51 protein-coding genes and 1 riboswitch (1 of these 52 running past the window's edge) are annotated in these 56,414 nt (G+C 66.4%); of the genes, 16 read left to right on the top strand and 35 right to left on the bottom strand.

Annotated features, from left to right (window positions below):
* The 10 genes from phnD to phnG all read right to left on the bottom strand — a co-directional run.
* The coding region (phnD, locus tag KYG_RS01745; protein ID WP_008903088.1) for a phosphonate ABC transporter substrate-binding protein at positions 1-635 on the bottom strand (635 nt) is incomplete at its 3' end.
* A gap of 39 nt (positions 636-674) precedes the next feature.
* The gene (gene phnC / locus KYG_RS01750; protein ID WP_008903089.1) at positions 675-1,535 is read right to left on the bottom strand and encodes a phosphonate ABC transporter ATP-binding protein; all 861 of its coding nucleotides are present in this window, start codon (positions 1,533-1,535) and stop codon (positions 675-677) included.
* A gap of 186 nt (positions 1,536-1,721) precedes the next feature.
* Complete coding sequence (locus tag KYG_RS01755; RefSeq protein ID WP_008903090.1) at positions 1,722-2,876, bottom strand: alpha-D-ribose 1-methylphosphonate 5-triphosphate diphosphatase; 1,155 nt, start codon at positions 2,874-2,876, stop codon at positions 1,722-1,724.
* Positions 2,873-3,604 carry a phosphonate C-P lyase system protein PhnL gene (gene phnL, locus KYG_RS01760; RefSeq protein WP_008903091.1) on the bottom strand — a complete coding sequence of 244 codons (732 nt, stop codon included), beginning with the start codon at positions 3,602-3,604 and terminating at the stop codon, positions 2,873-2,875. The genes KYG_RS01755 and phnL overlap by 4 nt, the downstream gene beginning before the upstream one ends.
* The gene (gene phnK, locus KYG_RS01765; RefSeq protein WP_008903092.1) at positions 3,601-4,389 is read right to left on the bottom strand and encodes a phosphonate C-P lyase system protein PhnK; all 789 of its coding nucleotides are present in this window, start codon (positions 4,387-4,389) and stop codon (positions 3,601-3,603) included. The genes phnL and phnK overlap by 4 nt, the downstream gene beginning before the upstream one ends.
* The gene (locus KYG_RS01770; RefSeq protein ID WP_008903093.1) at positions 4,386-4,847 is read right to left on the bottom strand and encodes a GNAT family N-acetyltransferase; all 462 of its coding nucleotides are present in this window, start codon (positions 4,845-4,847) and stop codon (positions 4,386-4,388) included. The genes phnK and KYG_RS01770 overlap by 4 nt, the downstream gene beginning before the upstream one ends.
* Positions 4,844-5,773 (bottom strand): alpha-D-ribose 1-methylphosphonate 5-phosphate C-P-lyase PhnJ, encoded by a 930-nt coding sequence (locus KYG_RS01775; protein ID WP_008903094.1) that lies wholly within the window; start codon positions 5,771-5,773, stop codon positions 4,844-4,846. Before KYG_RS01775 ends, KYG_RS01770 begins: the two co-directional genes overlap by 4 nt.
* Entirely contained in the window at positions 5,770-6,882 is a 1,113-nt protein-coding gene (locus tag KYG_RS01780) for a carbon-phosphorus lyase complex subunit PhnI (protein ID WP_008903095.1), read from the bottom strand. The genes KYG_RS01775 and KYG_RS01780 overlap by 4 nt, the downstream gene beginning before the upstream one ends.
* Before the next feature lie 2 nt (positions 6,883-6,884).
* Positions 6,885-7,526, bottom strand: coding sequence for a phosphonate C-P lyase system protein PhnH (phnH, locus tag KYG_RS01785; protein WP_008903096.1), 642 nt, complete (start codon positions 7,524-7,526; stop codon positions 6,885-6,887).
* Positions 7,523-8,035, bottom strand: coding sequence for a phosphonate C-P lyase system protein PhnG (gene phnG, locus KYG_RS01790; protein ID WP_008903097.1), 513 nt, complete (start codon positions 8,033-8,035; stop codon positions 7,523-7,525). The genes phnH and phnG overlap by 4 nt, the downstream gene beginning before the upstream one ends.
* A 75-nt stretch (positions 8,036-8,110) precedes the next feature.
* Here phnG and phnF point away from each other — a divergent pair, with 75 nt between their 5' ends.
* Genes phnF through KYG_RS01815 form a run of 5 tightly spaced genes read left to right on the top strand, consistent with a single transcriptional unit; the run spans position 8,111 to position 11,871 of the window.
* Positions 8,111-8,893 carry a phosphonate metabolism transcriptional regulator PhnF gene (gene phnF / locus KYG_RS01795; protein ID WP_008903098.1) on the top strand — a complete coding sequence of 261 codons (783 nt, stop codon included), beginning with the start codon at positions 8,111-8,113 and terminating at the stop codon, positions 8,891-8,893.
* Complete coding sequence (locus KYG_RS01800) at positions 8,880-9,608, top strand: DUF1045 domain-containing protein (RefSeq protein WP_008903099.1); 729 nt, start codon at positions 8,880-8,882, stop codon at positions 9,606-9,608. Before phnF ends, KYG_RS01800 begins: the two co-directional genes overlap by 14 nt.
* Positions 9,605-10,219 carry a phosphonate metabolism protein/1,5-bisphosphokinase (PRPP-forming) PhnN gene (phnN, locus tag KYG_RS01805; protein WP_008903100.1) on the top strand — a complete coding sequence of 205 codons (615 nt, stop codon included), beginning with the start codon at positions 9,605-9,607 and terminating at the stop codon, positions 10,217-10,219. Before KYG_RS01800 ends, phnN begins: the two co-directional genes overlap by 4 nt.
* Positions 10,216-10,638 (top strand): arsenate reductase (glutaredoxin), encoded by a 423-nt coding sequence (gene arsC, locus KYG_RS01810; protein WP_008903101.1) that lies wholly within the window; start codon positions 10,216-10,218, stop codon positions 10,636-10,638. The genes phnN and arsC overlap by 4 nt, the downstream gene beginning before the upstream one ends.
* 33 nt (positions 10,639-10,671) lie before the next feature.
* Positions 10,672-11,871, top strand: coding sequence for an MFS transporter (locus KYG_RS01815; RefSeq protein WP_008903102.1), 1,200 nt, complete (start codon positions 10,672-10,674; stop codon positions 11,869-11,871).
* A gap of 20 nt (positions 11,872-11,891) precedes the next feature.
* Here KYG_RS01815 and KYG_RS01820 read toward each other — a convergent pair whose 3' ends face one another.
* On the bottom strand, positions 11,892-12,557 hold the full coding sequence (locus KYG_RS01820) for a DNA-3-methyladenine glycosylase I (RefSeq protein ID WP_034692693.1): 666 nt from the start codon (positions 12,555-12,557) through the stop codon (positions 11,892-11,894).
* Between the two features lie 81 nt (positions 12,558-12,638).
* Here KYG_RS01820 and KYG_RS01825 point away from each other — a divergent pair, with 81 nt between their 5' ends.
* The 3 genes from KYG_RS01825 (at position 12,639) to KYG_RS01835 (ending at position 14,928) form a co-directional block, all read left to right on the top strand.
* Positions 12,639-13,811: an aminopeptidase gene (locus KYG_RS01825; RefSeq protein ID WP_008903104.1), complete on the top strand. Its 1,173-nt coding sequence runs from the start codon at positions 12,639-12,641 to the stop codon at positions 13,809-13,811.
* A 92-nt stretch (positions 13,812-13,903) separates the two neighbouring features.
* Positions 13,904-14,212 (top strand): polyhydroxyalkanoic acid system family protein, encoded by a 309-nt coding sequence (locus tag KYG_RS01830; protein ID WP_008903105.1) that lies wholly within the window; start codon positions 13,904-13,906, stop codon positions 14,210-14,212.
* Between the two features lie 8 nt (positions 14,213-14,220).
* Complete coding sequence (locus tag KYG_RS01835) at positions 14,221-14,928, top strand: nitroreductase (RefSeq protein ID WP_008903106.1); 708 nt, start codon at positions 14,221-14,223, stop codon at positions 14,926-14,928.
* A gap of 14 nt (positions 14,929-14,942) precedes the next feature.
* Here KYG_RS01835 and KYG_RS01840 read toward each other — a convergent pair whose 3' ends face one another.
* Positions 14,943-16,007, bottom strand: coding sequence for an ornithine cyclodeaminase (locus KYG_RS01840; protein ID WP_008903107.1), 1,065 nt, complete (start codon positions 16,005-16,007; stop codon positions 14,943-14,945).
* A gap of 247 nt (positions 16,008-16,254) precedes the next feature.
* Complete coding sequence (locus KYG_RS01845; protein WP_008903108.1) at positions 16,255-16,509, bottom strand: acyl-CoA-binding protein; 255 nt, start codon at positions 16,507-16,509, stop codon at positions 16,255-16,257.
* A 148-nt stretch (positions 16,510-16,657) separates the two neighbouring features.
* Between KYG_RS01845 and KYG_RS01850 the strand changes: the two genes are divergently transcribed.
* Positions 16,658-18,292, top strand: a complete 1,635-nt coding sequence (locus KYG_RS01850) for a wax ester/triacylglycerol synthase family O-acyltransferase (protein ID WP_008903109.1) — start codon at positions 16,658-16,660, stop codon at positions 18,290-18,292.
* 7 nt (positions 18,293-18,299) lie between these two features.
* Positions 18,300-18,878: a DUF922 domain-containing Zn-dependent protease gene (locus KYG_RS01855; RefSeq protein ID WP_008903110.1), complete on the top strand. Its 579-nt coding sequence runs from the start codon at positions 18,300-18,302 to the stop codon at positions 18,876-18,878.
* A gap of 103 nt (positions 18,879-18,981) precedes the next feature.
* Here KYG_RS01855 and KYG_RS01860 read toward each other — a convergent pair whose 3' ends face one another.
* Together KYG_RS01860 and KYG_RS01865 are read right to left on the bottom strand one after the other, a co-directional pair.
* Positions 18,982-20,079 carry a M14 family metallopeptidase gene (locus KYG_RS01860; RefSeq protein ID WP_008903111.1) on the bottom strand — a complete coding sequence of 366 codons (1,098 nt, stop codon included), beginning with the start codon at positions 20,077-20,079 and terminating at the stop codon, positions 18,982-18,984.
* Positions 20,080-20,342: 263 nt separating this feature from the next.
* On the bottom strand, positions 20,343-21,548 hold the full coding sequence (locus KYG_RS01865; protein ID WP_008903112.1) for a M20 aminoacylase family protein: 1,206 nt from the start codon (positions 21,546-21,548) through the stop codon (positions 20,343-20,345).
* A gap of 77 nt (positions 21,549-21,625) precedes the next feature.
* Between KYG_RS01865 and argE the strand changes: the two genes are divergently transcribed.
* Positions 21,626-22,798: an acetylornithine deacetylase gene (gene argE / locus KYG_RS01870; protein ID WP_008903113.1), complete on the top strand. Its 1,173-nt coding sequence runs from the start codon at positions 21,626-21,628 to the stop codon at positions 22,796-22,798.
* Between the two features lie 46 nt (positions 22,799-22,844).
* On the opposite strand, the gene KYG_RS01875 is transcribed toward argE, so the two are convergent.
* Positions 22,845-23,993: an ABC transporter substrate-binding protein gene (locus KYG_RS01875; RefSeq protein ID WP_008903114.1), complete on the bottom strand. Its 1,149-nt coding sequence runs from the start codon at positions 23,991-23,993 to the stop codon at positions 22,845-22,847.
* 196 nt (positions 23,994-24,189) lie between these two features.
* Here KYG_RS01875 and KYG_RS01880 point away from each other — a divergent pair, with 196 nt between their 5' ends.
* Positions 24,190-26,292 carry a molybdopterin-dependent oxidoreductase gene (locus KYG_RS01880; protein ID WP_008903115.1) on the top strand — a complete coding sequence of 701 codons (2,103 nt, stop codon included), beginning with the start codon at positions 24,190-24,192 and terminating at the stop codon, positions 26,290-26,292.
* Between the two features lie 251 nt (positions 26,293-26,543).
* On the opposite strand, the gene KYG_RS01885 is transcribed toward KYG_RS01880, so the two are convergent.
* The 3 genes from KYG_RS01885 to KYG_RS01895 all read right to left on the bottom strand — a co-directional run bounded on the left by KYG_RS01885 (position 26,544) and on the right by KYG_RS01895 (position 31,358).
* On the bottom strand, positions 26,544-27,227 hold the full coding sequence (locus KYG_RS01885; RefSeq protein ID WP_008903116.1) for a type 1 glutamine amidotransferase domain-containing protein: 684 nt from the start codon (positions 27,225-27,227) through the stop codon (positions 26,544-26,546).
* A 312-nt stretch (positions 27,228-27,539) separates the two neighbouring features.
* A complete protein-coding gene (locus KYG_RS01890; RefSeq protein WP_008903117.1) occupies positions 27,540-29,879 on the bottom strand; it encodes a penicillin-binding protein 1A in 2,340 nt (779 codons plus the stop codon).
* Between the two features lie 160 nt (positions 29,880-30,039).
* Positions 30,040-30,129: riboswitch (glycine riboswitch) on the bottom strand.
* Between the two features lie 68 nt (positions 30,130-30,197).
* Positions 30,198-31,358, bottom strand: a complete 1,161-nt coding sequence (locus KYG_RS01895) for an iron-containing alcohol dehydrogenase (RefSeq protein WP_008903118.1) — start codon at positions 31,356-31,358, stop codon at positions 30,198-30,200.
* 204 nt (positions 31,359-31,562) lie between these two features.
* On the opposite strand from KYG_RS01895, the gene KYG_RS01900 reads away from it, so the two are divergent.
* A complete protein-coding gene (locus KYG_RS01900) occupies positions 31,563-31,976 on the top strand; it encodes a VOC family protein (RefSeq protein ID WP_008903119.1) in 414 nt (137 codons plus the stop codon).
* 118 nt (positions 31,977-32,094) lie between these two features.
* Here the strand turns inward: KYG_RS01900 and KYG_RS01905 are convergent, their stop codons facing one another.
* Together KYG_RS01905 and KYG_RS01910 are read right to left on the bottom strand one after the other, a co-directional pair.
* Entirely contained in the window at positions 32,095-33,072 is a 978-nt protein-coding gene (locus KYG_RS01905; RefSeq protein WP_008903120.1) for a tripartite tricarboxylate transporter substrate binding protein, read from the bottom strand.
* Positions 33,073-33,238: 166 nt separating this feature from the next.
* Positions 33,239-34,252, bottom strand: a complete 1,014-nt coding sequence (locus KYG_RS01910) for a fumarylacetoacetate hydrolase family protein (protein WP_008903121.1) — start codon at positions 34,250-34,252, stop codon at positions 33,239-33,241.
* Between the two features lie 112 nt (positions 34,253-34,364).
* On the opposite strand from KYG_RS01910, the gene KYG_RS01915 reads away from it, so the two are divergent.
* From KYG_RS01915 to KYG_RS01925, 3 genes are all read left to right on the top strand, one after another.
* The gene (locus tag KYG_RS01915; protein WP_008903122.1) at positions 34,365-35,147 is read left to right on the top strand and encodes an IclR family transcriptional regulator; all 783 of its coding nucleotides are present in this window, start codon (positions 34,365-34,367) and stop codon (positions 35,145-35,147) included.
* A gap of 23 nt (positions 35,148-35,170) precedes the next feature.
* The gene (locus KYG_RS01920) at positions 35,171-36,352 is read left to right on the top strand and encodes a DUF3108 domain-containing protein (RefSeq protein WP_008903123.1); all 1,182 of its coding nucleotides are present in this window, start codon (positions 35,171-35,173) and stop codon (positions 36,350-36,352) included.
* Positions 36,353-36,817: 465 nt separating this feature from the next.
* Positions 36,818-37,117 carry a DUF3567 domain-containing protein gene (locus tag KYG_RS01925; protein ID WP_008903124.1) on the top strand — a complete coding sequence of 100 codons (300 nt, stop codon included), beginning with the start codon at positions 36,818-36,820 and terminating at the stop codon, positions 37,115-37,117.
* Positions 37,118-37,278: 161 nt separating this feature from the next.
* Here KYG_RS01925 and KYG_RS01930 read toward each other — a convergent pair whose 3' ends face one another.
* The 14 genes from KYG_RS01930 to KYG_RS01995 form a co-directional block, all read right to left on the bottom strand.
* Complete coding sequence (locus KYG_RS01930) at positions 37,279-38,364, bottom strand: AbrB family transcriptional regulator (protein ID WP_008903125.1); 1,086 nt, start codon at positions 38,362-38,364, stop codon at positions 37,279-37,281.
* A gap of 186 nt (positions 38,365-38,550) precedes the next feature.
* Positions 38,551-39,042: a hemerythrin domain-containing protein gene (locus KYG_RS01935; RefSeq protein ID WP_237707183.1), complete on the bottom strand. Its 492-nt coding sequence runs from the start codon at positions 39,040-39,042 to the stop codon at positions 38,551-38,553.
* Between the two features lie 122 nt (positions 39,043-39,164).
* Positions 39,165-39,578 (bottom strand): hypothetical protein, encoded by a 414-nt coding sequence (locus KYG_RS01940; RefSeq protein WP_008903127.1) that lies wholly within the window; start codon positions 39,576-39,578, stop codon positions 39,165-39,167.
* Positions 39,579-39,627: 49 nt separating this feature from the next.
* Positions 39,628-40,305: a nitroreductase gene (locus tag KYG_RS01945; RefSeq protein WP_008903128.1), complete on the bottom strand. Its 678-nt coding sequence runs from the start codon at positions 40,303-40,305 to the stop codon at positions 39,628-39,630.
* Between the two features lie 19 nt (positions 40,306-40,324).
* Positions 40,325-41,659: an NnrS family protein gene (locus tag KYG_RS01950; protein WP_008903129.1), complete on the bottom strand. Its 1,335-nt coding sequence runs from the start codon at positions 41,657-41,659 to the stop codon at positions 40,325-40,327.
* Entirely contained in the window at positions 41,656-45,243 is a 3,588-nt protein-coding gene (locus KYG_RS01955) for an LAGLIDADG family homing endonuclease (protein ID WP_008903130.1), read from the bottom strand. The genes KYG_RS01950 and KYG_RS01955 overlap by 4 nt, the downstream gene beginning before the upstream one ends.
* Positions 45,244-45,339: 96 nt before the next feature.
* Complete coding sequence (locus KYG_RS01960; protein WP_008903131.1) at positions 45,340-46,020, bottom strand: carbonic anhydrase; 681 nt, start codon at positions 46,018-46,020, stop codon at positions 45,340-45,342.
* Between the two features lie 23 nt (positions 46,021-46,043).
* A complete protein-coding gene (locus tag KYG_RS01965; RefSeq protein ID WP_008903132.1) occupies positions 46,044-46,868 on the bottom strand; it encodes a peptidylprolyl isomerase in 825 nt (274 codons plus the stop codon).
* A gap of 145 nt (positions 46,869-47,013) precedes the next feature.
* The gene (gene narI, locus KYG_RS01970) at positions 47,014-47,745 is read right to left on the bottom strand and encodes a respiratory nitrate reductase subunit gamma (RefSeq protein WP_008903134.1); all 732 of its coding nucleotides are present in this window, start codon (positions 47,743-47,745) and stop codon (positions 47,014-47,016) included.
* On the bottom strand, positions 47,742-48,443 hold the full coding sequence (narJ, locus tag KYG_RS01975) for a nitrate reductase molybdenum cofactor assembly chaperone (RefSeq protein ID WP_008903135.1): 702 nt from the start codon (positions 48,441-48,443) through the stop codon (positions 47,742-47,744). The genes narI and narJ overlap by 4 nt, the downstream gene beginning before the upstream one ends.
* Before the next feature lie 22 nt (positions 48,444-48,465).
* Positions 48,466-49,989 carry a nitrate reductase subunit beta gene (narH, locus tag KYG_RS01980; protein WP_008903136.1) on the bottom strand — a complete coding sequence of 508 codons (1,524 nt, stop codon included), beginning with the start codon at positions 49,987-49,989 and terminating at the stop codon, positions 48,466-48,468.
* Between the two features lie 20 nt (positions 49,990-50,009).
* Entirely contained in the window at positions 50,010-53,801 is a 3,792-nt protein-coding gene (locus KYG_RS01985) for a nitrate reductase subunit alpha (RefSeq protein WP_008903137.1), read from the bottom strand.
* 34 nt (positions 53,802-53,835) lie between these two features.
* Complete coding sequence (locus KYG_RS01990; protein WP_008903138.1) at positions 53,836-55,245, bottom strand: NarK family nitrate/nitrite MFS transporter; 1,410 nt, start codon at positions 55,243-55,245, stop codon at positions 53,836-53,838.
* A 24-nt stretch (positions 55,246-55,269) separates the two neighbouring features.
* Positions 55,270-56,414, bottom strand: the 3' portion of a protein-coding gene (locus tag KYG_RS01995; protein ID WP_008903139.1) for a nitrate/nitrite transporter. 151 nt of this gene lie beyond the right edge of the window; the window shows 1,145 of its 1,296 coding nt (coding positions 152-1,296); its start codon lies beyond the right edge, outside the window — the gene reads right to left on this strand; it ends in the stop codon at positions 55,270-55,272.

Consider the following 56,414-nt stretch of genomic DNA (forward strand, 5'->3'; position numbering starts at 1 on the left):
CCCTTGATGTCCTTGAACTTCTCGGGTTGGCGCTCCTTGATTTTGTCCAGGTTTTCGCTGTTGTTGGTGGCCACGTCCACCTGCTTGTTGGCCACGGCCAGCGCATTGGTCTCGTGGTTGGCGCTGCGCACGATCTTGAAGTGGGTTTTCACGTCGACCTTGTTTTGCGCAAACGCGTAGTAGCCGGGCACCAGAAAGCCCGAAGTGGAGTTGGGGTCGCCATTGCCAAAGCTGAGCGACTTGCCGTTCTTGAGCACGTCGTCGAGCGTGTTGTGAGGACTGTCCTTGTGCACGATGAGGTGTGAGTAGTAGCCCTGGGTGCCGTCGGCATTGACCATCTGCGCGAAGACTTCGGCGTTGGCGCGGTCCACCGCCTCCATGGCCGATTTGTTGCCCAGCCAGGCCACCTGAACCTTGTTGAAGCGCATGCCTTCAATGATGCCGGCGTAGTCCGGCGCAAAGAAGGCGCGGATCTTGAAGCCCGTCTGCTTGGCCATGTCGTCCAGCAGTGGCTGCCAGTCGGCCTTGAGGTTCTGCGTGGCCTCGGTGGAGATGATGCCGAAGTTGATGTCCTGGGCGTGGGCGCCGGAAAGACCCAAACCCAGAGCGAGCGCGGAAAGCAGTTTTTTGAACATGGGGAAACTCCAGAGGGAAGACAAAGAATCACTGCCCGATCAGGCAGCGCGAACCATGGCAGGTGCCCACTGAGGGGTTGGTGCAGCAACCGGCGCAGCCACCGGATGCAAGGGCATGGCGTCCGCAAGGATTTCGTCGGCGTGCACGCCATACAGGCTTCGCAACAGTGCGGGCGTAAGGGCGGCCGAGGGGCCGTCGTACACCACCTGCCCGTGGTGCAACGCCACCACGCGCGGGCAGTATTTGATGGCCACATCCACCTGGTGCAGCGACACGATGACGGTGCAGCGGTCTTCGCGGTTGATGCGCGCAAGAATGTCCATGACCTTGCGCGAGGACTCGGGGTCCAGCGACGCAATGGGCTCGTCGGCCAGCACCACCTTGGCGCCCTGCACCAGGGTGCGCGCAATCGCGGCGCGCTGCTGCTGCCCGCCCGACAGGGTGGACGCGCGCTGCGCATGGCACTCGGCAATGCCCACGCGGTGAAGGGCCTCCAGCGCCAGGGCGCGCTCCTGCGGCTTGAACATGCGCAGCCAGCCGCGCCACGAGGGCGTGCGGTGCAGCAGGCCCACCAGCACGTTCATCAACACGGGCAGGCGGTCCACCAGGTTGAATTGCTGAAACACAAAGCCCACCTGCGAACGCACCTTGCGGATGTCGCTGTGGATGCGTCCGCCCTGCTGCACGCAGCGGCCATCCACCTCCACCAGCGACTCGCTGTTGCCATCGGCCACCACCAGGCCGGCCACATGGCGCAGCAGCGTGGATTTGCCCGAACCCGAGGCCCCGATCAGTGCCACCATTTCGCCCGACTGCACCGTCAGGTCGATGTCGCGCAGCGCGTGCTTGCCATTGGCAAAGTGCTTGTTCAGGCGCTGGATGCGCAGGGCAGTGGACATGGTGGATCTCCTGAAAAATCTGTCTAGACAACCGCAGTGTGCGGAGCTTGCGTGACAGTGGCTTGACGGTTTCGGGAAGTTTGGGTGTCAGCGCAAGTGAGCGGATGCAGCACCCTGCGCACTACAAACTCAATAGCTAGTAGCGCTTGCTGTGAGAGCGTTGGATGCCAATTTGGCTTATTTTTTCTACAGCACGCGCTGGCCTTCGCGCCATACGCCGCGCACCACGGCCTGGCGGCTGCCATCCGGCAGCTCGGCCATGTGCACCTGCACCAAGTCGGCGCGCAGGCCGGGCGACAGCTCACCGCGATCAGCCATGCCCGCCGCCTTGGCCGGACTGCGGGTGACGGTGGCCACGGCCTGTGGCAGGGGCAGGATGCCCTCCTGCACCAGCCGCATCACCGCGCTGAGCAGGCTGCCGGGCACGTAGTCGGACGAGAGGATGTCCAAGAGCCCGCGGCGCGCCAGATCAGCCGCCGCCACGTTGCCCGAGTGCGAACCGCCGCGCACCACGTTGGGCCCGCCCATCACGGTGAGCAGCCCGCGCTCGTGCGCGGCCTGGGCAGCGGCCAACGTGGTAGGGAACTCCGACATGGCCGCCCCCTCGGCATGGGCCTGCTCCACATGCGCCACAGTGGTGTCGTCGTGGCTGGCCAGCGAGATGCCATGCGTGCGGCAGTAGTCCACAAAGTACGCGCGGTGCGGCTCGGCGTATTGCGCCTGCAGCGTGGCCGCATGCGCCACCTGGCGCTCGAACTTATCGGCGCTCCAGCCCTTCTTGCCGGTGTAGTAGGTGCGCGCCTGCTCGATGTTCTCCCACTGGCGCTGGCCCGGGGTGTGGTCCATCAGCGAGATTAGCGACAGGCGCGGGTGGCCGTGGAAGGGCTCGAACAGGTCTATGGTGTTGGGTGCGGGCAGCTCGCAGCGCACATGCAGGTGATGGTCTGCGCGCAGCAGGTTGCGCTCGGTGCAGGTGTCGATGGTGTCGAGCACGCGGTTCCAGGCGCTGCCACGCAGACTGTCCACATCGGCCTCGCCCACGCCCAGCGCGTCCAGCACCGTCGTGATGCCTGCGGCCGCAATCTCTGCGTCGTGCGCCAGCAGTGCGGGCATCTCGGCCCATTGCACCTTGGGGCGCGGCATGAGGTGGCGCTCAAAATTGTCGGTGTGGATTTCCACCAGGCCCGGCAACAGGTAGTCACCCCCCAGGTCGATGCCTTGCAGGGCCGCGGTGGCCCCGCTGTCCAGCGACGCGATGCGCCCAGCATCCACATGCAGACTGCCCTGCACCACTTCGCCCGGCAGCACCATGCGGGCGTTCTTGAACACAATCCCGGTCATGCCGATGCTCCCCGAAAATCGCCCACGTTCACGCGGCGCGTGGCCACGGCGGCACCCACCTGCGCGTCGTGAAAAATGCCGACCAAGGCCGCCCCGCGCTCCACCGCCTCGCGGATCATCGCAATCACCGTTTCGGTGTTGGCCGCATCGAGCGATGCGGTGGGCTCGTCGAGCAACAACAGCGGCTTGGGCTTGATCATGTTGCGGGCGATGTTGATGCGCTGCTGCTCACCGCCGGAGAAGGTGGCGGGCGGCAGGTGCCACAGCCGCTCGGGAATGCGCAGGCGGGTCAGCCACTGGCGGGCGGCCTCACGCGCTGCCTCGATACCTGCAGGGTCGTCCCCCGCGTCTTCGGCCAGCGGCTCTGCCACCACGTCCAGCGCCGACACGCGCGGGATGACCCGCAGGAACTGGCTGACATAGCCCACGGTGTCGCGCCGCAGCTGCACCAGCGCACGCGGCGTGGCCTGCGTCACATCCACCACGGTGCCATCGGCCGAGCGCACCGTGATGCGGCCCGCATTGGCTCGGTAGTTGGCATAGATCATCTTGAGCAGCGTGCTCTTGCCCATGCCCGAGGGACCGTCAAGGACCACACACTCGCCCGGCTGCACGGCCAGGTCCACCTGGGCGAGCACGGGTAGTTCGATGCCGTTCTGGTGGTGCAGGGTGAAGCGCTTGGCCACCCCTTGCATCTGAAGGATGGGCGCAATGGAAGGCTGGTTCATGGCTGCAGTACCGAAGAAACGAGGAGCTGGGTGTAGGGGTGTTGCGGGTCGTCGAGCACCTGGTCGGTCAGGCCCGCCTCCACCACGCGGCCGCGCTGCATGACCACCATGCGGTGCGCCAGCAGGCGCGCCACGGCCAGGTCGTGCGTGACCACAATGGCGGCCAGTTGCATCTGCCGCGTGAGCTGGCGCAGCAGGTCCAGCAGGCGCGCCTGCACCGACACATCAAGGCCCGAGGTGGGTTCGTCCATGAACACCAGACGTGGCTGCGTGACCAGGTTGCGCGCAATCTGCAGGCGCTGGCGCATGCCGCCTGAAAACGTGCGCGGTGCATCGTCGATGCGCGCGGCATCGATCTCCACGCGCTGCAGCCATTCCGTGGCCGTGGCGCGCAGGCGGCCGTAGTGGCGCTCGCCCAGGCCCATCAGGCGCTCGCCCACGTTGGCACCGGCGGACACATCCATGCGCAGGCCGTCCGCCGCGTTCTGGTGCACAAAGCCCCAGTCGGTGCGCGCCAGCAAGCGTTGCTGGGCTTCGGACATGGCATAGATGTCCTGCAGCTCGCCGCTGCGCTGGCGGAACTGCACCGTGCCTTCGTCCGGGGCGCTGCGCGCCGCAATGGCGTTGAGCAGCGTGGACTTGCCGGAGCCCGACTCGCCCACCACGGCCAGCACCTCGCCCGGCCACAGATCAAAGGACGCGCCTTGCAGCGCCACGCGGTCGCCATAGCGCTTGCTGACATTGCGCACGCTCAGCAGCGGCGCAGAAGGTTCGGGGTGATTCATGTGAGGGTCTCGACAACAAAGCTCAGGCCATGCTGCGCAAAGCCCAGGGATTCATAGAAGGCATGCGCGCCCTTGCGGCGGGCGTTGGACGAGAGCGCGAGCTTGTAGCAGCCCGCGTCGCGCGCCTGCTGCATGGCGTGGGCCATCATCTGGCGGCCAATGCCTCGGCCCTGCTGGTCCTGTGCCACTACCACGTCTTCCACGATGGCCGAGGGCGTGCCCCGGTGCGCCAGGTTGTGCATGACGAGCAGCGCATAGGTGCCCACCACGGCGCCGTGCTGCGCGGGGTCGCAGGCCACCCACAGGCGGTAGCTGGGGTAGCGGGCGAACTGGGCCCACACGGCCTGGGCTTCTTCCAGGGTCAGCACGTCGGCCGGGCTGTCTTCAATGGCGGCATACAGCGCCAGCACGCTCTCCAGGTCGGCCTGCCCGGCTTCGCGGATGTGCACAGCGCTCATGCGGCGCCGCCTTCCACCTGCGCAGATTCGGCCTGCTGCACCTGCTGTGCTTGGCGCTCCTGGCAGTAGTCCGAGTCCGAACACACGTGCATGCGCCCGCCCTGATCGTCCGTGATGACCTCGTCCAGAAAACTGTCCGTGGCGCCGCACAGCGCGCAGGCGGCGTCCCAGCGCTGCACCTCGAACGGGTGGTCCTCAAAACCCAGGCTCTCCACCGGTGTGTAGGGCGGCACGGCGTAGATGCGTTTTTCGCGGCCCGCACCAAACAGCTGCAGCGCGGGGTTCATGTGCATCTTGGGGTTGTCGAACTTGGGGATGGGCGACGGCGCCATCACGTACCGGCCATTGACCAGCACGGGGTAGTCGTAGGTGGTAGCGATGTGGCCGTAGCGCGCAATGTCCTCGTAGAGCTTGACATGCATGAGCCCGTACTCGGCCAGGCCGTGCAGGGTGCGCGTTTCGGTCTCGCGCGGCTCCAGGCGTTGCATGGGCTCGGGCACCGGCACCTGGTAGACGATGACCTGGCCCTCGGCCAGCGGTGTCTCGGGGATGCGGTGGCGCGTCTGGATCAGAGTGGCCTCGCGCGTGCGGGTGGTGGTGGCCACGGCGGTGGTGCGCTCGAAGAAGCGGCGGATGTTGACCGCGTTGACCGTGTCGTCCGATCCCTGGTCGATGACCTTGAGGCAGTCCTGCGGGCCGATGATGGACGCGGTGACCTGGATGCCGCCCGTGCCCCAGCCATAGGGCAGCGGCATTTCGCGCGAGCCAAACGGCACCTGGTAGCCGGGGATGGCCACAGCCTTCAGGATGGCGCGGCGGATCATGCGCTTGGTGCGCTCGTCCAGGTAGGCAAAGTTGAAGTGGCCGTCCACCGGCGCTGCGTCGGCGGGCAAGCCCATCACGGCGGGTTCCATGGGGGCGTTCATGCGGCGTCCTCCTCTGCGGGGGTTGTGGGGTGGGCGGCAGCGGCGCGCATCTTGCGCACCAGCTCCAGCTCGGACTGAAAGTCCACGTAGTGCGGCAGCTTCAGGTGCTGCACGAAGCCTGAGGCCTCCAGGCTGTCGCTGTGGCCCAGCACGAACTCCTGCATCTGCGCAGGGGACTCGACGGGCTCACCCAACTCGTCGGCGCGCAGGGCGCGGTCCACCAGACTCATGGCCATCGCCTTGCGCTCGCTGTGGCCAAAGGCCAGGCCGTAGCCGCGTGTGAACTGCGGTGGCTGGCTCTTGCTGCCGGCAAACTGGTTCACCATCTCGCACTCGGTGATCTCGATATCACCAATGTCGATGGCAAAGCCCAGTTCTTCGGGTTCGATCTCCACGGCCACCGTGCCCAGGCGCACCTCGCCTACAAACGGGTGCGAGTGCGAATAGCCACGCTGGGTGGAATACGCCATGGCGAGCAGGAAGCCCTCGTCGCCCCGCGCCAGGTTTTGCAGTCGCGTGGCCCGGCTGGCGGGGAAACGCAGCGGCTCGCGAGTGAGATCGGTGGGCATGGGATCACCCGGCGGCACAGGGCGGGTCTCGATCAGCCCTTCATGGTTGAGCAGGTCCACCACACGCGGTGTGTTGGGAGGCGTGAAGGCCGCCGCACTGCCTTGCGCAGCAGGTGCTGCAACTGCTTCGCCCTGCGCGAGCAAAGTGAAGTCGAGCAGCCGTTGCGTGTAGTCGTAGGTCGGGCCCAGCACCTGTCCGCCGGGCAGGTCCTTGAAGGTGGCAGAGATGCGCCGGTCCAGCGCCATGCGGCTGGTATCGAGCGGGCACGTGGTGCCCAGGCGCGGCAGCGTGGCGCGGTAGGCGCGCAGCAGGAAGATGGCTTCCACCAGATCGCCCGCCGCCTGCTTGATGGCAAGGGCCGCAAGCTCGGGGTCGTACACCGATCCCTCGGTCATGACGCGGTCCACCGCCAGCTTGAGCTGCTGGCGGATCTGCGCCACCGAGAGTTCAGGCTGTGCCGCATCGCCCCGGCGCTGGCGGGCCAGCAACTGGTAGCTGTTGAGAATGGCGGCTTCTCCGCCTTTGACGGCTACGTACATGCTCAGGCCTCCTGAAGGGCAGTGGCACCGCGCGTTGCCCGCGTGGTGCGTGGCAGACCCACGATGTGGTCTGCAGTGGCCAGCAGCAGATCCACACCGCGTGGAAACACCCCATGGTTGGCCGCCCACTGGGCCTCGAAGTCGTCGGGCAAACCATCCACCTGCAAGGCCGCCACCTTCTGGATGCCGGGGCCACGCAAGTGCCACGCATCACTCGCGTCCACCGTGGTGGCGGCGGCACGCGATACATCGACCACGCAAGTCGCTGATTGGTCGGGGTAGATGTCGGTGCCCAGGGCCAGACGGTTCAGGGCAGGCAGCGCATCACCCTGCGCCACCCACACAAAACGAGCCTGCGCAGCGTCGGCCACCACAGTGCAGCCTGTGTGAAAGCGCAGCCAGGCACCGGCATCACGGGCTGCCAGCCTGGGCGAGAGCCACAGCGTGCAGTCGCTGTCGAGTAGCGCCAGCAGCACGGCAGCCGATGCGGCATGCCCCACGGCAGGAGCTTGCGCGTCGTGTTCTACCGCCACCGTGCGGCAGGGGTGCGACAGCGCCTGCAGCACCGCGCGGAACACCGCCTGGCTGCCAAAGGCTTCATTCGAAAATCCGGCACCCAGCGATGCCAAGGGGTTCGTGCTCATTCGGTGTCCTCGTCGTTGTCGGCACCGCTTTCGCGCGCCACGGTAAAGAAGTCCACCTTGGTGCTGGCAGCCCGCGCCTGGCGCTCGGCCTGCGTATTGCGCAGGTGGTTGCGGATGGGTTCGAGCAGTTGTGCGTCCAGCACCTGTTGCTGGGCAGGGTCTTGCAGCAGGGCATCGGCCAAGGCCGCCAGCTGCACCTGACGGTGCGATCGGCCCAGCACGTAGGCCACGCCCACAGTGGCCTCGGCGGCGTCCGATGCGTCGGCCACGCGCAGCGCGCAGCGGGTGACGGTGACCTCGCCGAGGTTGAAGCGCTCGCCCGTGCCACCGGCGCGGCCCTGCACCATCATCAGGCCGGTCTCGGGCGCTCGCAGCCAGCGCGCGGGGCGCGTGGCATGCTCGTGCAACGCAGATTCGAGCAGCCCCAGCGGCGCCCGGGCCAGCAGCGCCATCCACTGCGCGCGGCCCAGGGGGCGGCCCGGCCCCGGGTTGTCAAAGGCTTGAAACATGGAAGTGGTACCCTGAAAGTTGTATAGACAAATTGAACAACTGGCGCCAGCTTAAAGAGCGCGCATGTAGGTTTCATGACAGCCAGCACCACCTCTCTCACGACCCCGCTACAGGTCCCGCAAGCACCACCACTGCGCCCTGCGCGCGACAGCTTCTGGACGCGCATTGCCGCCGAGCTGGCCGAGGCCATCGGCAGCGGCGTTTACCCTCCCGGTCAGCGCCTGCCCTCGGAGCACGCGCTGGCCGAGCAGTTCGGCGTGAACCGCCACACCATCCGCCGCTCGCTCGCCAGCCTGTGCAGCCAGGGGCTGGTGCGCATCACGCAGGGCAGCGGCACCTATGTCGAAGACTTTGCGGTGGACCTGGTGCTGGGCAAGCGCACGCGCCACCAGCAGGGCCTGGCACAGGCGGGGCTGCGCGGCAGCCTTGTGGTGCTGCAGGCGCAGACCACGCGGGCCACGGCTGCCTTGGCCAAGGCGCTGCAGGTACCCGCGCGCAGCCCGCTGCTGGCGCTGCGCGTGCGGGGCGACGCCGAGGGCCAGCCCCTGCACATCAGCGAGCGCTACTTTCCCCTGCCCCGCTTCGAGAACCTGGCGGCCGTGGTGCGCGAGACAGGCTCCATCACCGCCGGCTTCACCGCCCACGGCGTGGCCGACTACACACGCCGCGAAAGCCGCATCACCGCAGAGCTGCCCAGCGCTGAAGTGGCCGCCCAGTTGCGCCAACCCACCTCACGCCCCGTGCTGCAGGTAGAAAGCCTGAACGTGGACCTCGCAGGCACGCCCATCGAATGGGCCCGCGCCTGGTTTGCGGGCGACCGCGTGAAACTGACCATTGACCACGATGAACACGCCTGAGATGCCACCCACCCACCACCGCTATGCGGTCTATTTCGCACCCAACCCGGGCAGCCTGGGCTGGCTGGCTGGCAGCCACTGGCTGGGGCGCTGCGCCGCGCTGCTGCAGCCGCTGCAGCAGCTCGCCATCGACGGCGTGGCGGCGGACGACCTGCACCGCCTAACCGCAGCGCCCCGCCGCTACGGCTGGCACGCCACGCTCAAGGCGCCGTTTGCCCTGGAACCCGGCACCGACTGGATCACGCTGCACCAGGCCGTGCAGTCCGTCGCACGCGGGCTGCAACCCTTTGTGTTGCCGCCGCTGCAGGTGCAACGCATCGACGACTTTCTGGCGCTGGTGCCCCCGGCGTTGCACCCCGCCAATGCGCAGATCCAGGAGACCGCCGCCGCCTGCGTAACCGCGCTGCAGCCCCTGGCCGCCCCTCTTTCTGACGCGGACCTGGAGCGGCGCCGCGCGGCAGGGCTCACCGCCCGGCAGGACGCACTGCTACAGCAATGGGGCTACCCGTTTGTGCTGGACGAGTTCCGCTTTCACATGTCGCTCACCGGCAGTCTGGCGCAGGTGGACCCGCCAACGCAGGCGCTGGTGTTCGAGGCTGCACAGGAATTCTTCTCGGACCTGCCCAACCTCCAATTCAACAGCCTCGCCTTGTTCGCAGAGCCCACGCCCGGTGCAGACTTTGTGCTGCTGGATCACCTGGAGATGGGCGCATGACCACCGGCAGACTGATTTACTGCATGGGCCCCTCGGGCGCGGGCAAGGACAGCCTGCTGGACTGGCTGCGCGCCCACCTGCCCCAGCCCTGCACCGTGCACTGGGCGCAGCGCACCATCAGCCGTGCCGCCACATCCGGCGGCGAAGCGCATGACAGCGTTTCGCCCCAAGCGTTTGCTGCACTATGCAGCGAGCACGCGTTTGCCCTGCACTGGCAGGCCAACGGCCTGGGCTACGGCGTACGGCATGCGCAACTGGCGCCGCTGGCGCAAGGGCACTGGGTGCTGCTCAATGGCTCGCGTGCCTACCTGCCCCAGGCCCTGGCGCGCTTCCCGGACCTCGTAGCGGTGCACATCACCGCCAGCCCGCAGGTGCTGCGCGCACGGCTGCTGTCGCGGGGCCGCGAGACGCGCGAAGAAGTGGAGGCCCGGGTGCAGCGCGCGCTGGCGTACACACCGCCCCCAGGCACTGTCAGCCTGGAAGTGCACAACGACGGCGCGCTGAGCGATGCAGGCCAGCGGCTGCTGAGCGCGTTGGAAAATTTACCGGGCTGGCCCCGGCGCAGTGGCAAACTTTCGCCCGTTGCTCCCTTACTTTCCAGCACGCCATGACCACTATCACGATCTATCACAACCCGAAGTGCGGCACGTCCCGCAACACCCTCGCCATGATCCGCAACAGCGGCGTGGAGCCCGAGGTCATCGAATACCTGAAAACCCCGCCCGACCGCGCCACGCTGGTGGCGCTGATTGCTGCCACGGGCGAGCCAGTGATCAACGCCGTGCGCACCAAGGAGGCGCTCTTCACCGAGCTGCAACTGGACGCACCGGGCGTCACCGATGCGCAGCTCATCGCCGCGATGCTTCAGCACCCCATTCTCATCAACCGCCCCATTGTGGTCACGCCCCTGGGCACGCGGCTGTGCCGCCCGTCCGAGAAGGTGCTGGACATCCTGCCTGCGCCGCAGCGAGGCGCTTTCACCAAAGAAGATGGCGAAGTCGTCATCAACGCGCAGGGCCAGCGTGCCTGAAGCCATAGACCACACCATGGCGCTCGGCACCGCATGAGTGCCGCGTCACAACGCTGGACGGTGGCGCGCTTGGGCACGGCCCAGACGCTGGCCTGGGCTTCGTCCTATTACCTGCCCGCCATGCTGGCCGCGCCCATGGCACGCGACTTGGGCGTGGCCACACCCACGGTGTTCGCAGCGTTTTCGGTGGCGCTCATCGTGTCGGCGCTGCTCGGGCCTTTCGCAGGCCGGGCCATCGACCGCCATGGTGGCCGCCCGGTGCTGGTGGGCACCAACCTGCTGTTTGCCGCCAGCCTGACCGGCATGGCGCTGGCCCAAGGCCCGGTGGGGCTGTTTGCCGCCTGGGTGCTGATGGGCGTGGCCATGGGCTCCGGCCTGTACGAGGCCGCATTTGCCACGCTGGTGCGGCTGTATGGCCAGGGCGCACGCGGCGCCATCACCGGCATCACGTTGATTGCAGGCTTTGCCAGCACCGTGGGCTGGCCGTTGTCGGCCTGGATGGAGGTGCAATGGGGCTGGCGTGGCGCATGTGCCGGCTGGGCGGCATTGCACTTGCTGGTGGGCGTGCCGCTCAACGGCTGGCTGCCACGCGCCGACACTGCAGAAAAGCTCCCCCAACCTTCAGCGGATGCACCTGCGGCGGCCACCACGGAACCGGCGGCATCCGCACCGCCCGCTTCCGCTCACCCGCTGCGCACCACCGTGCTGCTGTCGTTTGTGTTTGCCGTCACCTGGTTCACCAGCACCGCCATGGCGGCCCACCTGCCGCGCCTGCTGCAGGCCAGCGGTACGTCGCTGCAAGCGGCTGTGGCAATGGCCGCGCTGGTGGGCCCCGCGCAGGTGGCGGCGCGCCTGCTGGAGTTTGGCTTGCTGCGCCGCCTGCACCCGCTGCTGTCGGCCCAGCTGGCTGCCGCCGCACACCCCGTGGGCGCGGGCCTGCTGATGGTGCTGGGCGGGCCTGCCGCGGCAGCATTTACCGTGCTACACGGGGCAGGCAACGGGATACTGACCATTGCCAAGGGCACGCTGCCACTGGTGCTGTTTGGGCCAGCAGGCTATGGCGCCCGCCAGGGCCTGATGATGGTGCCCGCCCGCGTGGCACAGGCCTTTGCACCGGTGCTGTTTGGCATGCTGCTGGACAGTGCCGGGGCAGCCGCCCTGTGGCTCACCACACTGCTGGGCCTGGCTGCGCTGGCCGCCCTGTGGCTGCTGCGTCCCGTGGCGCGGGCCTGAACGATCTATCGATCCATCGCTCAGCCGCACGGCACCACAAACGCCCTGCGCGCAGCCAGCGCTGCGGCGCGCGAATGGCAGCCCTCCAGGTGATCGTTGACCAGCCCCATGGCCTGCATGAAGGCGTACACCGTGGTGGGGCCCACAAAGCTCCAGCCACGTTTCTTCAGGTCCTTGGACATGGCAATCGACGCGGGCGACGTGGACAGGGTGCGCGCCACTTCGCGCGTGATGCGCTCGGGCCGGTCGGCGGCAGCGGGTTCATACCGCCACACGTAGTGCGCCAGCGATCCAAACTCGCGCCGGAGCTCCAGCACACGCTGGGCGTTGTTGATGGTGGACGTGATCTTGCCGCGGTGCCGCACGATGGCAGCGTCCTGCACGAGGCGCTCCACGTCATGCGCGTCAAACGCGGCAACCTTTTCAGCATCAAAGTTGGCAAACGCTGCGCGAAAACCCTCTCGCTTGTTCAGGATGGTGAGCCAGCTCAGCCCCGACTGAAAGCCCTCCAGGCAGATCTTTTCAAACAGCCTGCGGTCGTCCGCCACCGGGAATCCCCATTCGCTGTCGTGGTACTGGCGGTAAAACGGCGTGGCCTGGCACCAGGTGCAGCGCGGGCAGCCGGCCTCGTCGGCAAACAGGCCTTCGGGCAAGACCTGCGGTTCTGGGGTGGGTTCAGCAGTCATGCGCTGCATTCTAGAAACCGCCAAGGCCAGGCTGCTGACAACGTGGCAACGTCGCTGTCCATCTGCCCATAAACTGCCTGCATGCGCCAGCCTTTCTCCCGCCTTTGGGCTTTTTCCACCCTCACGATCAGCCTGACCCTGGCGGGCTGTGCCAGCACCACGGGCCCCACCAGCGCGCTGGGTTACTACTGGCAATCGGTGCGCGGCCACCTGCAGCTGATGCACGCGGCCGAGCCCATCGACCGCTGGATCGCCCGCACCGACATCCCACCCGCCCTGCGCGAGCGGCTAAAACTGGCGCAGCGCGCCCGCGCCTTTGCCGTGGCCGAGCTGGGTCTGCCCGACAACGCCAGCTACCGCCGCTATGCGGACCTGAAACGCACCGCAGCCGTCTGGAACGTGGTGGCCGCGCCGCCCTATGCGCTGACGTTGCACACCTGGTGTTTTCCGGTCACGGGCTGCATCGGCTACCGGGGCTACTTCACCGAGTCCGACGCGCAAGCCGAAGCGGCGGAGCTGGCCGCGCAGGGACTGGAGGTGGAGGTGTACGGCGTGCCCGCCTACTCCACGCTGGGTTACATGAACTGGGCGGGTGGCGACCCGCTGCTGTCCACCTTCATCGCCTGGCCCGAGGGCGACTTTGTGCGCCTGCTGTTCCACGAGCTGGCGCACCAGGTGGTGTACGCCAAGAACGACACCCTGTTCAACGAATCGTTTGCCACGGCGGTGGAGCGCATCGGCATTGCGCAGTGGCTGGCCACCGAGTCCACGCCCGAGGCGCGCGCAGCCTTTGCTACCAGCGAGGTGCGACGCAGCGCCTTCCGCGCGCTGACGCGGGCCACACGGGCCCGGCTCGCAGCAATTTATGAACAAAAAGGGGCTCCAGCGCTTGATGGCAAAGCGCTAACAGCTATGAAAAGTGAAGCAATGACCGCCTTTCGCACCGACTACGCCGCCCTGCGTGCGCGCTGGCTGGGCACCCCGGGCGGCCCCGCACCCGTGGCCACCACGGCCCAGGTGGCAGGTTACGACCGCTGGGTGGCCCAGGCCAATAACGCCAGCTTTGCCGCCCAGGCCGCCTACGATGAACTGGTGCCCGCGTTCGAGGCCTTGTTTGAACGCGAGGGCCGCAACTGGCCCCGGTTTTATGATGCCGTACGACAACTGACGCAGCAGCCCCCGCCCGAGCGCCACCAGGCCCTGCGCGCCCTTTTACCTGAACCCCGACACTTCAAGGAGACACCCGGTGCCTGACATCCATATCCACCGCGACCACCACCTGGGCTTCAAGGAAGCCCGCAAAGTGGCTTTCTCCTGGGCCGAAAAAGGCCGAGGAAAAATTCGACATGGAATGCACCTATGAAGAGGGTGAGAAGGAAGACCTGCTCACCTTCACCCGCTCGGGCGTCAAGGGCACGCTGCTGGTGGATGCGCACCAGTTCGAGATGAAGGCGCAGCTCGGTTTTCTGTTCGGTGCGTTCAAGGACCGCATCGAGGCCGAAATTGGCGAGCAGCTCGATGCCTTGCTCAACGCGCCCCACCCCGGTGCCAGGAAGCCCGCTGCCGGCAAGAAGAAACCGGCGGCAGAGGCTGACGCTGCCAAGCCGGCGCCCAAGACCACCGCCAAGCCCGCCGCCAAGGCCCGCAAGGCGTAGCCGCCGGGATGCTCACCATGTCGCCCACGGATACAGCCGCCCACAGCCCGGCCTTTGACACGCTTTCCGGGCTGCTCCACACCCGCTACAGCTGCCGCGCCTTTCTGCCCCAGCCGTTGCCGCGCAGCACCATCGAGTCCATCCTGGCCACTGCACAGCGCACCGCCTCATGGTGCAACGCGCAACCCTGGCAGCTCACCATCGCCAGCGGTGCCACGCTGAAACGCCTGCGCAGCGCACTGCAGTCGCACATGGCCACCGCAGCGCCGGCGCCCGACCTGCCCTGGCCCCGCGAATACCGGGGCGTGTACCAGGAGCGGCGGCGTGAATGTGGCTGGGGCCTGTACGAAGCCCTGGGCATTGCCAAGGGCGACCGCGAGGCCTCAGCGCAGCAGGCCGCGCAGAACTTCACGATGTTTGGCGCGCCGCACGTGGCCATCGTCACCAGCGACGAGGCGCTGGGCGTGTACGGCGCGGTGGACTGCGGCGCCTATGTGAGCAACTTCATGCTGGCCGCGCACAGCCTGGGCGTGGGCTCCATCGCGCAGGCGGCACTGGCGTCGTACCCCGGGGTGTTGCGCGAAGTGCTGGGCATTGGCGACGACCGCACCATCGTCTGCGGCATCTCGTTGGGCATGGCAGACCTGGCACACCCAGCCAACCATTTCCGCACCACCCGCGCAGACCCGGCCAGCAGCGTGGTGTGGCGGGATTGACCCGCCGCGGCCTCTCAGGCCACGGCGCGCAGTGCAGGGCTGCACGAACGCAGCACCGCAAACAGATCCTTGGGGTCTGACAGTTCAGGAATCAGTTCGATCGGCTGGCCCATGCCGAGATCGGTGGCCGCATCGCGCAAGAAGCGCAACGCAGAAAAGTCCTCTAGCGCAAAACCCACAGAGTCGAACACCGTTACCGCCGCATCGCCGGCCCGACCGGTGTGCTGACCTGCCAGCACTTCCCACAGCTCGGTGACGGCAAAGTCGGCGGGCAGCTGCTGGATGTCGCCTTCGATGCGTGTTTGCGGCGCGTATTCGACAAACACCTGGGCCTGGCGCAGCACGTCAGCATGCAGCTCGGTCTTGCCCGGGCAGTCTCCACCCACGGCGTTGACGTGCATGCCGGGCGCCAGCAGGTCGGGGGTGAGGATGGTGGCGTTGGTCTTGTCGGCCGTCACGGTGGTCACGATGTCGGCGCCGCGCACGGCCTCGGCCGTGCTCGCGCAGGCCACGGTGCGCAGGCCCGCAGTGCCTTGCAGGTTGGCCTGCAGCTTGGTGGTGGCGGCCGGGTCGGTGTCAAACAGCCGCAGGGTATCGATGCCCAGCAGGTGGTGAAAGGCCAGCGCCTGGAACTCGCTCTGGGCGCCGTTGCCGATCAGCGCCATGGTACGCGCGCCCGGGCGTGCCAGTGCGCGGGCCGCCACGGCCGACATGGCGGCGGTGCGCAGGGCGGTCGTGAGCGTGAGCTCGCTCACCATCACCGGCGCGCCGGTGGCCACATCGGCCAGCACGCCAAACGCCATCACCGTGGGCAGGCCCCAGCGCGTGTTCCTGGGGTGGCCATTCACGTACTTGAACGCATAGGTCTGCTCGTCGGCAATGGGCATGAGCTCGATCACGCCGTCGCGCGAATGGCTGGCCACGCGGGCGGTCTTGTCGAATGCGCTCCAGCGCAGAAAGTCTGCATGGATGTTGTCGGCGATGCCGCGCAGGCATTGTTCGATGCCCTTGCGTTGCACCAGCGCGATGACATCGGGCGCACTGAGGTAAAGGGTGGAAAAGGGGTGACGGGAAGCCATGGTGTTTGTCTCCGGAAGGGAATGGTTGCGGCGGCCCCAACAGGCTCCTGCCGCTACTCAAACCAGTGTCCGGGAGCGGCAAAACAATGGGAATTGCCCAAACTGCCGCCAAATGCAGCGCCCTTTGCCGCAATGGCAGAGAGAACTGGCACTTTGCTCACCTTCCGGTGGGCCCGCCCTTCGGAGTTGCCCCCGTGCGGGCCAAAAAAAGGCGACCCGATGTCGCCTGTGGGGAGCGCGTGCCGTATCAGCTCAGCGACGCGATCAGGTCCACATACTGCTGCTTGGCCTCGTCGGCGCCGGTGCCCTTGAGCTTTTCCCACGCGTCCCACTTGGCGCGGCCCACCATGTCGGAGAAGCTGGGCTTCTTCTCGCTGTTGTCACCGGCGGTGGCCTGCTTGTACAGCGCGTAGATCTTGAGCAGCGTGGCGTTGTCAGGGCGCTCGCTGAGGTTCTTGGAATTGGCCACGGCGGCTTCGAAAGTGGCGTTGAGGTCGGCCATGTCTGTGTGCTCCTTGGGTTCGTAGGGGAGGGAAAGAACGGTATCGGCAAAGGATTGCTGCGTTGTATCTTACGGGCTGCGCGCCCCGCCAAGTGGCGCCGTGCATAGAGGCAAGCCCCCAAAAACAACCACAACAGGTGTACATCCGATGGTGACCCGCATCCCAGCCCCCAGCGCCACCGCTGCACAGGGGGCCGCCAGCCGCCTGCGCAAGGCGCGTGCCCAGGCCCCCGAAGTGGCGCGCCGCGCCGCCCAGGCCCTGCCCCCGGCCGCCCGCAAGGCGGCCACCGTGGTGCAAAAGAACGTGCGCCGCGCCGCCACCGGCATGCTGGGCCTGTCGGGCGAGCGCATGAGCAAGGTCGATACCGCGTGGTTGCGCATGGATTCGCCCAGCAACCTGATGATGATCAACGGGGTGTGGACCCTGTCACCCGGCATCACCTGGGAGGCCCTGTGCGAACGTGTGCAGCAGCGCCTTTTGCAGTACCCGCGCTTTCACCAGCGGGTGGTGGAAGACGCAGCCGGCGCCACCTGGGTAGAAGACCGCAACTTCGACATCACGGCCCATGTGCTGCGCGAGAAGCTGCCACACCGCAAGGGCGTCAGCATGCAGCGTGCACTGCAGGACCGGGTCGGTGAACTGGCCATGCAGCCCCTGGATACGCGCCGCCCGCTGTGGCAGATGCACCTGATCGAAGACTTTGTGGGCGATGACGGGCAGCCGGGCAGCGCGCTCATTGTGCGCATCCACCACTGCATTGCCGATGGCATTGCGCTGATCTCGGTGACGATGTCCATCGTGGACGGCGGCGCAGAGCCGCCCCGGCGCTCCCGCAGGCAGCGCGAGCAGGCCGCCACGGCCGAGGACTGGATTGCCGATGCGCTCATCAAGCCCTTCACCGGGCTCACCATCAAGGCCCTGGACCTGGCGGGCGATGGCGCCGCCCGGTCGCTCAAGATGCTGGGCGACCCCGAAAAAGCCATGCACCACGGACTGGCAGGCACCATGGACATGGCGCGTGTGGCCTACCAGCTGGCCGCCGATGCAGCCGCCCTGGCGCTGATGCCCGACGATTCGCCCACGCGCCTGAAGGGCCAGCCCGGCAGCGAAAAGCGTGTGGCCTGGTGCCCGCCGATTCCGCTGGAGGAGGTCAAGGCCATTGGCAAGGCGCTCAATTGCTCGGTCAATGACGTGCTGCTGTCGTGCGTGGCGGGCGCCATTGGCGGCTACCTGCGCAGCCAGGGCGACGACCCCTCGGGCCAGGAGATCCGCGCGATGATCCCCGTCAACCTGCGCCCCATGGAAGACGCGTGGAAGCTGGGCAACCGCTTTGGCCTGGTGCCGCTGGTGCTGCCCATCGGCATGGCCAACCCGATCGAGCGGGTGTACGAGGTGCGAAAGCGCATGAACGCACTCAAGGGCAGCACCCAGCCCATCCTGGCGTTTGCCATGCTGGCGGTGGCGGGGCTGATGATCAAGCCCGCGCAGGATGCGCTGCTCAACCTGTTTGGCCGCAAGACCACGGCGGTGATGACCAATGTGCCCGGCCCCAAGGAGCAGCTCACGCTGTGCGGCGCGCGCGTCACGCAGTGCATGTTCTGGGTGCCGCAGTCGGGCGGCATCGGCCTCGGCGTGTCCATCCTGAGCTACGGTGGCGGCGTTCAGTTTGGCGTGATCACCGACACCACGCTGTGCCCCGAGCCACAGCAGATCATCGACGCCTTTGCGCCCGAGTTCGACCAGCTCTCGCTGCTGACGCTGATGCTGCCCTGGGGCGAATGAGCCCGTTATGAGGGCTTCGGGATTCATGGCCGGGCTGCGCTGCGCCCTGGTGGCGCTGGGCTGCATCACGTCTGCCCAGGCAGACGTCACCGAGCAGAACCTGCAGCGCCCCTACACCGTGGATGCCCAGCCCGGCGAGAGCCTGCGCCAGGCCCTGAACCGGGCCACCCCGATTGCCGTGAACGGCCAGCGCTTTCATGGCTACACCCGGTGGAACGTGCGCTGGACCTTTCGCTGGTGGCGCGAGCCCTCGGGGCGCTGCACCATCACGGAGGTCCAGACGCAACTGCGCACCGAGGTGCAGCTGCCGCAGCTGCGCACCGCCACACCCGCGCAGCAGGCCGTGTTTGACCGCTACCTGCCCGCCCTGTCGCGGCACGAACAGGGGCATGTGCAGTTCGGGCGCGATGCGGCGCAGGCCATTGATGAGGGCATTGCCCGGCTGCCCGCTCTCGAAGACTGCGCCACGCTCGAACGCACGGCCAACGCCCTGGGCCACCGGCTGCTTCGGGAGTACACCGACCGGGAAAAAGCGTACGACCAGCGCACAGCCCACGGCGCCACGCAGGGCGCGCGGCTGGAGTGATCAGCCGCACCCGTGCGCTGCGCACCGGGGGCTCATTTGCTACTAAATTTATAGCTATTGGCGCTTATCCATAAAGCGCCAGAGGCCAATTTGATGCATATTTCTAGGCCGTCAACCCATCCACCGCCTGGAACATCGACTGCCGCGCCTGGCTGATGATCTGACCCTTCCACGCGTCGGTGTTGGTGTAGAACGCTGCCAGCATTTGCGCCTTGATCTGCGCGGCCTTGTCAGCGGGCGTTTCGGGGTGCAGGTGGAGCCACTGCTCGGCGCGCACGGCATTCATCACGTCAAGCACCGGCACGGTGCCGTATTCCATCGCGATCCCGGTGGCCTCGGCGTGCGGGCATTCGTCATAGATGGCGCCCCACATCAGCCCGGTAAGAAAGGCGGAGGTGGACGAACCGTCATAGATCGAGGTCACAGGTGTGGCGCCGCCGCCATCCCACCAGGCGCGGGCGCGGGCGACCGACGTGGCGTCGTCCTTGCCGGCATAGATGCGTTCGCCATGGCCACTGGGGCCGAGCCCCGTGTGAAGGTCAATCCACGCAATGCCCTGTGCGCTTGCACCGTGCTGGCGCAGTACGCCGCGCAAGGTGCGGTTGCTCCAGGTGGGCGCGGTGCCGCCAAAGAAGATGCCGTCCGGATACTCGTGCTGGCCCTGCGAGATGGCGGCCTGCCAGGCCGCCTCGCCCTTGGTGGCGATGTACTCCGCCACCGCTGCCTGGTTCTCCGGGCCGGGCGGCCATTGCTCGGGCAGCAGCAGGGGGTGCACCTCTCGGTAGGCCTCGTTCACCGGCAGGGGTTTTGAAAAATCCTGGAAGTTGCGGTTCAGGTCCACGTTCTCGTGCGTGAAACGCCGGATGTGCGAAAAGCCATACGGGTTGAGCGCGTGGATGTACAGCGTGGCAACACCCGCTGCATGCGCCTTGTCGCGCCACTCCTGGTCGTGCAGCGCAAACACCTGCACGCCGCTGCCGCAGTAGCCTTCCACGCCGTGGCAGGCGCTGCTCACGATGAGCAGTTTCTTCGCGTCCAGCGGGCCGTCGCGCACCACGTCCATGGCCAGGTCTTCACCGTCGCGGCCCTTCAGGGGGTGGGCGTGCGATTCGATGGGCAGCCCGGCTGCGGCCGCGGCTTCAAGGAATTTGGTCCGGGCCTGCGCGTAGCTGGGCGAAAAGGCGTCGACGATGCCGATCATGGGCAGTTGCTTTCGTGAACAGGATTGGAAACAAAAAAGAACACCCGGAGCACACAGGGACGCCAGAGCTTTAGGACAAAAACCGCAACGGGTATCAGTTGCCCGTTGCGCTGTGCGCCACCCGCGACGCATGAAACTGGCGCGCTCTAAACCAGCGCCCCCGCGCAAGGGCCGCCCCGCCGCGCTGGGGGCGTCCCCCTCCCGGCTCGCGCAGCGAGGCGAGAGAGGGGGAAGGCGCGAAGCGACTCAGGGGGTGTTTCACTTCAGGCCGCCGGCTGAGCCAGCCACTCTTCGGCCAGCTTGACCCAGTAGGTCGCGCCCAGCGGGATCAGGTCGTCGTTGAAGTCGTAGCTGGGGTTGTGCAGCATGCAGGGGCCGCCGCCGTGGCCCATCTCGCGGTGGGCGCCATCGCCGTTGGCGATGAAGCAGTACGCGCCGGGCTTGGCCTGCAGCATGTACGCAAAGTCTTCGGCGCCCATGGTGGGCTCTTGCGCCACCACGCGCTCTTCGCCCACGATGCCGGCCATCACCTTGCGGGCAAACTCGGCCTCGGCAGGCGAGTTGACGGTGGGCGGGTAGTTGCGCACGAACTCGAACTCGCAGGTGGCATCGTGCGCGGCGCAGTGGTGCTCGGCGATCTGGCGCATGCGCTTTTCGATGAGGTCCGTCACCTCGGTGGTGAAGGTGCGCACCGTGCCCTGCAACTCGACGCTGTCGGGCACCACGTTGGTGGCCTCGCCCGCATGGATCATGGTGACCGAGATCACGCCCGCGTCCACCGGCTTCTTGTTGCGGCTGATGATGGTCTGGAAGGTCTGCACCATGCCGCAGGCGATCGGCACGGGGTCGATGCCGGTGTGCGGCAGTGCCGCATGGCCGCCCTTGCCGCGGATGGTGACCTTGAACTCGCTGGTCGATGCCATCACCGGGCCGGGGCTCACGGCAAAGGTGCCCACCGGCATGCCGGGCCAGTTGTGCATGCCGTACACGGCCTCCATGGGGAACTGCTCGAACAGGCCGTCTTCGATCATCACGCGGGCACCGCCGCCGCCCTCTTCTGCCGGCTGGAAGATCAGGTACACGGTGCCATCAAAGTTGCGGTGCTTGGCAAAGTGCTGCGCTGCGGCCAGCAGCATGGCCACATGGCCGTCGTGGCCGCAGGCGTGCATCTTGCCCTGGTGTTTGCTGGCGTGGGCGAATGTGTTGAACTCCTGCATGGGCAGGGCGTCCATGTCGGCGCGCAGGCCAATGGCCCGGCCACTGGCGCCACCGTCGCGCCCCTTGACGATGCCCACCACGCCGGTCTTGCCCAGGCCCCGGTGGATGGGAATGCCCCACTCGGTAAGCTTTTGCGCCACCACGTCGGCGGTGCGCACCTCTTCAAAGCAGAGTTCGGGGTGGGCGTGAATATCCCGGCGCACCGCTGCAATACTGGCCGCCTGGGTGACGATGGAGTCGATAACGTTCATGATATGTGTCCTTACGATCTCACAGTCTAGCCCGCTGACCACCCCTTGCGCCACCCCGGGTTTATTTGCACTGCAACATGACACTCTCCCCCCACGCCCTCGAACTCGCGCAAACCCTGGTGCGCATGAACACCGTCAGCCATAACTCCAATCTGGAGCTGATCCATTTCATCCGCGACCACCTGGCCAGGCTGGGCGTGAAAAGCCGCCTGACCTTCAACGAGGACAAGACCAAGGCCAACCTGTTCGCCACGCTGGGCGAGGGCAAACCCGCTGGCGTGATCCTCTCGGGCCACACCGACACGGTGCCGTGGGACGGGCAGGACTGGACCATGGACCCGCTGAGTGCGCTGATCAAGGACGGCCCGGAAGGCCCGAGCCTGTACGGGCGCGGCAGTGCCGACATGAAGGCCTTCATCGGCGTGGCCGTGTCGCAGGCCGAGCAGTTCCTGAACAGCGATGCGCCGTTCGCCCTCCACTACGCGTTCAGCTACGAGGAGGAAATTGGCTGCTTTGGCGTGAAGGAACTCATCGCCGACCTGCGCGACGCCAACATCAAGCCCCTGGCCTGCATCGTGGGCGAGCCCACCAGCATGATTCCCGCCATCGCGCACAAAGGCGTGTACCGCTACAAGTGCTGCGTGCGTGGCAAGGAGGCGCATTCGTCCCTCACGCCGCATTCGGTCAACGCCATTGAGATGGCCGCCCGCGTGGTGGGCCGGGTGCGTGACATGGCGGAAGACTTTGAAAAGAACGAGGCCCGCTTCGAGGGCTTTGACGTGCCGTTCTCGACCACCAGCGTGGGCCAGTTCCACGGCGGCATTGCCGACAACGTGGTGCCGCGCGATGCCGAGTTCCGCTACGAATTCCGCGACCTGCCCACGGCCAATGCGGCGCAGATGCAGTCCGAGGTGGTGGCCTACGCCAAGTCGCTGGAGCCTGCGATGAAGAAGGTGGCGCCCGCAGCGGGCTTCGAGTTCGAGACCATCTGCGAGATCCCGAGTTTTCTGGGCAGCAAGGACGACCCGGTGACGCGCCTGGCGCAGGAGCTGAGCGGCGAAAAGCACACCACCCTGGTGGCCTTTGGCACCGAGGCGGGCCTGTTCAAGAACGCAGGCATCTCCACCGTGGTGTGCGGCCCCGGCAGCATCCGGCAGGCCCACCAGCCGGATGAGTATGTGAGCCTGGAGCAACTCGCACGTTGCGAGGCCTTCATGCAAGGCCTGGCGCGCACGCGCACCCTGGGCTGATCACCTGCCGGTGCCGGGGGGCCTCGGCGGGCACCCCGGCGTCCCGTCAGGTCCTCACGCGCCCGTCGCCGGTCAGCATCGACATTTCGACAAATTTGGATGCCGCGTGGCTGGTCGAGCTGAACGTTACCGGAAACCCCGAGATCACCTGGCTGCCCAGCGACTCGATGCCGGTGATGAGGCCTTCGCGCGTGAGCTTGCCGCCGTTTTGCGACTGGCGCAGGCCTTCGGCAAAGATGCGGGCGGCGAGGAAGCCTTCCATGCTGGAGTAATTGGCCTGCACCTTGTCGCCGCCCTTCTTGATGGCCTCCAGAAACTCGCGCGTGATCTGGCGCGAGGGCTGGTAGGGCGAGGGCACCACCTGCGACACCACCACACCCGCACCGTCCTTGCCCAGCTCGTCGGCCAGCGCCTGCGTGCCCACAAACGACACGTTGTAGAACGTACCGCCATACCCCGCCTTGCGCGCGGCACGCACAAACGCAGCCGCAGCGGAATAGGCCGAGATCTGCACCACGGCATCGGGCTTGGCAGCCACCAGCTTTTCCACCGCCATCTTCACGTCGGTTGAATTGCGCTCCACCGTGGCCGTGGCCACCGGCGCGAGCTTGAGTTCCGCCAGCGCGCGGGTCACGCCGTCGAGCCCCGCCTTGCCGTAGGCGTCGTTCTGGTGGAACACCGCGATCTTCTGCAGGCCCAGATTGGTCAGCTGGCGGACGATGAGCGCGGTTTCGTCGTAGTACGAGGCGCGCACATGAAAGATCAGCCGGTTGAACGGCTGGCGCAGCGCCTCGGCACCCGTGAAGGGGCCAAAAAACGGCACCCGCTCCTTGGTGAAGATCGGCAGGGCTGCAAGGCTGGTGGGCGTGCCGATATAGCCAAACAGGGCAAACACATCTTCGGCAATGAGCTTGCGGGTGTTTTCGGCGCAGCGGTCGGGCTCGTAGCCATCGTCCATGGTGCGGATTTCGATCGTGCGCTTGCCCACGCCGCCCTGCGCGTTGAGCTGGTCAAAATGCAGCTTGGCACCCAGGTTGAACTGCACGCCCAGCTGGGCTGCGGGGCCCGTGAAGGCGGCAGACTGGCCGAGCACGATGCGGCCTTCGCTCTGGGCGTGTGCCAGGTGAAAGCCCCCGAGCGCGGCGGCACCCAGGCCAACGGAAAACTGCCTGCGTCCCAAGCCCTTGTGGTTCATGGTGAAATCCTGTCTATCTGAAAGTAAAACGGTTGCCACTGCAAGGCATGGCCCCTTTGGGGGCCGGAACACGGACAGCGCCAGTGCCGACGCCCGCAACCATGATTCCGCCTGCTCACGGCGCTCTGTAACCGCAGCGGTGGTGCGCCTTGGTAATAACCCTAAGTGTACTGACCGTTACCCCACAGCAATAGCCATGCCCATTTCGCCCACCCGCCCATCGGCAGATTCCTCCACCGTACGGGGCGCGTGCCCCCACGACTGCCCGGACACCTGCGCGCTGCTGACCACCGTGGAAAACGGCATCGCCACCCGCGTGCAAGGCAACCCCGCACACCCCCACACCGACGGCGTGCTGTGCGCCAAGGTGAGCAAATACACCGAACGCACCTACCACCCCGAGCGCATCCTCACACCGCTCAAACGCACCGGTGCCAAGGGCAGCGGGAAGTTCACCCCGGTGAGCTGGGACGAGGCCCTGACGGACATCGCACAGCGCCTGAAGGCCATCGCCGCGCGCGCGCCCGAGGCCATCCTGCCCTACAGCTACGCCGGCACCATGGGCATGGTGCAGGGTGAGAGCATGGACCGGCGCTTTTTCCACCAGCTGGGCGCATCGCAGCTCGACCGCACCATCTGCGCGTCGGCCGGGGCCGAGGCGCTCACGCAGACGCTGGGCGGCAAGGTGGGAATGAAGGTGGAGTTTTTCTCCGAATCGCAGCTCATCCTGATCTGGGGCAGCAACTCCATTGGCAGCAACCTGCACTTCTGGCGCTATGCCCAGCAGGCCAAACGCAACGGCGCCAAGCTGGTGTGCATCGACCCGCGCAAGAGCGAGACGGCCGACAAATGCCATGAGCACATCGCCCTGCGCCCGGGCACCGACGCCGCGCTGGCCCTGGCGCTGATGCACGAACTGATCACGCACGACTGGCTGGACCACGACTACATCGCCCGCCATACGCTGGGCTGGGAACCGCTGCGCGACCGCGCCCTGCAATGGCCACCCGAACGCGCGGCGGAGGTCTGTGGCATTCCGGTAGAACAGATTCGTCAGCTGGCCAAGGACTATGGCACCACGAAGCCCGCCGCCATCCGCCTGAACTACGGCATGCAGCGTGTGCGCGGCGGCGGCAATGCCGTGCGCGCCGTCGCCTGCCTGCCCGCGCTCACCGGTGCCTGGCGCCACCGCGCGGGCGGCATGCTGCTGTCGAGCTCCGGTCAGTTCCCCGTGCAGCGCGCGGTGCTGCAGCGGCCCGACCTGATGCCTCAACGGACAACGGGTGGTACGGCCCGCACCCTCAACATGGTCACCATTGGCGACGACCTGCTGCGCGAGGCCGCGCCCGCGTTCGGCCCCAAGGTCGAGGCCGTCGTGGTCTACAACAGCAACCCCGTGGCCGTGGCACCGGACTCGGGCAAGGTGGTGCAGGGCTTTGCGCGCGAAGACCTGTTCACCGTGGTGCTGGAGCACTTCCACACCGACACGGCGGACTACGCCGACTACATCCTGCCCGCCACCACGCAGCTCGAACACTGGGACGTGCACCTCTCCTACGGCCACACCGATGTGGTGCTCAACCGCCCCGCCATCGCGCCGCTGGGCGAAGCCCGCAGCAACGCCCAGATCTTCCGCGACCTGGCCGCGCGCATGGGTTTCACCAACCCCTGCTTTGCCGACAGCGACGAAGCCCTGTGCCGCCAGGCCTTTGGCAATGACGTGGACTACGCGCTGCTCGAATCGCAAGGCTTTGCCACGCTGACACTGCCCGATGCGCCGTTTGCGGACGGCAACTTTCCGTCACCCTCCGGCAAATGCGAGTTCTACAGCGCCCGTCTGGCCGCTCAGGGCCTGGACGGCCTGCCCGACCACCTGCCCAACTACGAGCTGCAGGGCACGGATGCGCGCTACCCGCTGGCCATGATCTCGCCGCCCGCGCGCAACTTCCTGAACTCCACGTTTGTGAACGTGCAGAGCCTGCGCACCATCGAGGGCCGCCCGCTGCTCGAAATCCACCCCGACGACGCCGAAGCCCGGGGCATCGCCAACGACGCCGTGGTGCGCGTGTTCAACGACCGGGGCAGCTACCTGTGCCACGCCGCCGTCTCGCGCCGCGCAAGGCCCGGTGTGGTCAACGGCCTGGGCATCTGGTGGCGCAAGCTGGGGCTGAACGGCACCAACGTGAACGAGGTGACCAGCCAGGCACTGACCGACCTGGGCCGCGCGCCCACGTTCTACGACTGTCTGGTGGAAGTGGAGGCCAGCGCAGTGGATGCACCGGCGCCGGCCTCTGCCTGATAGCAGCTTCACAACGCCGACGGGCGGGTGCGGATTGCCTGGCTGGTTGGATGCGTCGGATTGGCCCCAAACCGTTCGGGCTGAGCCTGTCGAAGCCAGGGCTCTGAGGCAGCAACCAGATACGCAAAATTGATAGCTGCCAGCGCTTGTACATCAAGCGCTACAAGCCAATTTGGCTTGAATTATTCTTCACCGTTGCGGCAGCGCACAGCTCCATGAAAGGGGCCCAAGCCCCTTTTTCTTTGCGTTGGTCACTTGCCCAGTTGGCTGAGCAAAGCCTTTGCGCCCGGCTCCGACGATGCCGGGTTCTGCCCCGTGATCAGCGCACCATCGGTCAGCACATGGGGTGCCCAGTCGGTGCCTTTGGAATAGTGTCCACCGTTGGCCTTGAGCATGTCTTCCACCAGAAACGGCACGATGTGCGTCAGCTGCACGGCCTCTTCTTCGCTGTTGGTGAAGCCGGTCACTTGCTTGCCCTTGACCAGCGGCGACCCGTCGGGCGCCTTGGCGTGGCGCAGCACGCCGGGCGCGTGGCATACCAGCGCCAGCGGCTTGCCGGCCGCAAAGGTCTTTTCAATGAGCGCGATGGACTGCGCGTCTTCCGCCAGGTCCCACAGCGGGCCATGGCCGCCGGGGTAGAACACGGCATCAAAGTCCTCGGCCTTCACGCTGGACAGCGGCACGGTGCTGGCCAGCTGCTTTTGGGCCTCGGCATCGGCCTTGAAGCGGCGCGTTGCGTCGGTCTGGGCGTCTTCGTCGTCGCTCTTGGGGTCCAGCGGAGGCTGGCCGCCGCGGGGCGACGCGAGCGTGATCTGCGCGCCGGCATCCTTGAACACGTAGTACGGTGCGGCAAATTCTTCCAGCCAGAATCCGGTCTTTTTGCCGGTGTCGCCCAGTTGGTCGTGGGACGTCAGAACCATGAGGATGTGTGCCATGGAGGTCGCTTTCGTTAGGGGGTTGATGTGGAAAACCAAACTGGCACCGTACCAGCCACAAGGCCCGTTGTCCCGCAATGCCGGCAGGTTTGCGGCATTGGCTTACAGCATGGCGCTGCCGCGCGTTCCGCACCCATCGCCGTTCAACTCAGGTGCCGCGCCAGAAAGTGCGCCACAGGTCGGGGAAAGCAAGCCTCAGCCGGGTCCCCTGCGACCGCACCTTGAAACCAACGCGGTGCGGCGACGCCGTATCACTTCAATTTTGATAGCTCTCAGCGCTTATCCATCAAGTGCCAGAGGCCATTTTCATCCCTATTTTTCCAGCGCTACGGCCGAATCGCGGCGTCCGTTAGCGCCGCATTCGAACGGGCTTTGCACAAAGGCGGTACGGTCATCCACGCAAGTACCAAACACGTATTCGGGGTACAGGTAGTCGTCGCCAAAACGCATCAGGTCGAGTGGCATGGTGCGCAGCACCGGCTTGCGCCCCTGCACGGCCACGGCCATGTAGTCCGTCCATACCGGCAGCGCCAGCGTGCCGCCGGTGTGCCGGCCCAGGCTGCGCGGCTGGTCGTAGCCCATCCACACGACCGAGGCCACGCCCGACGAGTAGCCTGCAAACCACACGTCGCGCGCGTCGTTGGAGGTGCCGGTCTTGCCCGCCACATCAGGGCGGCCCAGCGCCCTGGCGCGCCTTCCGGTGCCGTGCTCGACCACGTCGCGCAGCATGCTGTCGAGCACGAAGGCGTTGCGCTCGGACACCACGGCGGCGCGGGGCGATGACCCTTGCGCCTCGTACAGCACCTCGCCGCCGCGCTCGCTCACGGTGCGGATCAGCCGGGGCTGCACCAGCGTGCCGCCATTGGCGAACACGGCGTAGGCCTGCGTGAGCTGCAGCGGCGTGACGGCGCCCGCGCCCAGCGCCAGCGGCAGCCGGGCCGGGTTGAGCGCGGGGTCAAAACCAAAGCGGGTGGCGAACTGCTGCACATACTGCGCACCCGCCGCCTCCATCAGATTGACGGCCACCATGTTCTTGGAACGCACCAGGCCGCGCCGCGCGGAAATGAAACCTTCGTAATTGCCGCCATAGTTGCGCGGGCTCCAGGCGGCGCGACCGCGTGCGGCGGGGGTGACCACGCGCTGCGTATCGTCGACCAGCGTGCCCGGTGCATAGCCCTTCTCCAGCGCGGCAGAGAAGATGAACGGCTTGAAGGTGGAGCCGGGCTGGCGCAGGGCCTGCACCGCATGGTCGAACTGGTTCAGCGCTTGGTCGAACCCGCCGGCCAGCGCCAGGATCTCCCCGGTTTCCGTGTCCATGGAGACCAAGGCGCCCTCCATGGCGGGCAACTGCGCGAGGTTCCATTGCTGGCGCGCATCGGACACCACGCGGATCACCGCGCCCGGCGCGATGCGCCGCCGCGGGGGCGCATCAGGCGCCAGAGCCGCCCGGGCGCTGGCGCTCAACCGGCTGCGCGGAATCTCCACGCGCGTGCCATCGCGCAGCAGGGCGGCAATGCCCTGCGTGGGCGACGCCTGGTCCACCACGGCCACCCGCAGTTCGCCGCTGTCCCGGTAGGGCGCCAGGGCTGCACGCAGAGCGCGGGGGTGCGCGCCAGCTGCCGCCCCGGCGTGGGGCAGCCGGGCCTCGGGACCCGAATAGCCCAAAGAGTCCTGCGCGCGCAGCAGCCCAGTGCGCAGCGCCCGCGTGGCGGCCTGCTGCTCTGCAAGGCGCAGGGTGGTGACGACATCCAGGCCCAGCGAATACGCCTCTTCACCAAACCGTTCCACCACCAGCTTGCGCGCCTGCTCCACGGCAAAGGCCGCTGCCGGGTCGATGGAGCGCGGCTGCGTGCGCAGCGTGAGCACCTCTGCGTTGGCCGCAGCGTAGGCGGCGCTGTCCAGGTAGCCCAGCGCGTGCATGCGCTGCAGGATGTATTGCTGGCGCACGGTGGCGCGTTCGCGGTTGGCCACCGGGTTGTAGGCCGAAGGCGCCTTGGGCAGGCCGGCCAGCATCGCGGCCTCGGCCACTGTCAGCTCGTCCAGCGTCTTGTCGAAGTACACCGACGCGGCCGCTGCAAACCCGTAGGCCCGCTCGCCCAGGTAGATCTGGTTCATGTACAGCTCCAGGATCTTGTCCTTGCTGTACATGGCCTCCAGCTTGTAGGCCAGCAGGATCTCCATGAGCTTGCGGCTGTAGGTTTTGACACGGCTCAGAAAGAACACCCGCGCCACCTGCATGGTGATGGTGCTCGCGCCCTGGGCGTGCTCGCCAGACACCACATTGCGCAGCGCAGCGCGCGCCAGGCCGGTGAAGTCCACCGCGCCGTGCTCGTAAAACCGCGCATCCTCAATCGCCAGCAGCGCCTGGCGCACGTGCGCCGGTATGTGGCCAATGGGCACGAAATCGCGGCGCTCTTCGCCGAACTCCGCCAGCAGGCTGCCGTCGGCGGCATAAATGCGCAGGGGCAACATGGGGTCGTAGTCGGCCAGGTGGTCTACCGTGGGTAACTGTTGCCACAGCAGGTGCAGCACCCAGGCCCCACCGGCGCTGCCGGCCAGCACCAGACCGGCCAGGAAGCCGCAGAGAAATTTGAGCGCCGAGCGCTTGTTGGGCGCCACGGCAGGCGCGGCAGCAGAGGGTGATGAAGACATCCAGAGGGATTTCGGGCTGAGCAGTACCCGTCGATGACGGGCCTGCGGCGCCTCTCCCCCTGTCCTTGGTACCTGAGAGTTTCAGCTGCGGTGGCAGCCAGCCCCTTCGGTGGGCCCCCGCTCGCGTTGCGCGGTGCGGCGGCCTCTCTCCAGTCGGCGATGGTCTCTTGCGGTCCGGTGTGCCTGAGCGATGATGGGAGTTTGCGCCTTCGGCGGGGGCGGTGCCGCCCCTCTCTCCCGCAAGATAAGGGTTTACTCTAACCCACGCGCACAAACCAAACCCGGCCCCAAGGGTATTGACGGCCCTGGGCGGGCCGCTTACAGGGCGGCTTCGAGGATGCGACGGCTCACGGCGGGCGTGATCTCGCGCTGCTCGCCCAGCTGCACCATGCCATGCGCTTCGAGCTGCGCCACCACGGTGGTGACCACCTCGGCACCCAGACCGTAGCCCGACAGGCGCGTGGCGATGCCCATGCTTTCAAAGAAATCACGCGTGCGCTCGATGGCGGCGGTGATGCGCTCGTCGTCGGTGCCCGTGGTGATGCCCCACACGCGCTCGCCGTACTGCAAGAGCTTTTCGCGCTTGGCCACCCGGCGCTCGTTGAGCAGCGCGGGCAGCACGATGGCCAGCGTGCGCGCGTGGTCGATGCCGTGCAACGCGGTCAGCTCGTGGCCGATCATGTGCGTGGCCCAGTCCTGCGGCACGCCGGCGCCGATGAGCCCGTTGAGCGCCATGGTGGCGGCCCACATCAGGTTGGCGCGGTCGTCATACACCGGCTCTTGTGCTGTCAGCAGGCGCGGGCCCACCTCGATCAGCGTCTGCAGGATGCCTTCGGCAAAACGGTCCTGCACGGGCGCGTTGACCGGGTAGGTGAGGTACTGCTCCACCGTGTGCACAAACGCATCCACCACGCCATTGGCCAGCTGCTGGGGCGGCAGGGTGTAGGTCTTGGTGGGGTCGAGCACCGAGAACTGCGGGTAGGTGTGCCGGCTGCTGAAAGGCAGCTTGGCCCCCTTGGCGCGGTGGGTGATGACGCTGCCGCTGTTCATCTCCGAGCCTGTGGCAGGCAGCGTGAGGACAGCACCAAACGGCAGCGCACTCTTCACGTTGCGGCCGTATTTTTCAAGGATTGACCAGGGCTCACCCTCCAGCGGAACGGCGGCCGCAATGAACTTGGTGGCGTCGATCACCGAGCCGCCGCCCACGGCCAGCAAAAAGTCAAACCCGCCCTCGCGGATCTGCGCCACGGCCTTCATGGAGGTTTCGTAGCTCGGATTGGGCTCGATGCCGCTGAAGGTGGCGTGCTGGCGCTCGCCCAGCGCGGCGCGCACCTCGGCCAGGGTGCCGGTCTTTTCGGCGCTGGCTCCACCCACGAGGATCAGCACCTTGGCGGCAGCGGGCACGAGCTTGGCCAGGTCGGCAATGCGGCCCTGGCCGAAGGCGATGTGGGTGGGGTTGTGGAAGTCGAAATTCAGCATGGGATGGGTGTTTCTGGTGGGGGCTGCCTGCAGGGCGCTTGCCGCTGGCGGGCCGGGAACAACGATTGTGCGGCGCCGCCACGCGGAGCACCCGTCACACGCGCGATAACCCCACGGGCGCTGCCACGCCGCCAGCCAAAATACTGGTTATATACACAGTCTTCAGATATAAAGCCGAACACCAGTTTTGAGGAGCCCCACCCCATGCTCGACCACATGACCTTCCGCGTCACCGACATCGCCCGCGCCAAGGCGTTTTACAGCGCCGCCCTGGCGCCACTGGGTTACAGCCTGTGTTTTGAAGGCAACTACGGCGCCAACATGCTGGGTTTCGCCTACCCCGATGCGTCCGAGCCGGACGGCAAGAAGGCCGATGTGTGGTTCATCGACGGCCCCTCGCCGTACGGTGGCCCGCCGGCCACCACGGGCTGCCACCTGGCGTGGCGCGCCGCCACGCGGGTTCAGGTCGATGCCTTCTACCGCGCCGCCATGGAAGCCGGGGGCAAAGACAACGGAGCCCCGGGCCTGCGGCCCGACTACCACCCCCACTATTACGGCGCGTTTGTCATCGACCCGGAAGGCAACAACATCGAAGCGGTGTGCCACCTGCCGGAGTAAGAAACACCGCAGCCCCCCGTAGAGGGTGCGTCGCCAAGCGAGTGCGCCCGTGGAACTGGCTTTGCCAGGCCACCGGGTGCGTCCCCCTGGGGGGAACCGGCGCAGCCGCTCAGGGGGGTCAGTCGAGTTTCACGCCAGCCGCCTTGATGATCTCGCCCCAGCGCTTCGATTCGGCGCGCGCCATGGCGCGGAACTGCTCGGGCGTGCCGGGCAGGGCTTCCATGCCGAAGTCGTTCATGCGCTTGACCACGGCGGGGTTGAGCAGGGCCTTGTTCAGGTCGGCGTTCAAACGCGTGGTGATCGCGGCGGGCAAACCGGCGGGCGCGAGGATGCCCTGGAAGGCGAACACTTCGGTATCGGGCACGCCCGCTTCGGCCAGGGTGGGCACGTCGGGCAATGCGGCCACGCGCTTGGACGAGCCGATGGCCAGGGCACGCACCTTGCCCGACTGGATCACGGGCAGGCCGGCCGCCAGGTCGAGGAACATGCACGGCACCTGGCCGCCCATCACGTCCTGCATGGCGGGCGCTGCGCCGCGGTAGGGGATGTGCGTGAGGAAGGTCTTGGTGCGGTTCTTGAACATTTCCATCGCCAGGTGGTGCGGCGAGCCGTTGCCGGGCGATGCGTAGTTGAGCTTGCCGGGGTTGGCGCGGGCATAGGCCAGGAATTCCTTCACCGACTTGGCTTCAAACGCCGGGTGCACCACCAGCGCCAGCGGAAAGCGGCTGATGCCGCCCACGTAGGTGAAATCTTTTTCGGGGCTGAACGGCAGCTTGGTGAACAGGTGTTCGTTGTAGGCCAGGATGGCGTTGTCGGCCGACATGAAGGTGTTGCCGTCGGGCTTGGCCGTGGCCACCATCTGGCCGCCGATGTTGGTGGAGGCGCCGGGGCGGTTGTCCACCACGATCTGCTGGCCCAGGGTCTGGCGCATGGCTTCGGCCACGGTGCGGGCCAGCACGTCGGTACCGCCACCGGCCGGGTACGGCACCACCCAGCGCAGGGGCTGGTCGGGCCAGGTGGACTGGGCGGCGGCCCAGGGCGCGGCGGTGGTGGCGCCTGCAGCGGCCAAAGCGGACAAGAGGGTGCGGCGTTGCATGAAGCTGTCTCCTTGAGATTACTATCGAATTAATAGCTGCTCGCGCTTACCCATTAAGCGCCAGAGCCTGATTTTGCTTGTATTTTCGTGTGGATCGCCGCGCTACGCCCCGGCTTCGACGGGCTCAGCCCGGGCGGGTCAGGGCGCGCGGCTTGCCGTGGCGGGCTCAGGCCGCCGGTGCGGCGATCGTCTGGTCGATGGCACCAAAGATGCTCGCGCCGTCCTTGCCCTTGACCTCGATGCGGATGGTGTCGCCGAACTTCATGAACTCGGTGCTCGGCTTGCCGTCCTGGATGGTTTCGATGCAACGCTTTTCGGCAATGCAGCTGTAGCCCTTGGGCCATTCGGTGCGGCCGTGGGCGTCCGTCACGCCCTTGTTGCTCACGGTGCCGCTGCCGATGATGGAGCCGGCGCGCACATTGCGCGTCTTGGCGACGTGGGCAATGAGCTGGCCGAAGTGGAAGGTCATCTCGGGACCGGCGTCGCACATGCCCACCTTGCGGCCGTTCCAGGTGGATTGCACGGTGAGGTTCACGCGGCCGTGGTCCCAGGCGTCGCCCAGCTCGTCCAGTGTGACGGCCACGGGGCCGAAGGCGGTTGCGGGCTTGCTCTGGAAGAAGCCAAAACCTTTGGCCAGCTCCGCAGGGATGAGGTTGCGCAGGCTCACGTCGTTGGCAATCATCACCAGGCGGATGCCGTCCAGCGCCTGCTCTGGCGTGGCGCCCATCTTCACGTCGCCGGTGATGACGGCGATCTCGGCCTCGAAGTCGATGCCCATGGCTTCGCTGGGCACCACCACGTCGTCGCAGGGGCCGATGAAATCATCGCTGCCGCCCTGATACATCAGCGGGTCGGTATAGAAGCTTTCGGGCACCTCGGAGTTGCGCGCCTTGCGCACCAGCTCCACATGGTTGATGTAGGCCGAGCCGTCGGCCCACTGGTAGGCGCGCGGCAGCGGGGCCATGCACTGGGCAGGGTCGAAGGGGAACGCGTGGCGCGCGCGGCCGCTGTTGAGCTGGTCATACAGGTCCTGCAGCTGGGGCGAGATGAAGCCCCAGTCGTCCAGCACCTGCTGCATCTTGCTGGCAATGCCGGTCGCATAATGGGCCGTGCCCAGGTCGCGGGAGACGACAACCAGCTGGCCGTCGCGCGAGCCGTCTTTGTAGGTAGCAAGTTTCATGGTGGCAGAACCTTCGGTCTCAAGGGATTTGAGGGATTGGGGGCATCACCCAGCACTAATTACGCTTGGGTAAATTGATTTAACTAAACAAAACTCGTAAATTTTAGTGCACATGGACAAAGAACGTGCAGGAATTCAGTCGGTGGAGGTGGGGTTTGCCCTGCTGGAAGGGCTGACGCGCTCGCGCGGGCCCTTGATGCTCAGGGATGTGGCGGCTTCGGCCGGCATGAGCGCGGCCAAGGCGCACCGGTATCTGGTGAGTTTTCAGCGCCTGGGCCTGGTCACGCAGGACCCCCGCACCGCGCGCTACGACCTGGGGCCCGCCGCGCTCAAGCTGGGGCTGGCCTCGCTGGCGCGACTGGACGCCGTGCGCCTTGCGCGCGAGCGCATGCCCGAGCTGATGGAGAGCATCGGCCACACGCTGGCGCTGGCCGTGTGGGGCAACCATGGCCCCACCATCGTGCACTGGGAGGAGTCGCCCCAGGCCGTCACCGCCAACCTGCGCCTGGGCGACGTGATGCCGCTGCTGTCGTCAGCCACCGGCCGCTGTTTTGCGGCTTTCATGTCGCCTGACGTGGTGGCCCCGCTGCTCAAGGAGGAACTGGCCCGCGCCGTGAAGATGCGCCGCACCGACCTGCCCGCCACCATGGCCGAGGTGCACGCGCTGCTGGACGAGGTGCGCAAACGGGGGGCCGCGCGGGTGGTGGACACCTTGCTGCCTGGCATCGTGGCGTTTTGCGCGCCGGTATTTGATTCAGACGGGCACCTGGAGCTGGGGATCACCACCCTCGGCTCGATTGCCACCTTCGACCCCGAATGGGGCGGCGCCATCGACGCCCCGCTGCGTGCGGCCGCCGCCCGGCTGTCCAGCGACCTGGGCGCGGGCAGCGCCTGACCACGCCCCTGGCACGCAGGCCGATGCCGCGCCGCGCCCTCCTGACGATCACCGCGCTGGTGCTGGCGCTGCACTGGCTGGTGCTGGGCGGCATCCCGCTGGCGTGGGACACCAGCCCGGCCCCCACCGCTGGCAAGGTGTTCAGCACCCGCAGCATCGCCCTGCCGCCGCCCCCCGCGGCACCGGTGGCCGCAGTTGCCGCTGTGGCTGCCGTGGCGCCTGCACCGGTTGCTGCCAAGCCGCGGCCCGCCCCGCGCCCCCGGCCACCCGCACGCCCCACGCCGCAGCAAACCGCCGCCGAGGCGCCCTCCCCTGCAGCGCCCGCTCTGCCCGAATCCCCGTCGGAGCCGGATGCTGCAGGCGCCAGCCCTGTGGAACGCGCGACGCATGACGGTGATGTCTCACCGGTGGCCCAGGCAGAGCCGGTGGCCACTGCGCCCGCGCCTGCCGCATCAGCGCCGGGCGCGCCCGCTTCGGTGCCCGAACCCGCAGAACCCGCCGCAGGGGTGGACATAGCCGCCCCGGGGGCTGGCGCGGGCACGCCCGCCAGCACAGCGCCCCCGCCGGTGCGGCTGCCCCCCTCCACCCGGCTGGCGTTTGACGTGAACGGGCAGGCCAAGAAATTTGCCTACAGCGCGCGCGCCGAGCTGCTGTGGCAGCACGACGGGAGCCGTTACGAGGCGCGGCAGGAGATCAGCGCGTTTCTGGTCGGCACCCGGGCCCAGCGCAGCGCGGGCGCCGTCACCGCGCAGGGGCTGCTGCCGGAGCGGTTCTCGGACCGGGCGCGCAGCGAACAGGCGGCGCACTTCGACTACACCAAGGGCCGCGTCACCTTCAGTGCCAACACGCCAGAGGCCCCGGCCGCGCCGGGCGTGCAGGACCGCCTGAGCGTCTTCATCCAGCTGGGCGCCCTGCTCGCCGCCGATCCGGGCCGCTTCGTGCCCGGCACGCGGATCACGCTCAACACCGTGAGCGCACGCAGCGCCGACCGCTGGACCTTCACCATCGAAGGGCCCGAAACCCTCGAACTGCCCGTGGGCACCACACCCACCCTCAAGCTGCAGCGCCTGCCCCGCAAGGACTATGACCAGAAAGCCGAATTGTGGGTGGCCCCCGCGCTGGGCTACCTGCCGGTGCGCATCCGGCTGACCCAGGCCAATGGGGACTACGCCGACTTGCAGCTGCGCACCAGCAGCCCGCCCTGACCACGCGCCCGCTTGCCATGCACGGGGTGTTGCGCCCAGACGCCATCCGGGCAAAAAAGCCCCGCGAACCCGGCGTGCCCCGTTTTTCATGAAATACTGCATCGCAGCAGGGGACACAAGCCGTGGTTTACCTAAGAACCTGTTCAAAGTCTTTTTGGAGTTGCACAAGTACCTTACCGGGATGGGATGCAAGGCGCGGTGCGCAGTTGATAGCTCGGCTATCAACAAGCGTCGCAACGCCGCAGACCGCCCAGCAAGGCACTTGCCCGAAGGGTTGGAGTGAAATCGGGCGATTGAACGCCCCGGCTGCTTGCATGGGCACGAGCCCATGCGGCGCATCCGAAGCCTCCACTCATCCCGATTGCACTCCAATGCAATCTCCAAAAAGACTTTGAACAGGTTCTAAGGCCCTTGAACTCTGCACACCCGCTGTCATCTGACATCTATATCGACAAGGGGAACACGATGCACATGCTCTACGACTCAGAATCCTTCGTGGTGGTCCATATGCTGCCTGACGCCGTGGAGAAAAAGAGCACCCCGGTGCTCAACGACACCGCCCCCGCCGCTCCCCAGCTTGCGCGCCATGGCTTTGAAATCGTGGACAAGCGCTCCGGCAAGGAGGTCTACCTGGACGGATCCTGGGCCGAGATGTTCCAGGAACAGATCCTGGCCTGGCAGCGCGACACACCGACGCAGGAAGAAGTGGAAGATGCGCTGGACCGCTATGCCGGGCTGGCGCAGAACCCGGTCGTGGTGCATTGACAGCGACACCCCCCTGAGCCGCTTCGCGGCTTTCCCCCGCTCTTGCTACGCTGCGCTGCGCGGGCAGGGGGACGACGCCCTCGCTGCGGGGCGGCCCTTGCCAGGCGTCCCTGGCGTTGGGGCGTGCCAGTTTTGCCGCGCAGCTCCTCTTCTCACACGCTTCAAGGTGCCTTTTTTTCGTCCCTTGGATAGATCCGCCGGTACAGCGGGTCCACCAGCATCAGCACCGCAATCAGCCGGCACACCTGGAACGCCGTGACCACCGGCACACCCAGCTGCAGCACCTTGGCGGTGATGGCCATCTCGGTGATGCCGCCCGGCGAGGTGCCCAGCAGCAACGTCACCCAGGGCAGCCCGGTGGCCCATGCCAGCGCCCCGGCAAACAGTGCGCACACCGCCATGAGCGCCAGGGTGCCCACGGCCACCGTGGCCAGCCAGCGGGGCGCGGTGCGCAGGAAATCCCTGCGAAAGCGCACGCCCAGGCTCACCCCGATCACGAGCTGGGCCGCATTGACCAGCCCCTGCGGCACCGCCGACAGGCTCAGGCCCGCCATGGTGAGGCTCATGGACACCAGCATCGCACCCATGAACCAGGGGTTGGCGCGGCCCAGCCGGTCCATCAGCAACGCCCCGGCACCGGTCAGTACCGCCATCAGCGCCAGCCCGGGCCCGTTCACCACCCGCAGCGTGGGCGGCAGGATATCGAGGCCGTGCAGTCCACTGAACTGCAGCGCAAACGGAATCGTCACCGTGACGATGAGCAGGCGCAGGCTGTGGCTGGCGGCGACCAGGTCGGTGCGGGCGTTCTCGCGCTCGGAGAGCAGCGTCATCTCCGACGCGGCACCGATGGCCCCCGCAAAGTAGCTGGTGGCGCGCAGCATGGGTGCGGGCACGCCGTGCATGCGCGGCGCGTGCACCCGGTACAGCCAGGCCCCGAAAAGCCAGCCCAGGAACAGCGCCCACACGATGCCCAGCACAATGCCCCACCACAAGCCGCCAATCAGCACGACCACCTCCGGCGTGAAATACAGGCCGAGTGCTGCGCCAATGGTCCACTGCCCCGCGTTGCGCAGCGGCCCCCAGCTTTCCGTGGGGCCGCCCACGATCGACACGACCGACGTGGCCAGCAGGGGACCGATCATCCAGGGCAAAGGCGTGTGCAGCGCCTCACACAGTGCTGCGGCACCCCAGGCCAGCGCCAGGGTGGCCAGGGTGCGAATGAAAAAGGACGGGCGAATACGGAACACGGCAAGGCAAGGCGAAGGTGGCAAGCCGCCGAGTATGGCGCGCGCGCCCTGCAGTGAAGCCTCCGCCGTGCTGCCCGGATGGCATGCCGGGCATCGCCGAACAGCAGGATCAGCGGTACCGGGCAGTGGTTGAGAATTTCAAGCCAAATTGGCCTCTAGCGCTTATCAGCAAAGCGCCAACAGCTATCATTTTGATACCGACACAGCCCCACGCCGGGCGGCCATCTCCTGCCCCATGGCGGCGAGGGCCTGCGGGGCCAACAGTGCGGCAGCAGTGGGGTAGGCCAGTCCCTCTTCGGCGGCAATGTGCGCGCCGTAACGCCCGGCAAACCGGTCGAGGGCGGCCTCGTCGTCAGCGCTGAAGGCGCAGGCAGCACCGTCGGCAAGGGCCTGCAGGCACCCACGGGCCGCCGCCCAGTCGGCCGTCATCGCAACATGGTCTTGCTGCAGTTGCTGCACAAGGGCGCGAACATCGGGCGGTGCCCGGGCCAGAAGCAGCGGAAACACATGCAGCTCCTCGTCCTGGTGGTGCAGTGGCGCCGCAATGTCGAAGTACCGCAGCACATCGCGCGCGGCCTGCCGGGCGTCGTCGTCGGCACCGTGCTCGCGCACGTGGGTGCGCAACCGGCCCAGCAGGCCCAGCGTGCGCTGGACGCGTTCATGGCAGGCTTCCAGCATGGCAAAGGGCTGCTCGAACCCCACGGCGGGCGCACTGAACCCCGGCACGTGCTTTGCTGATGCAGACACAGGCGCGGGCACGGGTACGGAAACCGAAGCAGGGATGGACGCCATGGCCCGATTCACCCAAACCGCACCGGGTGGCCCTGGCGGTCAAACGGAATGTAGGCGCCATGCGCGCCGCCCTTGATGGAATCCACCATGCGCTGCAGCGGTGCTTCGGCATCGGCGCTGGTGGGCGCCTTGTTCAGGGTGCCCGACATCGCAGCCGCAAACACCATGGCCCAGTCGTGGCCGGGCGCCGTGAACTGGCGCGCTTCCTCCACCAGCGCAGCGAAGGATGGCAGCTCCTGCGGCGTCTTGTCCACGCACATCAGCGGCACCAGCGCCCCGCCCTGCCCGGCTTCAAAGCGTGCGCGCTGCGCAGGGGTTGCGTCGTCGGGCAGTTCCACCGCTGCAAAAACAAACAGAAGGCGCTGGGGTTCTGGCTGCATGCGTGCGGCCTGGAGCAAATCGTCAAAGCTGGAAATATCCATGAACAAGTCTCGCAGTCGGGGAATAGGAGGAAAGGAGGAAAGGAGGAAATCAGAAACCAGGCACTACGCCGTGCTGGGCATCCAGCGTGCTGACATAGGCCTCAGCGGGCGGCCGCGCGCGCGCGGCCTTGCGTGAATGTACGGTGCCGATGCTGATGAAGCACAGCGCGTGCTCTGACGGGGCGAGCCGGAACAGCGCACGCAGGCTGGCCGACTTGAGTGCCTTGCCGCTGGTCAATGCCGAACCATAGCCCTGCGCTGTGGCCATGAGCAGCATGTTCTGCACGGCGCAACCCGCGGAAACCGTGCGCTCGGCCAGGTCGATGTCGGCATCGCCACGCGCGGCATCGACCACGGCGAGCAGCAACACCGGAGAGCGGTAGGCCTTTTCGCGCGCCTGTTCGGCCTGCACGGTCGTAGCGTCAGGGTCGCGCTCCAGCAACGCCTGGGCAAACACCTCGGCCAGCGGCGGGCGCGAGGCTTGCGGAACCACAATGAAACGCCAGGGCAGGATCTGGCCGTGGTCGGGCGCATGGGCCGCCGCCCCCAGAATCTGGGCCAGCTCGGTGGTGCCCGGGCCCGGGGCGCCCAGGCGCTTGGGCAAGATGGTCTGGCGCGACTGGATCAACGCTGCCGCCATGCCCGCCACATCGTCGGCCACCGGCGGGCGTGCAGCCGGGGGCAGTGTTTTTGCAGCGGGGCTCAGAGGCCAGGGAATGACAGCCATTTCAGCTCCTGGAAAAGTCTTAGCCCGGGCGACCATCGGCCCGCAGGCAGCCATACCACCGGCCAAGGCGTGTACCCCAGACCCCCATGGTGCCAGCCCACAGCACCGCAGCCAACGGCAGGAGCCAGAGCGTGACAGCGCCGGGAACACCGGGCACCGTAGCGGCAATCCGCAGCACGGTGCACACCTGCAGCAGCCAGAACAGCGACCACGCAATGCGGTCGGCCACCAACGCGCGGCCGCTGTGGCCGCAGGAGACCCGCGTGACCATGGCCAGCATCAGCGAGGCCAGGCACCCCATGGTGAGCGCATGCAGCGCCCCCAGCGCCAGACCGCCCAGGCCCAGCCCCCAGGCCAGCCACTGCGCCGCACCCCCGAGCAGAAAAGCAAGCCCCAGCCACAGAAATCCGATGTGCAGCATGGCCAGCAACTTGTTCTTGAGGCTTTGCACCAGCCCCCACACCACGGCAAGCCAGATCAGGATACCCCCCACCGCCAGTTGCAGCGTGCCATGCAACAGCCCCCAGACAGGCCCCGCCCGGCTGGCGGAAACTCCCGCCCACTCCAGCCACGCGGCCAGCACCTGCATCAACGCTGCCGCCAGCATGAGCCACAGCACCCAGAACGGCCGCCAGGACTGCACCATGGGCATGGCGCTGGACGTGAAGAACGGGATCATGCGGTGCGCCACCGTCACATACACCACGACCACAAACCCCCAGAGCCCCGTGAACACCCAGACGCGCGCCAGCGCCCCCTGCCCGCCGACCAGGCTCAGCCACAAACCCGCCAGGCTGACGGACCCCAGCGCACACGCACAGGCAATCACACGCGCGTGCAGCTGGTCTTGCGCCCGGCTCAACCGCACAAGGCCCCAGAACAGCGCGCTCATCCACAACAGCCCCGCGCACGCCAGCGCGAGCCCGCCATAAGCCACCCACGCCTGCAGGTACGCGCCTGCGAGCCACAGCAGCCAGCCCAGCGCCTGCGCCAACAGCGGGTATTGCAGCGTCTGTACCGGCAAGGGCTCCACGCCCAGCCACTTGGGGCCTGCGGTGAAAAGAAAGCCTGAAAAGAACAGCGGAATAAAACCAAACGCCATCACCGCGGAGTGCGCCAGTGTGGACGACACCGCGGCCGACATCCCCAGCCATGCTGTAGAGCGATCGAGCTGCACCAGCGCCCACCACACGCCGGAAGCCACCAGCACCACCATCGCCAGCAAGAAGCCCAGCCGGTGGGGCGCCAGCATCACATAGCGCCAGCGCCAGCGCTTGTCCATCTGCGCAAGCGCCTGCGCGGAGGGTTTGCCCGAAGCCGTGCGGATAGGGATGGAGGGCCGTGCCTGGGTCACCCACAGCTTCCCAGATGGCCGCACTGGGTGCAGTAGTCACATCCGTCCTTGCGTATCACGGCATGGGCTCCGCACTCGGTGCATTTTTTGCCCGCCATGGCCTGCGGCACCGCCAGGGGTGAGGGTGCGGGTTCATCCAGCGGCAGTTGCTGCTGCACCGGGTCGGACACACGGCGCGCCAGAATGTTCTGGATGGCGAAGGCCATGGCCGCCACTTCGGAGTCGTGCCACATGGGCACCAGCGTGCCGTCGTCCTTGCGGTGTGTGCCCAGACGCACCGGGCCGCGGTCCCAGGCGACCTTGCGCATGTCCGACAGCGCCCGCTCCAGAAAGCCGCCCCGTGCCGCCAGCGACAGCATGCGCATGCTGGACGTGATCCACTGCTGCGACTCGCCGCTCTGGCCCACGGGCATGAAGAACTCGATGGCGCGGTCCACCGTACCGTTGCCCACGCCCGTGGGCACGGGCAGGAAGGACACGATGAGGTACAGGGTCTTGTGGCCTTCCTGCGTCCAGTATTCAAGCTTCTCTGCCACCGCCGAGAGGCCCCCTTGTGGGCGGCTTTCGATCACGGTGCGCATGGGGTCCACGGGCGGCGCGGCGGGCGTGGGCGCTGCCACGGCAGCAGGCGCTGGTGCAGCTTCTGCATGCGTTTCGAGTACCGAACCCAGAATGCTGTTGGGCCGGTAGGTGGCCAGGCCCTTGAGCTTGGCGCGCCAGGCCTGCAGATACAGGTCCTTGAACCCTTCGTACGGATAGTCGGCGGGGATGTTGACGGTTTTGGAAATGGCGGTGTCCACAAAGGGCTGCACGGCCTCCATCATGGCGATGTGCCCTTCCGCAGGCATGGCCAGGGCCGAGACGAAATAATCGGGCAACACATTGACATCGCCGCCCAGCTCGCGGTACAGGCGCCAGGCGTGGTCTTCCACCGCGTATTCGGAGGTGCTGCCGTCCGACTCGCGCTTCTTGCGCTTGTACATCCACGAAAACGGTGGCTCGATGCCGTTGGAGGCGTTGTCGGCAAAGGCCAGGCTCACCGTGCCCGTGGGCGCGATGGAGAGCAGATGGCTGTTGCGGATGCCGTGCTGGTGGATGGCCGCCTTGAGCGACTCCGGCAGGCGGCTGGCGAAGGTGCCTTCGGCCAGATAGCCCCTGGCGTCGAACTTCGGGAACACGCCTTTCTCGCGCGCCAGATCCACCGACGCGGCGTACGCGGCGTCGCGCATGCACTCGGCAATGCGTGCCGCCATCGTGCGGCCCTCGGGCAGGTCGTAGCGCAGGCACAGCATGGCCAGCGTGTTGCCCATGCCGGTAAAACCCACGCCAATGCGCCGCTTGGCCATCGCCTCGTCGCGCTGCTGCGGCAAGGGCCAGTAGGTCACATCGAGCACGTTGTCGAGCGCGCGCACCTGCAGCGCTACGGCCTGGGTGAAGGCATCAAAGTCAAACGCGGCCACGCCGCCAAATCCAAAGGGGTGACGCACAAAGCGGGTGAGGATGATGGGGCCCAGGTCACAGCAGCCATACGACGGGAGTGGCTGCTCGCCACAGTTGTGGACCACCAGGCCATTGGCATCGAAGGCATGCACATCAGCCACGGTGACGTCGTACACATCCTCCATTCCCGCATCGACCAGCGCCTGCACAGTAGCGGTAAAGCGTTCGCGATTGAGCGCACGCTGGTATTGCGCCAGCCCTTCCTGCAGGCGCGCTGATTTTTCCGTGTCGCAAAAGCCGACACGCTCGGCAAACAACTCAAGGTTGTCACCACTGATGACCAGCTCATGCTGCGCCCGGGTGAGGTAGGGCTGCATGCTGCCTTTGCCATTGGGCAAGTCGCGCGTTCCCACAATGCGGCGGTTCCGGTATAGCGTGGACACAATCCCCATGCGCACAAGCATGCGTTGCACGGTTTGCAACAGCGCATCGTCGCTCTGCGACAAACGCACACTCACCCCTTTGTCCTGCGTACCCTGCACCGAGCCGTCGGCGTCGAACAACCCCGACAGCAGCCCCTGCGCAAAGGCAGAAGATTGCTTCTCCATGGTGGCCGTGATGGTCTTGTGACCTGGCGCCATGCCCATCTCATGTGCGAGCTTCCACAGCGCCGCACTGGCCAGGCGAACCTCGCCACGCCCCGCCACAGGGCGCTGAAACCCTTTGAAATCCGCACGGTGCGGCAACGTGGCCGCCGCCGCGGTGGCGGCCCGCATGATGCCGTCCGCCCCGGTGGCGGCGAAAGCCATGGTGCCCTGCCCCACGGCTTTGAGTTCAGGGGCCCACACCGAAATCACGGCCTTGTCTGCCTTGAGCGTTCCGTCGCCAATCAACAGGCCGAGCAGGTAGCCCTCCTCCTGCGTTCCCGCACCGCCCCAGCCCGCAAAAGCCCGGTGGTCGTGAAGCAGCACCTCATCGCCAGGCTGTAGTTGAGCTGCTGGCGTCCATTCCACCTCAAGGCAATAACGGGTTTTGCGCGCCACGCGGCGCACACGGTGGTCTGCCGTCAGGCGCAGCGAGTGCCCATCGCGGGTTTGCAGCTCCAGCACAGGCTTGGTGCCCGTTTTGAAGAACCCCTGGCTTTCCACGCGGTAGGCACGCCCGTCCACCACGGCAGCAAACGGCTTGCCCACCAGGTCGGCCACTTGCGCCGGGCCCTCGGAGGTCATCACCCAGGTGTCGGCAGTGACGCAGGGGTTGGTCGCCGCAATGTCTTCGCAGTAATGCAGGTTGTTGTCTTCGTTGATGCGCCCCAAAAACAGGATGCCCGGCTCGGCAAAGTCGTAGGCCGACTTCATGATTGTGTCCCACAAATCGCGCGCGGGGACGGTGGCATACACCCACAGGCCATCGACGCGCTGGCGGGCGCCCTGGGCCAGCAGGGTGGCGCCGGGGCGGGCCTTGTGCACCAGCTCCCACGGTGCGTTGTTCTGAACCGCCTGGATGAACTCGTCCGACACACCCACCGACACGTTGAAGTTGTTCCAGCGGCCGGGCGTGCGCTTGGCAGTGATGAACTCGTGCACATCGGGATGGTCGATGCGCAGCACGCCCATCTGCGCGCCCCGGCGTGCGCCCGCGCTTTCCACGGTGGAGCAGGACTGGTCGAACACGTTCATGTAGCTGCACGGCCCCGAGGCCATGGAGGCTGTGGCCTTCACCTGTGCGCCCTTGGGACGGATGCGGGAGAAGTCGTAGCCCACGCCACCGCCACGGCGCATGGTCTCGGCCGCTTCGCGCAGCGCTTCGTAGATGCCCGGAAAGCCCTCATCGTCCACACCCTGGATGCAGTCGCCCACGGGCTGCACGAAGCAGTTGATGAGCGTGGCCTGGATATCGGTGCCCGCTGCGCTCATGATGCGGCCCGCACCGATGGCGCCGGCCTTGAGGTTGGCGAGGAACAGGACTTCGTATTCTTCTCGCAGCTCCGGCTTTTCGACCGAGGCCAGGGCCCGCGCCACGCGCTGGTACAGCTCGTCGGCCGTGGTTTCGCCGGGTTTGAGGTATTTCTCCCGCAGAACATCCAGGCTGATGGGCTGCAGGGGGGCGGTGGGTTTGAGGGGGGGCTGGGGTTCGCGTTTCATGGGGGCCGATGATTTGGGTTTCACGCCGGTGGGGTCTTGCGTTCCATCAAGCAGGGCGTATTCACCACGGACTACCGCGAAAAATACCCGGCAAGGTCAAAGCTCGTCCAGAAGTACCTGCCCGTCGTGTTCCACATACGGGTGGTAAGGACCGGTGCCGCTGTTGTCAGCCCGCGAGGCCGGCACGAAGCCGCCCGTCTTGACATCAAACACATGCACTTCTCCTTCTTCGATCACATAGTGCCAGCCGTGCAGGCTGATCTGACCCGACTGCACCCGGCTGCGCACCATGGGGTACTCCATCAGGCGCTCCAGCTGCAGCACCACGGCGCGCTGCTCGGTGCGCCGCAGCACCTCGGGCCCCACCTGCATGGGCAGCAGGGCTTCGCGCCCCAGGTCCAGCCATCGGTCCAGGTTGGGCGCCTCGGGCGAAACCTCACCATACATCGCCTTGATAGCCCCACAGTGACTGTGGCCGCACACGACGATGCGGCTGACGTGCAGGTTAAGCACCGCGAACTCGATGGCCGCCGTGGTGCCGTGGTGGCCGTGTGATCCGTCGTAAGGCGGCACAAAGGCCCCCACGTTGCGCACCAGAAACAGCTCACCAGGGCCCGCGCCAGTCAGCAGGTAGGGCACCAGGCGCGAGTCGGAGCAGCCGATAAACAGGGTGGTGGGATGCTGCCCCTCATCCACCAGCGTCTTGAACTGCTCGCGGTACTGGGGAAACGCGTCGTCGTGAAATCGGCGCAATCGGTCAAGCAATTCGTCGGGCATGGTGCGGTCAGTCGGTAGTGCAGCTACTGCACCAGGGGCGAATCGGCCGCATCCAGTGCCACGCCTTCCACCACGGCAGCGCCCGCCAGCAGCTGCAAGTACTGGCGCAAGGCATTCACCCACGTTTGCTGGCGCAGCGTGAGTGCAATGGCCTGGCGCACTTCCCCGAACACGGGCTGCTGCCCCGGGTCGCGCGCCACCACCTCCACCACATGCAAGCCAAAACGGCTGTGCACCAGACGTGCCAGCACGCCGATCTCGGCACTGCCAAACACTTCGCGGGCAAACTCGGGCGCGCAGTCCCCACGGGTGAGCCAGCCCAGGTCTCCGCCCTGCTGGCCACTCGGGCAGTTAGACCACTGCGCCGCTGCCTCGGAGAACTTTGCCCCTCCATCGTCCGCACAGCGCAGCTCGATCAGCATGGCCTCGGCGCGCAGGCGCAGTTGTTTCACATCCACACCCGGCGTCACGGCAAAAAGCACATGGCGCAACTGAACACGCTCGCCCTGCGCATGCGCTGCAGGGTGAGCATCGTGGTATCGGCGGCACGCCTCTTCCGACGGCTCCGGAACCTGCAGTTCGCGGTCCAGCAGCTGCTCGATGGCATGGGACGCCTCGGCGCTGATTGCCCCTTGAACACCCGGAACATCATCCGCAGAAAGCAAACCCGCCTGCTGTGCGGCCTGGCGCAGCAGTTCGGTGCAGGCGCGCTGACGCAGCGTTTCTTCATCGAGCAGCTCGTTGGCTGCATTGAGGGCGATGCCGTTGATGCGCGCTATCCCTGCCACAGCACCGCCGGGGCTCACGGCATCGAACTGCCGTGCAGCCATCGAGGGTGCCTGGCCCATCGTTGCCGCCAGTGCCTCATAGGCCGCTGTCTGCGTGGGGGTCAACGTGCTGGCCGGGGCTGCCGACGCACTGCTGTCTGTGGAGCTGCATCCGCAGCTCCCGGTTCCACATCCGCTCATGGGGTACTCCTTGCAATGATGGGGTTCAGGCGCGGCGGTCCTGCGACTGCATGTGGCCGGCCGGAAGGTTCATTCGGCGCGCACGCACCACCTGGTAAGGGCGCAGCAGGTATGCCAGGGTGCCGAAGCCGCTCCACACATGCACGAGTCGTGTGAACGGGAAGACCAGGAAGATCGTCATGCCCAGGAACATGTGGGCCTTGAAGATCCAGCCGGCTTCTGCAAGCAACTCCACACCACCGCTGCGGAAGGTCACCACGCGCTGGCCCCACTCGGCCAGTTTCATCATCATGGAACCGTCCAGATGCTGGGCAGACAGTGGAATGGTGGCCAGGCCCAGCGCCAGTTGCAACCAGAACAACACCAGGATCAGGATGTCGCTGGTCTTGGAGGTGGCGCGGATGCGCGGGTCCGACAGGCGGCGGTGCAGCAGGATGGACAGGCCGATGAAGGCCAGCACACCCGCGATACCGCCCGTCACCATGGCAATGATCTGCTTGGTGCCAGCGCTGATGAAGGCCTCGTACATGAAGTGTGGCGTGAGCATGCCAAAGGTATGCCCGAAGAACAGGAACAGCACGCCGATGTGGAACAGGTTGCTGCCCCAGCGCAGGCTGCCGGTGCGCAGCAGCTGCGACGAATCGCTCTTCCATGTGTACTGGTCGCGGTCAAACCGCACCCAGCTGCCAATGAAAAAAACGGCCAGGCAGATATAGGGATAAATGCCAAACAACAGGGTATCAAGCCAGGCGGTCATGCTGAGACTCCTTCTGGAGCCCGCTCGGTGCGGGCGTTACGAACAAAATGCACCGGTTGCGGCTGGTCGGGCCTGGACTGGCCCTGCGTGCTGCAACCGCCAAACGCTTCGGGCTCGGCCCAGACCTCGTCCATTGGCGGCTCGGGCGTGAGCGCCACCGACTGCACACGCTGCCCGGCAACTTCGAGCACCGCAGCGATCACGCTGGCATAGGGGCTATTGCGCGCGACCAATGCGCTGAACAAGGCGTTCAGGATGTGGGCCATTTCGCCCAGAAACTCCCTGGCCACCTCGGGCGGCTGGGTGGATGCGAACTCCAGCACCACGGGCAGGTGGTCGGGCAGCTCTTCGGCCTCGAACTGCAGACCGGCTTTTTCATAGGTCTGCATCAGGTCAATGAGCGCCGGGCCCCGGTCGCGCGAGTCGCCGTGCACATGCTCGAACAGGTGCAGCGAGGTCTGGCGCCCGCGGTCAAAGTTGTCCACATAGCGGGCTTCGGCTTCCAGCGTGTCGAGTGCGGCCAGGTGCTCGCACACTGCCTTCAGCTCGTCCATGCGGTCTGCCGAGAGGGCCTGTTCGGTCTGCAAGGCGTCGATGAGCTGCGGCATCACGCTGCGCAGCTGCGCGTCGGGGTAGCTCAGCAGGTAGCCCAGGGCGCGCAGGGTCAGGCGCACGGAGGTCGGGTTCTTCTTGAACATGGTGATTCCTTCCTGTGTGCAATCAGACCGTGGCCTTGATCGGGATCGTTCGGGGCTTCTTGCCGCCGAACATGCTGGTCTCGGTGGCGCCGTCGGAGCAACCGTTGCCAAACGAGAAGCCGCAGCCGCCCCGGATGTCGAACGCGTTTTCTGCGTACTCGCGGTGGGCCGATGGGATGACAAAGCGGTCCTCGTAATTGGCAATCGCCATCACGTGGTACATCTCTTCCACCTCCGCCATCGACAGGCCGGCCTGCTTGAGCACCGACAGGTTCTGGCGCTGCTCCACATGCTTGTCGCGCTGGTAGGTGCGCATGGCCAGCATGCGCTCCAGCGCCCGCACCACGGGCCCGGTGTCACCGGCGGTGAGCAGGTTGGCCAGGTACTGCACGGGGATGCGCAGCTGCGACACGTCCGGGATCTCGCCATTCACACCCACATGGCCGGCGTTGGCAGCCGCCGTGATGGGCGACAGCGGTGGCACATACCAGACCATGGGCAGCGTGCGGTATTCGGGGTGCAGCGGCAGGGCCACCTTCCAGTCCACGGCCATCTTGTAGACGGGGCTGTTGCGGGCGGCGTCCATCCAGCTGTCCGGAATGCCGTCGATGCGCGCCTGCTTGATGACGTCGGGATCGTTGGGATTCAGGAAGATATCGAGCTGGGCCTGGTACAGGTCGCGGTCGCGCTCCACGCTGGCGGCTTCCTGGATGCGGTCTGCGTCATACAGCAGCACGCCGAGATACCGGATACGCCCCACGCAGGTCTCGGAGCACACGGTGGGCTGACCTGCTTCGATGCGCGGGTAGCAGAAGATGCACTTCTCTGCCTTGCCCGACTGCCAGTTGTAGTAGATCTTCTTGTAGGGGCAGCCGCTCACGCACATGCGCCAGCCGCGGCACTTGTCCTGGTCGATCAGCACGATGCCGTCTTCCTCGCGCTTGTAGATCGAACCGCTGGGGCACGATGCCACGCACGCCGGGTTCAGGCAGTGCTCGCACAGGCGCGGCAGGTACATCATGAAGGTGTTTTCGAACTGGCCGTAGATGTCCTTTTGCACATCGTCGAAGTTCTTGTCCTTGCTGCGCTTGCTGAACTCGCCGCCCAGGATTTCCTCCCAGTTCGGGCCCCACTCGATCTTCTCCATGCGCTTGCCGGTGATCAGGCTGCGCGGGCGGGCCGTGGGGGCGGCCTTGCTTTCCGGAGCCGACTGCAGGTGGTCGTAGTCGAACGTGAAGGGCTCGTAGTAGTCGTCGATCTGCGGCAGGTTGGGGTTGGCGAAGATGCGCATGAGCAGCTTCCACTTGCCGCCCTGGCGGGGGGCGATGGAGCCGTCGGGGTTGCGTACCCAGCCGCCGTTCCACTTGTCCTGGTTTTCCCATTCCTTGGGGTAGCCAATGCCCGGCTTGGTCTCCACGTTGTTGAACCAGGCATATTCCATCCCGGGTCGGCTGGTCCAGACGTTCTTGCAGGTGACGGAACAGGTGTGGCAACCGATGCACTTGTCCAGGTTCAGCACCATGCCGATTTGTGCGCGAATTTTCATCGTGTTTCTCCTTGCGGTGCTCAGGCGTGGGCGGCAGTGCCGGACACAGGCTCATCGTCGAGCCAATCGATACGGTCCATCTTGCGCACCAGCACGAACTCGTCGCGGTTGGTGCCGATGGTTCCGTAGTAGTTAAAGCCGTAGCTGTATTGCGCGTAGCCGCCAATCATGTGGGTGGGCTTGAGCACGATGCGCGTGACCGAGTTGTGGATACCGCCACGGGTGCCGGTGATCTCGGAGCCGGGAGTGTTGATGATCTTCTCTTGTGAGTGGTACATCATCACCATGCCGGGGTTCACACGCTGGCTCACCACCGCGCGGGCCGCAATGGCGCCGTTGGCGTTGAAAAGTTCGACCCAGTCGTTGTCCACGATGCCGGCGACCTTGGCGTCGTCTTCACTGATCCATACCACCGAGCCACCCCGGTTCAACGTGAGCATCATCAGGTTGTCGCTGTACGTGCTGTGGATGCCCCACTTCTGGTGCGGCGTAATGAAGTTCAGCGCGATCTCGCGGTTGCCGTTGGGCTTCTTGCCCTCGACTTCTTCCAGCGTCTTGAGGTGCACCGGTGGGCGGTAGCTCACAAAGCCTTCGCCAAAGTCACGCATCCACGGGTGATCCTGGTAGAACTGCTGGCGGCCCGTGAGGGTGCGCCATGGGATGTACTCGTGCACGTTGGTGTAGCCCGCGTTGTAGCTGACCTTTTCGCTTTCCAGACCCGACCAGGTAGGCGAGCTGATGATTTTGCGCGGCTGCGCCTGGATGTCACGGAAGCGGATCTTCTCGTCTTCGCGGTGCAGCGCCAGGTGCACGTGGTCACGGCCGGTCTGCTTGCCCAGGGCCTCCCATGCCTTGCAGGCCACGTGGCCGTTGGTCTCGGGCGCCAGCATCATCACCACTTCGGTGGCGTCGATATCGCTAACGATGCGGGGCATGCCCTGCGTCACACCTTCTTCCTTCACACGGCCGTTCAGGTCGCCCAGCTGGCCAACTTCAGTTTGGGTGTTCCAGCCGATGCCCTTGCCGCCGTTGCCTGCCTTGTCCATCAGCGGGCCGAGGGCCGTGAAACGTTTGTACAGGTTGGGGTAGTCGCGCTCGACCACGGTGACCTGGGGCGCAGTCTTGCCGGGGATGAGTTCGCACTCGCCCCGCTTCCAGTCGCGCACGGCGTAAGGCTGGGCCATTTCGCCTGCCGTGTCGTGCATGATGGGCGTGAGCACCACATCCTTTTCCACGCCCAGGTGGCCCACGCTGACCTCGCTCACTGCCTTGGCGAAACCCTTGTAGATCTCCCAGTCGCTCTTGGCCTGCCAGGCAGGGTCCACCGCCGTGGACAGCGGATGGATGAAGGGGTGCATGTCGCTGGTGTTGAGGTCGTTCTTCTCATACCAGGTGGCTGTGGGCAGCACGATGTCCGAATACAGGCAGGTGGTGCTCATGCGGAAGTCGAGCGTGACCAGCAGGTCCAGCTTGCCTTCGGGTGCGTTGGTGTGCCACTGCACTTCCTCGGGCTTGGCTTCGTCCTTGCCCAGGTCCTTGCCCTGCACGCCGTGGGTGGTCCCCAGCAGGTGCTTGAGGAAGTATTCATGCCCCTTGCCCGACGAACCCAGGATGTTGGAGCGCCACACGAACATGTTGCGCGGCCAGTTGGACGGATGGTCGGGGTCCTCGCAGCTCATCGTGAGCGTGCCGTCCTTCAGCGACTTGACGACGTAATCCTTCGCATCCATGCCCGCTGCAGCGGCATCCTTGGCCACCTGCATGGGGTTGGTCTTGAGCTGGGGTGCCGATGGCAGCCAGCCCATGCGCTCGGCGCGCACGTTGTAGTCGATCTGCGCGCCGTGGTAGGCCTTCTTGTCGGCCAGGGGCGAGAGGATTTCCTCCATGCCCAGCTTCTCGTAGCGCCATTGGTCCGTATGGGCGTAGAAGAAGCTCGTGCTGTTCATCTGGCGGGGTGGGCGGATCCAGTCCAGCGCAAAGGCCAGCGCGGTCCAGCCGGTCTGCGGGCGCAGCTTCTCCTGGCCCACGTAGTGCGCCCAGCCGCCACCGCTTTGGCCGATGCAACCGCACAACATCAGCATGTTGATGATGCCGCGGTAGTTCATGTCGCTGTGGTACCAGTGGTTCATGGCCGCGCCGATGATCACCATGGACTTGCCATGCGTCTTGTCGGCGTTGTCGGCAAACTGGCGCGCCACGGTGATGATCTGGTCGCGCGGCACGCCGGTGATCTTCTCCTGCCAGGCGGGGGTGTAGGGGCGGTCGGCGTCGTAGCCGCCACCGGGCACCTCGCCAGGCAGACCGCGGTCGACGCCGTAGTTGCCGGCCAGCAGGTCGAACACCGTGGCCACCATCACGCGGCCCTGGGCTTCGTGCCCGGCCAGCTCCAGGTGGGACACCGGTACACGGCGCACCATCACATCGCCACCTTGTTCGTTGGCCGTGAAGTTGGGCGTCGGCACGCCGCCAAAGTACGGGAAGGCCACGTCGGCCACCTCGTGCGCCTGCGCACCGTCTTCGATGACCGACAACTTCAGCTTGACGGTGTTGGCCGTGCGTGCGTCCTTGTTTTCCAGGTTCCACAGCCCCTGGTCGGCGCGGCCGTCGGCGCCCCAGCGGAAGCCGATGGAGCCGTTGGGCAGCGTGACCTGGCCAAGCTCGTCATAGCCCACAGTCTTCCAGTCGGGGTTGTTCGACTGGTCGAGCTGGCCGGGAAAGTCGCTCGCGCGCACATAGCGGTCGGGCACCATCACCGTGCGGCCATCGGGCAGCGTCTTTTCCTTGAGCACCACCAGCAGCGGCAGGTCGGTATAGCGGCGGGCGTAGTCATCGAAGTACGCCGAACGCTTGTCGAAGTAGAACTCCTTGAGGATCACGTGGCCCATGGCCATGGCCACGGCGGCGTCGGTGCCCTGCTTGGGGTGCATCCACAGATCGCCCAGCTTGGCCACTTCAGAGTAGTCGGGCGTGATGGACACGACCTTGGTGCCCTTGTAGCGCACCTCGGTCAAAAAGTGCGCGTCGGGCGTGCGCGTCTGGGGCACGTTGGAGCCCCAGGCAATGATGTAGGAGCTGTTGTACCAGTCGGCCGACTCGGGCACGTCAGTTTGCTCCCCCCAGGTCTGCGGGCTGCTGGGGGGCAGATCGCAGTACCAGTCGTAAAAACTCATGCACACGCCGCCGATGAGGCTCAGGTAGCGGCTGCCAGCGGCATACGAAATCATCGACATCGCCGGAATGGGCGAGAAGCCGATGATGCGGTCGGGGCCGTGCTTCTTGATGGTGTACACGTTGGCCGCAGCGATCATCTGGTTGACTTCGTCCCAGGTGCTGCGCACGAAGCCACCCAGGCCCCGCTGCTTTTGCCACTCGCTCTTGGCCGCGTCGTTCTCGACGATGCTGGCCCAGGCGTCCACCGGGCTCTTGGCCAGCAGCAGCGCGGCGCGCCAGTGCTTGAGCAGGCGGCCGCGCACCATGGGGTACTTCACGCGGTTGGCGCTGTACAGGTACCAGCTGTAGCTGGCGCCGCGTGCGCAGCCACGGGGCTCGTGGTTGGGCAGGTCGGGCCGGGTGCGGGGGTAGTCGGTCTGCTGGGTTTCCCAGGTGACGATGCCGCCCTTGACGTAGATCTTCCACGAGCACGATCCCGTGCAGTTCACACCGTGGGTGCTGCGCACGATCTTGTCGTGCGCCCAGCGGTCGCGGTAGGCGTCTTCCCAGGTGCGGTCTTCGCCGTTGGTTTCGCCGTGGCCTTGTGCAAAGGTCTCGCGGGGTTGCGAGAAGTACGTGAGGCGATCGAGGAAATGACTCATCGGGGGCTCCTTTTTCTGTTCGGTGTGCGGGGTGTCAGCAAGGCATTTCGGCCTGCTTGCGGGCGTAGTACCACCAGGTGATGACGATGCAGACGAGGTAGAACGCAAAGAAGGTCCACAGCGCCGCGTGGGGGCTGCCGGTCAGGGCAATCGAGCTGCCATAGCTCTTGGGGATGAAGAACCCGCCGTAGGCCGCCATGGCGGCCGTGAAGCCCAGCGTTGCGGCGCCCAGGGTGTTGCCCTCCTTGTTGGCCTGGGCCACGGCAGCCGCGTTGTGCTTGTCCACACCGCGCATGGCTTCGGTCAGGAAGATCACGGGGATCATGCGGAAGGTGGAGCCGTTGCCGATGCCGGTGGTGAGGAACAGCACCAGGAAGCACACGAAGAAGCCAGCAAACTGCCCCTCATTGCCCTCCGAGGGCAGGAAGAACGTGACACCCGCCACGGCAATCGCCATGACGATGAAGTTCCACAGCGTGACGCGCGCGCCGCCGAGCTTGTCGGCCAGCCAGCCGCCAAAAGGGCGGATCACGGCGCCCACCAGCGGGCCCAGCCAGGCGTAGGCCAGCGGGTTGATGCCGGGGAACTGGCTCTTGATGAGCAGCGGAAAGCCTGCGGCATAGCCGATGAACGAGCCGAAGGTGCCCAGGTACAGCACGCACATCAGCCAGTTGTGCTTGCGCTTGAAAATGGCAGCCTGCGCGGCAAACGAGGCACGCGCGTCGGCAATGTCGTTCATGCCAAACCAGGCGGCCAGTGCAGTGATGGCGATCCATGGCACCCAGATGAAAGCCGCGTTCTGCGTCCACACCTGCACGGTGTTGCCGTCCTTCACGATGGTCTGACCTTCGCCGCCGAAGATGCCGAAGATGCCGGCAGTGACCACCAGCGGGCTCAGGAACTGCACCACCGACACGCCCAGATTGCCGAGGCCCGCATTCACGCCCAGTGCCGAGCCCTTGCGCTCCTTCGGGAAGAAGAAGCTGATGTTGGCCATGCTGGAGCTGAAGTTGCCGCCGCCCAGACCGCACAGCAGCGCCAGGATGAGCATGGTGGGGTAGGCCGTGGTGTTGTCCTGCACCGCAAAGCCGATGCCGATGGCGGGAATCAGCAGGCTGGCGGTGGAGATCGCCGTCCAGCGGCGGCCGCCGACCAGCGGGACCATGAACGAGTAGAAGATGCGCAGCGTGGCGCCCGACAGCGCGGGCGCTGCGGCCAGCCAGAACAGCTGGTTGGTGGAGTACTTGAAGCCCAGGCCCGGCAGGCTCACGGCGACCACGCTCCAGACCTGCCAGATGGCGAAGGCCAGGAACAGTGCGGGTACCGAGATCCACAGGTTGAGCTTGGCGATGGCTTCGCCTTCGCGCTCCCAGAACGATTTGTCCTCGGGGGCCCAGAGGGTGAGCAGACGCCCCTGGCGCCTGCTGGCGGGTGTGGCTGACATGGTGGTTCCTTGGAAATTGAGGGTTCAGCGGGGCGCAGACGCGGTGGTGGCGGCGGTCTGTGTGCCCATGAGATCGGTGCGGCGCACCTCGGTGAAGTACATCCAGATCAGCGAGACCCACACCACGCCATACATCAGCATGAAGGCGCTGGAGCGGATGCCGGTGAGGTCCATCAGAGCGCCGAACAGGATGGGCAGGATGAAGCCGCCCATACCGCCAGCCAGGCCCACGATGCCGCTGATGGCGCCGATGTTCTGCGGGTAGTCGTCGCTGATGTACTTGAAGACACTCGCCTTGCCGAAAGCCCAGGCGATGCCCAGCAAGAACATGAGGCCGGTGAACATGTACACATTGAGGCCGATGTGGAAGGTCTTGGGGCCGTTGACGGTGACGATGGTGAAGTCGGTCTGCGGGTAGCTCAGCAGGAACAGGCAGATCCAGCTCACCCACATCACCCACCAGGTCACGCTGTGCGCGCCGTACTTGTCAGAGAGCATGCCGCCGATGGCACGCAGCACGCCGCCGGGCAGCGAGAAGCAGGCGGCCAGCAGCGCGGCCACGCGGATGTCGAGGCCAAACTCGCCCACGTAGTACTGCACCATCCACAGCGACAGCGCCACATAGCCGCCGAACACGATGCTGTAGTACTGGCAGTACTTGAGCACCTTGGGGTCCTTGAGCGCCTTGAGCTGGTCGGTGAACTTGACATTGCTGGGCACCAGGTGGGCCGGGTCGCTGTAGCTGAAGCACCAGAACAGCACCAGCGTGCCCAGCATGATGGCCGCGTACACCTGCGGCACCATGGTCCATCCGAAGGCCACCAGAATCACCGGCGCCACGAACTTGTTCACGGCCGCGCCCGAGTTGCCCGCACCGTACACGCCCATGGCCGTGCCCTGGCGGTGCTTGGGAAACCAGCGCGCCACATAGGGCGTGCCGACCGAGAACGAGCCGCCGGCCAGGCCGACGAACAGGCCGATGGTGAGGAAGTGCCAGTATTCGGTGGCGTAGCCCATCATCCAGATGGCGGGCACGGTGGTGGCCATGACCGCGGTCATCACGATGCGGCCACCGTACTTGTCGGTCCAGATGCCGAGCGGCACCCGCACCAGCGAGCCCGTGAGCACGGGCATGGACATGAGCAGCCCGAACTGTGTGGAGTTCAGGT

Source organism: Acidovorax sp. NO-1 (assembly GCF_000238595.1).
Lineage (GTDB): Bacteria > Pseudomonadota > Gammaproteobacteria > Burkholderiales > Burkholderiaceae_C > Acidovorax.

Coding starts and splice junctions, on each gene's coding strand:
- KYG_RS01775 (WP_008903094.1), bottom strand. CDS start 5,773: ATGAACGCCCCCATGGAACCCGCCGTGATGGGCTTGCCCGCCGACGCA.
- KYG_RS01865 (WP_008903112.1), bottom strand. CDS start 21,548: ATGAACGTTATCGACTCCATCGTCACCCAGGCGGCCAGTATTGCAGCG.
- KYG_RS01985 (WP_008903137.1), bottom strand. CDS start 53,801: ATGAGTCATTTCCTCGATCGCCTCACGTACTTCTCGCAACCCCGCGAG.
- phnG (WP_008903097.1), bottom strand. CDS start 8,035: ATGTTTCAAGCCTTTGACAACCCGGGGCCGGGCCGCCCCCTGGGCCGC.
- KYG_RS01910 (WP_008903121.1), bottom strand. CDS start 34,252: ATGAAACTTGCTACCTACAAAGACGGCTCGCGCGACGGCCAGCTGGTT.
- KYG_RS01770 (WP_008903093.1), bottom strand. CDS start 4,847: ATGAGCGCTGTGCACATCCGCGAAGCCGGGCAGGCCGACCTGGAGAGC.
- KYG_RS01835 (WP_008903106.1), top strand. CDS start 14,221: ATGCTCACCATGTCGCCCACGGATACAGCCGCCCACAGCCCGGCCTTT.
- narJ (WP_008903135.1), bottom strand. CDS start 48,443: ATGTTCAAGAAGAACCCGACCTCCGTGCGCCTGACCCTGCGCGCCCTG.
- KYG_RS01855 (WP_008903110.1), top strand. CDS start 18,300: ATGAGGGCTTCGGGATTCATGGCCGGGCTGCGCTGCGCCCTGGTGGCG.
- phnH (WP_008903096.1), bottom strand. CDS start 7,526: ATGAGCACGAACCCCTTGGCATCGCTGGGTGCCGGATTTTCGAATGAA.
- KYG_RS01965 (WP_008903132.1), bottom strand. CDS start 46,868: ATGGGCCAGGCACCCTCGATGGCTGCACGGCAGTTCGATGCCGTGAGC.
- phnF (WP_008903098.1), top strand. CDS start 8,111: ATGACAGCCAGCACCACCTCTCTCACGACCCCGCTACAGGTCCCGCAA.
- KYG_RS01860 (WP_008903111.1), bottom strand. CDS start 20,079: ATGATCGGCATCGTCGACGCCTTTTCGCCCAGCTACGCGCAGGCCCGG.
- KYG_RS01905 (WP_008903120.1), bottom strand. CDS start 33,072: ATGCAACGCCGCACCCTCTTGTCCGCTTTGGCCGCTGCAGGCGCCACC.
- phnL (WP_008903091.1), bottom strand. CDS start 3,604: ATGAACCAGCCTTCCATTGCGCCCATCCTTCAGATGCAAGGGGTGGCC.
- KYG_RS01925 (WP_008903124.1), top strand. CDS start 36,818: ATGCACATGCTCTACGACTCAGAATCCTTCGTGGTGGTCCATATGCTG.
- phnN (WP_008903100.1), top strand. CDS start 9,605: ATGACCACCGGCAGACTGATTTACTGCATGGGCCCCTCGGGCGCGGGC.
- KYG_RS01830 (WP_008903105.1), top strand. CDS start 13,904: ATGGAATGCACCTATGAAGAGGGTGAGAAGGAAGACCTGCTCACCTTC.
- KYG_RS01755 (WP_008903090.1), bottom strand. CDS start 2,876: ATGACCGGGATTGTGTTCAAGAACGCCCGCATGGTGCTGCCGGGCGAA.
- KYG_RS01780 (WP_008903095.1), bottom strand. CDS start 6,882: ATGTACGTAGCCGTCAAAGGCGGAGAAGCCGCCATTCTCAACAGCTAC.
- KYG_RS01875 (WP_008903114.1), bottom strand. CDS start 23,993: ATGAACCACAAGGGCTTGGGACGCAGGCAGTTTTCCGTTGGCCTGGGT.
- KYG_RS01890 (WP_008903117.1), bottom strand. CDS start 29,879: ATGTCTTCATCACCCTCTGCTGCCGCGCCTGCCGTGGCGCCCAACAAG.
- KYG_RS01840 (WP_008903107.1), bottom strand. CDS start 16,007: ATGGCTTCCCGTCACCCCTTTTCCACCCTTTACCTCAGTGCGCCCGAT.
- KYG_RS01845 (WP_008903108.1), bottom strand. CDS start 16,509: ATGGCCGACCTCAACGCCACTTTCGAAGCCGCCGTGGCCAATTCCAAG.
- KYG_RS01940 (WP_008903127.1), bottom strand. CDS start 39,578: ATGGATATTTCCAGCTTTGACGATTTGCTCCAGGCCGCACGCATGCAG.
- KYG_RS01895 (WP_008903118.1), bottom strand. CDS start 31,358: ATGCTGAATTTCGACTTCCACAACCCCACCCACATCGCCTTCGGCCAG.
- phnC (WP_008903089.1), bottom strand. CDS start 1,535: ATGTCCACTGCCCTGCGCATCCAGCGCCTGAACAAGCACTTTGCCAAT.
- KYG_RS01920 (WP_008903123.1), top strand. CDS start 35,171: ATGCCGCGCCGCGCCCTCCTGACGATCACCGCGCTGGTGCTGGCGCTG.
- KYG_RS01935 (WP_237707183.1), bottom strand. CDS start 39,042: ATGCTGGAAGCCTGCCATGAACGCGTCCAGCGCACGCTGGGCCTGCTG.
- narI (WP_008903134.1), bottom strand. CDS start 47,745: ATGACCGCCTGGCTTGATACCCTGTTGTTTGGCATTTATCCCTATATC.
- phnK (WP_008903092.1), bottom strand. CDS start 4,389: ATGAATCACCCCGAACCTTCTGCGCCGCTGCTGAGCGTGCGCAATGTC.
- KYG_RS01945 (WP_008903128.1), bottom strand. CDS start 40,305: ATGGCTGTCATTCCCTGGCCTCTGAGCCCCGCTGCAAAAACACTGCCC.
- narH (WP_008903136.1), bottom strand. CDS start 49,989: ATGAAAATTCGCGCACAAATCGGCATGGTGCTGAACCTGGACAAGTGC.
- KYG_RS01960 (WP_008903131.1), bottom strand. CDS start 46,020: ATGCCCGACGAATTGCTTGACCGATTGCGCCGATTTCACGACGACGCG.
- KYG_RS01825 (WP_008903104.1), top strand. CDS start 12,639: ATGCGCCAGCCTTTCTCCCGCCTTTGGGCTTTTTCCACCCTCACGATC.
- KYG_RS01900 (WP_008903119.1), top strand. CDS start 31,563: ATGCTCGACCACATGACCTTCCGCGTCACCGACATCGCCCGCGCCAAG.
- arsC (WP_008903101.1), top strand. CDS start 10,216: ATGACCACTATCACGATCTATCACAACCCGAAGTGCGGCACGTCCCGC.
- KYG_RS01915 (WP_008903122.1), top strand. CDS start 34,365: ATGGACAAAGAACGTGCAGGAATTCAGTCGGTGGAGGTGGGGTTTGCC.
- KYG_RS01880 (WP_008903115.1), top strand. CDS start 24,190: ATGCCCATTTCGCCCACCCGCCCATCGGCAGATTCCTCCACCGTACGG.
- KYG_RS01885 (WP_008903116.1), bottom strand. CDS start 27,227: ATGGCACACATCCTCATGGTTCTGACGTCCCACGACCAACTGGGCGAC.
- KYG_RS01990 (WP_008903138.1), bottom strand. CDS start 55,245: ATGTCAGCCACACCCGCCAGCAGGCGCCAGGGGCGTCTGCTCACCCTC.
- KYG_RS01815 (WP_008903102.1), top strand. CDS start 10,672: ATGAGTGCCGCGTCACAACGCTGGACGGTGGCGCGCTTGGGCACGGCC.
- KYG_RS01955 (WP_008903130.1), bottom strand. CDS start 45,243: ATGAAACGCGAACCCCAGCCCCCCCTCAAACCCACCGCCCCCCTGCAG.
- KYG_RS01850 (WP_008903109.1), top strand. CDS start 16,658: ATGGTGACCCGCATCCCAGCCCCCAGCGCCACCGCTGCACAGGGGGCC.
- argE (WP_008903113.1), top strand. CDS start 21,626: ATGACACTCTCCCCCCACGCCCTCGAACTCGCGCAAACCCTGGTGCGC.
- KYG_RS01800 (WP_008903099.1), top strand. CDS start 8,880: ATGAACACGCCTGAGATGCCACCCACCCACCACCGCTATGCGGTCTAT.
- KYG_RS01820 (WP_034692693.1), bottom strand. CDS start 12,557: ATGACTGCTGAACCCACCCCAGAACCGCAGGTCTTGCCCGAAGGCCTG.